We start from the raw sequence: 57,671 nt of genomic DNA, 5'->3' as shown, positions 1-57,671 counted from the left end.
AACAGCAAGGTGACGATAAGCAACAGCGTGCGGGCAAATGAACTTCGCGGCGAGAAGCGCATTCGCCTCATGCTTTAGAACCGTCCGGTACAAAAACGTAGCCCAGCCCCCACACGGTCTGAATATAACGCGGATGCGCCGGATCTTCTTCCACCATACGACGTAGACGGGAGATCTGGACGTCGATGGAACGCTCCATTGCGGAATACTCGCGACCACGGGCCAGGTTCATCAGCTTATCGCGAGAGAGCGGTTCGCGCGGATGGCTGACTAACGCTTTCAGTACTGCAAATTCACCGCTAGTTAACGGCATCGGTTCATCTTCGCGGAACATCTCGCGGGTACCGAGGTTCAGTTTAAACTTACCGAACGCGATGACGGCCTCTTCCTGCGACGGCGCGCCTGGCAGTTCGTTTGCCTGACGGCGCAGTACCGCGCGGATACGGGCCAGCAGCTCACGCGGGTTAAACGGTTTAGGAATGTAGTCATCAGCGCCAATTTCCAGTCCGACGATACGGTCAACCTCTTCCCCCTTCGCCGTGACCATAATGATCGGCATTGGATTACTTTGGCTACGCAGGCGGCGACAAATCGACAAACCATCTTCACCAGGCAGCATTAAATCCAGTACCATGAGATGGAAAGATTCACGAGTTAGCAGACGATCCATCTGCTCGGCGTTAGCGACGCTTCGAACCTGGAAGCCCTGCTCGGTCAGATAACGTTCCAGTAGCGCCCGCAGACGCATATCGTCATCAACCACCAGAATCTTATAATTCTCTTGCATTGTCTGTACTCCCAAAGGTTCGCAACAAATGTAAGTGTGTATTCTTAAAAATGCTCACGTGAGTCACCAGCGAATTCTGGTATGAATTTCAGACTAAATTGTTACAAAGCATATTTAACAGCAGCTTAAATATACAATTAATCGGCAAACACATTATTTATTCTGTCGGGATGATCACGTTATACCCCATGTGCGCAATGTCCGACTGCAAAGGTACATCAACGAGATGAAAACGCCCCTGATCACCCGCGAAGGGTACGAAACACTCAAACAAGAGCTCAATTATCTCTGGCGTGAAGAGCGCCCGGAAGTCACCAAAAAAGTAACTTGGGCTGCGAGTCTGGGCGACCGCAGCGAGAATGCCGACTATCAGTATAATAAAAAGCGCCTGCGTGAGATCGACAGACGCGTCAGATATCTGACCAAATGCATGGAAAATCTCAAAATCGTGGATTATGCCCCGCAGCAGGAGGGCAAAGTCTTCTTCGGCGCCTGGGTGGAAATTGAAAATGACGACGGCGATACTCTGAAGTTCCGCATTGTCGGCTACGATGAAATTTTCGGACGTAAGGATTACATCTCTATCGACTCGCCGATGGCGCGGGCGCTACTGAAAAAAGAAGTGGGCGATCTGGCGGTGGTCAACACGCCGGTCGGCGAAGCAAACTGGTACGTCAACGCGATTGAATACGTCAAATGAGACAAGAAGAATCCTAAGCCCCCGCTGATGGCTGGCATTTTTGTCAGCCAATCCGTATAACTATCCCCTGATTTTTATCCTGAAGACGAAGCTAACCCATGATGAATGATTCTTTCTGCCGCATTATTGCAGGTGAAATCCAGGCACATGCCGGGCAGGTTGAGGCTGCCGTTCGCCTGCTTGACGAAGGGAACACCGTGCCGTTTATCGCACGTTATCGTAAAGAAATCACCGGCGGTCTGGATGACACGCAGTTGCGTAACCTGGAAACACGTCTGGGCTATCTGCGTGAACTGGAAGACAGGCGTCAGGCCATCCTCAAGTCCATTTCCGAACAAGGCAAGCTGACCGATGAGCTGGCTAACGCCATTAACGGTACGTTAAGTAAGACCGAGCTCGAAGACCTCTACCTGCCCTATAAACCTAAACGCCGCACTCGTGGACAAATCGCCATTGAAGCCGGCCTTGAGCCGCTGGCCGATCTTCTCTGGAATGAGCCGTCCCACGATCCTGACGTAGAAGCGGCAAAGTATATTGATGCCGACAACGGTGTGGCGGACACGAAAGCCGCGCTCGACGGCGCACGTTACATCCTGATGGAGCGCTTTGCCGAGGACGCCGCATTGCTGGCGAAAGTGCGTGACTATCTGTGGAAGAACGCCCATCTGGTCGCCACGGTGGTAAGCGGCAAAGAGGAAGAAGGCGCAAAATTCCGCGACTATTTCGACCATCATGAGCCCATTGCCAACGTCCCGTCTCACCGTGCGCTGGCAATGTTCCGTGGTCGTAACGAAGGCATTCTGCAACTTTCACTCAATGCCGACCCGCAGTTTGATGAGCCGCCGAAAGAAAGCCACTGCGAGCAAATCATCCTGGACCACCTCGGCCTGCGTCTGAATAACGCCCCGGCGGATAGCTGGCGCAAAGGCGTAGTGAGCTGGACGTGGCGTATCAAAGTCTTAATGCACCTCGAAACCGAACTGATGGGTACCGTGCGTGAACGTGCGGAAGACGAAGCGATTAACGTGTTCGCGCGTAATCTGCACGACCTGCTGATGGCGGCCCCCGCTGGCCTGCGCGCCACAATGGGCCTTGATCCTGGCCTGCGTACCGGCGTAAAAGTCGCTGTCGTTGACGGCACCGGCAAGCTGGTGGCGACCGATACTATTTATCCGCATACCGGTCAGGCGGCCAAAGCGGCTACCGTCATCGCCGCGCTGTGCGAAAAATACCATGTCGAACTGGTAGCTATTGGCAACGGCACGGCATCACGCGAAACCGAACGCTTCTATCTTGAGGTGCAGAAACAGTTCCCGAACGTGACGGCGCAGAAAGTGATCGTCAGCGAAGCGGGTGCGTCCGTCTACTCGGCCTCCGAGCTGGCGGCACAGGAATTTCCGGATCTGGATGTTTCCCTGCGCGGCGCGGTTTCCATTGCCCGCCGTCTACAGGACCCGCTGGCCGAACTGGTGAAAATCGATCCGAAATCGATCGGCGTCGGTCAGTATCAGCACGATGTCAGCCAGACCCAACTGGCCCGTAAACTGGATGCGGTGGTAGAAGACTGCGTAAACGCCGTCGGCGTCGATTTGAATACCGCCTCCGTGCCGCTGCTGACCCGCGTCGCGGGCTTAACGCGCATGATGGCGCAGAACATCGTTGCCTGGCGCGATGAGAACGGCCAGTTCCAGAACCGCCAGCAACTGTTGAAGGTGAACCGTCTGGGGCCGAAAGCGTTTGAGCAGTGCGCAGGCTTCCTGCGTATTAACCATGGAGATAACCCGCTGGATGCGTCTACCGTTCACCCGGAAGCCTATCCAGTTGTCGAACGTATTCTGGCGGCGACACAGCAAGCGCTAAAAGATCTGATGGGCAACAGCAGCGAGTTGCGTCACCTCAAGGCCGCCGATTTTACCGACGATAGATTCGGCGTGCCGACCGTCACCGATATCATTAAAGAGCTGGAAAAACCGGGCCGCGACCCGCGTCCGGAGTTTAAAACCGCGCAGTTCGCCGATGGAGTCGAAACCATGAACGACCTGCTGCCGGGCATGATTCTGGAAGGGGCGGTCACTAACGTCACCAACTTCGGCGCGTTTGTTGATATCGGCGTGCATCAGGACGGTCTGGTTCACATTTCTTCCCTGGCGAATAAGTTCGTCGACGATCCGCACACCGTGGTAAAAGCGGGCGACATCGTAAAAGTGAAGGTGTTGGAGGTTGATCTGCAACGTAAGCGTATTGCGCTGACGATGCGTCTGGACGAACAGCCCGGCGAAACCACCGCTCGCCGCGGCGGCGGTAATGACCGCGCTCAGGGTAACCGCCCGGCAACAAAAGCGGCCAAACCACGCGGTCGCGACGCCCAGCCAGTCGGTAACAGCGCCATGATGGACGCGCTGGCAGCCGCAATGGGGAAAAAACGCTAATCGCCTGTAGGCCGGGTAAGGCGTTTACGCCGCCATCCAGCATAATCATTGCCTGATGGCGCTGCGCTTATCAGGCCTGGCGACGCTCTCAGCCCATAGGCCGGATGAAACCTTATCTGGCCTATGGTTTTACAATACCTCCGCCCCTTTCATTTTTAATTAACAATTAAAATTTATCGATTAGAATCTGTTAATTAATTCTCTTCCGCTATCTGCATTATTAATTATCAGTTTATTAACAGATGAAACTTTAATTAAACATTAAAAATGGTGAATATTTGCACATCACGGGTATTTGCAAAAAGACAAATAAAATAAATGTTGAGCCATATCAACATCGGCGCAAATTATCACGCAATTGTACATTCCGTCACATTTTAACCATTGAAGATAGAAACCATTCTCATTATCATTGTGTTGTTGATTATTTACTCTTTCCTTCGTTGGCTAAACATCGGGTCTCCTGCCGCCCCACTGAGCGCTGCATGAGGTATACATCCAGTTAGCAAGAAACAAGTAGGTCGTATGCAATTCACTCCTGACACTGCGTGGAAAATCACCGGCTTTGCGCGTGAAATCAGCCCGGCGTATCGTCAAAAACTGCTTTCGCTCGGCATGTTGCCCGGCTCTTCATTTAATGTCGTCCGTGTCGCGCCCTTAGGCGATCCGATCCATATCGAAACACGACGCGTGAGTCTGGTATTACGTAAAAAGGATTTGGCGTTAATAGAAGTGGAAGCGGTTTCCTGTTAATACAGTGAGTCTATAAAAATGAAAAAATTAACCATTGGTTTAATTGGTAATCCTAATTCCGGCAAGACCACCTTATTTAACCAACTCACCGGCGCGCGTCAGCGCGTGGGGAACTGGGCTGGCGTCACCGTTGAGCGTAAAGAAGGCCAGTTCGCGACAACTGACCATCAGGTCACGCTGGTGGATTTACCCGGCACCTATTCACTGACGACCATCTCGTCACAAACTTCTCTCGACGAACAGATCGCCTGCCACTACATCCTGAGCGGCGATGCCGACCTGTTGATAAACGTTGTGGACGCCTCCAATCTGGAGCGCAACCTCTATCTGACGCTGCAACTGCTGGAGCTGGGTATTCCCTGTATTGTCGCGCTCAACATGTTGGATATCGCCGAAAAGCAGCAGGTTCGTATTGATGTCGACGCATTGTCCATGCGTCTTGGCTGTCCTGTCGTACCGCTGGTATCGACTCGCGGTCGCGGTATTGAGGCGCTGAAACTGGCTATTGACCGTCATAACGTTAACGACAACGTCGAACTGGTGCATTATGCTCAACCGTTGCTGCGCGAAGCGGATTTCCTGGCCGACGCGATGGCCCAAGAGATGCCTTTGCAACAGCGCCGCTGGCTGGGTCTGCAAATGCTGGAGGGTGATATCTACAGCCAGGCTTATGCGGGCGAGGCGGCGCAAAACCTGGACACCTCTCTTGCCCGCCTGAAGGACGAAATGGACGATCCGGCGCTGCATATCGCCGACGCCCGTTACCAGTGCATCGCCGCTATTTGCGACGTGGTAAGCAATACCCTGACAGCCGAACCCAGCCGCTTTACCACGGCGGTAGATAAAATTATCCTCAACCGCTTCCTCGGCTTACCGATTTTTCTGTTCGTAATGTACCTGATGTTCTTGCTCGCTATTAACATCGGCGGCGCGTTGCAACCCTTATTTGATGCTGGTTCCGTCGCCATTTTTATTCATGGCATTCAGTGGATTGGCTACACTCTGCACTTCCCGGATTGGTTAACCATCTTCCTGGCGCAAGGCCTTGGCGGCGGGATCAATACCGTCCTGCCGCTGGTGCCGCAGATCGGGATGATGTACCTGTTCCTCTCCTTCCTCGAAGACTCCGGCTATATGGCGCGCGCGGCCTTTGTCATGGATCGCCTGATGCAGGCGCTGGGGCTGCCGGGTAAATCGTTCGTACCGCTGATTGTCGGCTTTGGCTGTAACGTGCCTTCTGTGATGGGCGCCCGCACGCTTGACGCCCCGCGCGAACGCCTGATGACCATCATGATGGCGCCGTTTATGTCCTGCGGCGCGCGTCTGGCGATTTTCGCCGTCTTTGCCGCCGCCTTCTTCGGGCAAAACGGCGCGCTGGCGGTCTTCTCGCTGTACGTGCTGGGTATTGTCATGGCGGTATTAACCGGCCTGATGCTGAAACATACTATTATGCGCGGCGAAGCCTCTCCATTTGTGATGGAGTTGCCGGTTTATCACGTACCGCATATCAAGAGCCTTATTATCCAGACCTGGCAACGCCTGAAAGGTTTTGTCCTGCGCGCCGGTAAAGTCATCATCATTGTCAGTATCTTCCTGAGCGCGTTTAACAGCTTCTCGCTAAGCGGAAAAATCGTCGACAACATTAATGACTCCGCCCTCGCCTCTGTGAGTCGAGTGATCACGCCAGTCTTTAAGCCGATCGGTGTCCATGAGGATAACTGGCAGGCAACCGTGGGTCTGTTTACGGGCGCGATGGCGAAAGAAGTTGTCGTCGGTACGCTGAACACACTCTACACCGCCGAAAATATTCAGGACGAAGCGTTTAATCCTGCCGACTTTCACCTCGGCGATGAACTGCTGGGCGCAGTTGACGATACCTGGCAAAGCCTGAAAGACACCTTTAGCCTGAGCGTACTGGCTAACCCGATCGAAGCAAGTAAAGGCGACGGCGAAATGGCGACCGGGGCGATGGGCGTGATGGATCAAAAATTCGGCAGCGCCGCGGCGGCGTACAGCTACCTGATTTTCGTTCTGCTTTACGTACCGTGCATCTCGGTGATGGGCGCTATCTCCCGCGAGTCCAGCCGCGGCTGGATGAGCTTCTCAATCCTGTGGGGGCTGAATATCGCCTATTCGCTCGCAACGCTGTTTTATCAGGTTACCAGCTTCAGTCAGCACCCGACATACAGCCTGATCTGCATTCTGGCGGTGATTGTCTTTAACATTGTGGTGTTAAGCCTGTTGCGCCGCGCCCGCAGCCGTGTGGACATTAAACTGTTGGCAACCCGCAAAAACGTCAGCTCCTGTTGTTCGGACACGGCGGGCAATTGTCACTAAGGGATGCAAAAAATGGCTTCATTGATACAGGTTCGCGATCTACTGGCGCTACGGGGACGCATGGAGGCAACGCAGATAAGCCATACGCTGCGCGCCCCGCAGCCGATGATCGACGCCATGTTGAATCAACTGGAGATCATGGGTAAAGCGGTACGTATCCCGGAAGAGGCGGATGGCTGCCTTTCAGGCAGTTGTAAACGTTGTCCGGAGGGTAAAGCCTGCCTGCGCGAGTGGTGGGTATTGCGTTAACCTTCGCCGGATAGAGACGTTAATGCGTCTTATCCGGTCTTTACCCCGCGTGATGTTGCCCGGTACGCGTCGTGTTGCCGGGGAATTTTGCGTAATGCCTTCCACAAACAGGAAAGCGTTACCGCCGTCCGCATTTATCTCCCTGCGCGCCTCGCAAAAGCAATAATCCCCTGCTGCAATCCCCCTAACAAGCGCGTAGTGTCACGCCATTGAATTTCCTCTGGTCGATATTACGGTCGTGCCGAACGACGAGATTATGCGGCACCACCGCGTCGCGCTGCTGGAGCTCATACAAAAACACATCCGCCAGCGTGACCTGATGGGGCTTGTCGAACAACTGGTCGCCCTGTTGATTAAGGGATACGCTAATGGCACCCAGTTTCAAAGTCTGTTTAATTATATGATGCACACTGACGACGCCGCGTGATTCAACACGTTTATCCGCCAGGTCGCTATACGTATCCCACAGCATAAAGAGAAGATCATGACTATCGCAGAAAGATTACGTCAGGAAGGACACCGTAACGGGCTACAACAAGGCAAGCAGGAAAGCCAGCGGCTCGCCGCATTGCGCATTGCCCGCGCCATGCTGACCGACGGCTTCGATCGCGATACCGTGCTTAGGGTTACCGGGCTAGCGCCTGCCGATCTGACATCTGAAAGCCATTAACCTTTCAGAATAGCCTGTGCCCGGTAACGCCACGCCATATTTACAGCGACGATTTTAGCGCCGCCAGCGCCTGGCAAAACGCCGCCGGATGCGAGATAAACGGCGCATGGGCCGCCTTCACGATGATCTGCGATGTACTGTGCGGCCATAGCGTATCGAGCAAAGGCGCAATCTTACGCGGCACCAGGCCGTCCAGATAACCATACAAACGCAAAAATGGCATGTTCACGCTTTTAAGCGGTTCTCGTAGATCGACTGTTTTTAAGATTTCCAGCCCGCCATTGAGCACCTCTACATCCGGCATAGACTGCGCCAGCACTACGCTTTTTAACGTGCGGGCATCCTGGCGCGCCGTCTCCGTTCCTAACGTTTGCAGCGCCAGAAAGCGCTCCACTGTACGCTCAAAATCGTCGCTAAGTTGCTGCTGGAATCCGGCAAGGACTTCCGGTTTTATTCCCGGCCATCCCTCACGCGCGCTAAAGCACGGCGAAGAGGCGACAGTCACCAGCGCCTGAACGCGTTCAGGGTGTATAAGCGCCATCTGGCTCGCCACCAACCCGCCCAAGCTCCAGCCGAGCCAGATAGCCTGGTCCGGCGCGTTTTTCGCCACCTGCGCCGTCATCTCTTCAAGCGTCATGGCGCCAAACCCCGTGCTACGACCATAGCCCGGCAAATCGATCAGATGCAGCGTAAAATGCGAGCCGAGCTCCTCGCGAATGCAATGCCATACCTCAGCGTTCAATCCCCATCCGTGCAGCAGCACAAGATGACAATTTCCCTCGCCGTAGGTCTGCCACCAGATGTCATTCATCAGTTACTGTTCTCTTTTGCCTAACAAGGATGTACCTATGCTAACAGTACCGGGATTATGCTGGCTATGCCAAATGCCGCTGGCCTTAAGTCACTGGGGGATATGTTCCGTATGCGCGCACGCCGTCCGTCAGAGTATCAGCCTGTGCCCGCAATGCGGATTACCTGCCGCGCATCCTTCACTCCCCTGCGGTCGCTGCCTGCAAAAGCCGCCGCCCTGGCAGCGTCTGGTAAGCGTCAGCGACTATAAACCGCCCTTGAGTTTGCTGGTGCATCAGCTTAAATTTACCCGCCGCAGCGAAATTGCCGCCGCCCTGGCGCGTCTGCTGTTACAAGAGGTACTCCTGGCGCGCCGCAGCGCCGGCTTGCAGCTTCCTGACAGAATCGTCAGCGTTCCGCTCTGGCCGCGCCGACACTGGCGGCGGGGATTTAACCAAAGCGATCTGTTATGCCGACCGTTAGCGCGCTGGCTTGGTTGCGCGTGGAATAGCCAGACCATCACGCGGGTACGGGCGACGGCAACACAACATCATCTCAGCGCCAGGTTACGTAAACGCAATTTGAAAAACGCGTTTCGCCTTGAATTGCCGGTACGGGGTCTCCATATGGTTATTGTGGATGATGTCGTCACTACCGGAAGTACCGTCGCGGAAATCGCGCAACTGCTATTGCGCAGCGGCGCAGCGACTGTCCAGGTATGGTGCCTGTGTCGAACCTTGTAGAGCCTCGATGATGGGCGTATTATAACCAACTAAAATAGTCAACTATTAGGCCATTACTATGATCCGTATTTCCGATGCTGCACAAGCGCACTTTGCCAAACTGCTGGCAAATCAGGAGGAAGGGACGCAAATCCGCGTATTTGTCATTAATCCCGGTACCCCTAACGCGGAGTGCGGCGTTTCTTATTGCCCGCCCGACGCCGTGGAAGCTACTGACACCGCGCTCAAATTCGATCTGCTGACCGCTTATGTCGACGAACTAAGCGCGCCCTATCTGGAAGACGCGGAGATTGATTTCGTGACCGACCAGCTAGGCTCTCAACTCACGTTGAAAGCGCCAAACGCGAAGATGCGCAAAGTAGCCGATGACGCACCGCTGATGGAGCGCGTGGAATATGTCCTGCAATCGCAGATTAACCCACAGTTAGCGGGTCACGGTGGTCGTGTCTCGCTGATGGAAATTACCGATGAAGGCTATGCTATCCTGCAGTTTGGCGGCGGTTGCAACGGTTGCTCTATGGTAGACGTCACGCTGAAAGAAGGGATCGAGAAACAGTTACTGAACGAATTCCCGGAACTGAAAGGGGTTCGCGATCTGACCGAACACCAGCGCGGCGAGCACTCCTACTACTAAGGTTTTACCCGCCTCCATGCCCGATGGCGCTTGCGCTTATCGGGCCTACAGCGTACACCACCGTGGTCCCAATAAGGCGTTTACGCCGCCATCCGGCGCTATCAGCCACATCTCATAACAATGGTCTTTCTTTTCCCCGATAATATGACCTGTGTCTCATAATTTAAATTTTACCTGCCAGGGTCATTTTCAACACCCATATGTTACCCGTATCATTCTTATGGGCACCTAACACACATATAACATCTGACTACGCTCATTCGTTTCAACGTTAATCAGTATTGGTGCTATTGCGACTCTGTTCCCATCGGGGACAACAGGAATTTGTCGTCGAAACAATGACGTTACCCATAACAAAGTAAAGGCCAGGTAAATCATGCCATTAGTCATCGTTGCTATCGGTGTTATCTTGTTACTTCTTCTGATGATCCGCTTCAAAATGAACGGATTTATCGCCCTTGTCCTGGTAGCGCTTGCTGTCGGGTTGATGCAGGGGATGCCGCTGGATAAAGTCATCGGCTCCATCAAAACCGGCGTCGGCGGTACGCTTGGCAGCCTGGCCCTGATTATGGGGTTTGGCGCCATGCTGGGCAAAATGCTTGCCGACTGTGGCGGCGCTCAACGAATTGCCACGACCCTGATCGCGAAATTTGGTAAAAAACATATTCAGTGGGCCGTGGTGTTAACCGGCTTTACCGTCGGCTTCGCCCTGTTCTATGAAGTGGGCTTCGTTCTGATGTTGCCGTTGGTATTCACCATTGCCGCGGCGGCTAATATTCCGTTACTGTACGTCGGCGTGCCGATGGCCGCAGCGCTCTCTGTTACACACGGCTTCCTGCCGCCGCATCCAGGCCCAACCGCGATTGCCACGATTTTCCATGCCGATATGGGTAAAACGCTGCTGTTCGGTACGATTCTGGCGATCCCGACTGTGATTCTTGCCGGCCCGGTTTACGCCCGTTTTCTGAAAGGCATTGATAAGCCGATTCCGGAAGGCCTGTACAGCGCAAAAACCTTTACGGAAGAAGAGATGCCGGGCTTTGGCGTCAGCGTCTGGACATCTCTGGTCCCGGTTATTCTGATGGCGATGCGCGCGATTGCCGAAATGATTCTGCCAAAAGGCCATGCTTTCTTGCCCGTTGCCGAATTCCTGGGCGACCCGGTCATGGCCACGTTGATTGCCGTACTAATTGCGATGTTCACCTTTGGCCTGAACCGCGGACGTTCGATGGATCAGATTAACGATACGCTGGTCTCTTCCATCAAAATTATCGCCATGATGCTGCTGATCATCGGCGGCGGCGGCGCGTTTAAGCAGGTGCTGGTCGATAGCGGCGTGGATAAATACATCGCTTCAATGATGCATGAAACCAATGTCTCGCCGCTGTTTATGGCGTGGTCTATCGCGGCGGTTCTGCGTATTGCTCTGGGCTCCGCGACTGTCGCGGCGATTACCGCAGGCGGCATTGTGGCACCGCTGATCGCGACGACCGGCGTTAGCCCTGAACTGATGGTTATTGCGGTCGGTTCCGGGAGCGTGATTTTCTCTCACGTCAACGATCCGGGCTTCTGGCTGTTCAAGGAGTACTTCAACCTAACCATCGGCGAGACCATTAAATCCTGGTCGATGCTGGAGACCATCATCTCCGTCTGCGGTCTGGTGGGTTGTCTGCTGCTGGGAATGGTGGTGTAACCGAGACGGCTTATAGGCCGGAAAGGCAAAGCCGCCATCCGGCAATATACGCCAGAATTGCCCGATGGCTCTGCGCTTATCAGTCCTACATATTGGCGCCATAAAAAAGCCGGGGAAATCCCCGGCTTTTTTACTTCTTCTTCGCGACCGCTTTTCGGCGTCTGTCCAGATCCTTTATCAGCTTGTTCACACCCTCATCGGCAAACATGGCTTCAAGAGAAACGGACAATTTCCGCCGCCAGTTTTTATACTGGTAGCTGGTGCCCGGCACGTTAACCGGCTCGGCCATATCCAGCCAGTCCTCCGGCTGAAGCCCCAGCAGGCCGCTGTTGCTGTCGGCGATATAGCGCTGAAGTCCGCGATTTAGCGTTGGCGTCATCGACATTAACGATGCCTTATGCCCGGCGCGTTTTGGCAGACAGCCATATTTATGCAGCGCGTCCAATAGCCCCTGTTTCGCCCGCTCGCGATCCTCATACAGCCCGCGCAGAATCACTTCATCCGGATAAAGCCCCAGAGCTTTACCCAACGTCAGGTCACCGCATTCCCAATAGCCGCGCAGCGTGGGGAGATCGTGAGTCGAGGCGACAGCCATCGATTGTTGTGGATACGCGCCCGGCGCGCGGAAGTTTTTCTCAAGGTCATTTTCAAACCACAGCACCTTATAAGAATAGATCCTGCTATCGCGCAGCTTGCCGACAATCTCAACCGGCACCGTCCCCAGATCTTCGCCTATCACCATACAACGATGACGTTGGCTCTCCAGCGCCAGAATAGCCAACAGATCGTCGACCGGATACTGAACATAGGCCCCGCGATCCGCCGTTTCGCCATACGGTATCCACCACAGACGCAGCAACGACATGACATGGTCAATGCGCAGCGCGCCGCAATTTTGCATATTGGCGCGCAGCAGGTCGATAAAGGGCTCATACGCCCTGGCGACCATGATATGCGGGTCCATTGGCGGCAGCCCCCAGTTCTGGCCGAGCGGACCGAGGATATCCGGCGGCGCGCCGACCGAGGCTTTCAGGCAGTACAGCTCCCGGTCGCACCAGGTTTCCGCGCCGCCTTCCGCCACGCCAACCGCCAGATCGCGGTACAGGCCAATCGGCAGCTTAAAACTCTGACAGGTATCCCAGCAGGCGGCGAATTGGCGCCAGGCCAGCCACTGAAGCCAGAGATAAAACTCCACCTCTTCGCGATGCGCTTCGCAAAATTGTTTCACGGCAGGAGAATCTACTGACTGGTATGCCTCCGGCCATACTGGCCAGCCCCAGCGCTGCTCATCCTCTTTCACCTGATACGCGTGCAACGCGTCGAACGCCGCCTGCCAGTAAAGACTCTCCCCTTCGCGGGCGACAAAGTGACAAAACTCCGCCATTTGCGCATCGTCGCGAGCAGCAAACCGCGTCCACGCCATTCGCAGCGCCGTGATTTTCAACGTGGTAACGGTAGCGTAATCCACCCATTGCGCATCGCGCGCCTGTCGCAGCATTTGCTGCGTAGCGGGCATTTGCCACCACGCCTGCGCCTCTTCGCTCAGGCGGAAATCTTCGACGGCGTTGACATCAATATATATCACGTTCAGCCAGCGACGGGACGAAGGGCTGTAGGGACTGGCGCTCACCGGATTCGCCGGATAAAGCGCGTGGATCGGATTCAGGCCGATAAACGCGCCGCCGCGTTTCGCGACATCGACCAGCATCGACTTCAAATCGCCGAAATCGCCAATACCCCAGTTTTTTTCTGAACGCAGGGTATAAAGCTGGATGCAGGCCCCCCACAGTTTTTTCCCTTCCTGCAGCGCCTGCGGCTCATAGCATCGCTGGGGGGCAACGATAATACGACAGTGCGTGCGCTGTTCATCCTGGGTCAATGTCAGGGTGTGATAGCCCTCCGGCAGCGTAGTCGGAAGGTTAAGCTTTTTACCGCCCACTATTCGCCCTTTGTAGTGCGCGCCCTCTTCGGTGGTCAGCAGCCAGGTAAACTCACCGTGTCCCTCTACCGGTAACGTCATTTTTTTACCGGCGGTATAAACTTTTACATTCGGCACAATCGCCTGTGGCCCGGTGGTCGTACCGTGCATCGCCGCCAGCAAACGTCTCCTGGTTTCAGCGCTAACAGACTGCGGTTTGCCATGAGCATTGATGTAACTGGGGCTGATCCCCGCCGCCAGCGCGGCACTATCAAGACGTTTATTATCCATCGCGCTCCCTTAGCGTTTTGCCTGCCAGATACGGGCCTGATAATCGCGAATAGCGCGATCGGAACTGAACATACCGCAGCGTGCGGTATTGAGGATCGCGGCGCGCGTCCACGCCTCCTGATCGCGATACAGCGCATCTACCTGCTTTTGCGCCTCGACATAAGCGGCGAAGTCCGCCATAACCAGGTACGGATCGCCCCCCTGTTTGCCGAGGCTATGCAGCATCTGATCAAAGGCATGTTTGTCGCCGTCGCTATATTTACCGCTTTCCAGCTCTTTCAGCACCGCATCCAGCACCTTGTCTTTTTTACGCCATTTCACCGGATCATAGCCTTTGGCTTTGAGTGCCTTCACCTCTTCCACAGTATGGCCAAAAATAAAGATATTCTCTTCGCCCACCTTCTCAGCGATTTCAACGTTAGCGCCGTCAAGCGTTCCCACCGTCAACGCCCCATTCAGCGCCAGCTTCATGTTGCCGGTGCCGGACGCTTCTTTCCCGGCAGTGGAAATTTGCTCGGAAATATCCGCCGCCGGAATGAGCATTTCCGCCGCCGAGACGCAATAATCCGGCAGGAAAACCACCTTCAGCTTGTCGCCCACCGCCGGGTCGCTATTAATGGCTTCCGCAACCTTATTGATAGCAAAAATGATGTTCTTCGCCAGGTAATAGCCCGGCGCCGCCTTCGCGCCAAACAGGAATACGCGCGGTACGCGGTCAGCCTGTGGGTTTTCGCGGATCTCTTTGTACAGCGCCAGAATATGCAACAGATTCAGATGCTGACGCTTGTACTCGTGCAGGCGTTTGATCTGAATATCAAAAATCGCATGGCTCGAAATCTCAATCCCGGTACGGGCCTGGATAAATTTCACCAGCCGTTCTTTGTTCGCCCGTTTGATATCGCGATACTGCTGGCGGAATGTGGCGTCGTCAGCGTATTTTTCGAGGTTGATCAACTGGTCGAGATCGTTAGCCCATTCTTTTTTCAGCGTTTTATCCAGCAGCGCCGCAAGCTGCGGGTTGCACTGTTTGATCCAGCGACGTGGCGTAATGCCGTTGGTAACGTTGTGGAATTTGTTCGGCCAAAGCTGGTGATATTCCGGGAACAGATCTTTCACGACCAGATCGGAGTGCAACGCCGCCACACCGTTGACCGCAAAACCGCTGACCACGCACATATTGGCCATGCGTACCTGACGGTTATGCACCACCGCCAGTTTTGCCCATACCTGCTTATCGCCAGGCCAGGTGTTATCAACCAGCGTCTTAAAGCGATCGTTAATCTGCTTGATAATCTGCATATGACGCGGCAACAGCGCTTTGATTAACCTCTCGTCCCAGCACTCCAGCGCTTCCGGCATCAGGGTATGGTTGGTGTAGGCGAAAGTGTGGCGGGTAATCGCCCAGGCATCATCCCAGCTCATCTGGTGTTCATCCAGCAATACGCGCAGCAGTTCAGGGATGGCAATTGTCGGGTGGGTATCATTTAGCTGAATGACCTCGTAATCCGCCAGCTCATGCAGTTTGCGTCCGGCCAGATGATGGCGGCGCAGAATATCGGCCACCGAGCAGGCGCACTGGAAGTATTGCTGCATCAGACGCAGTTTTTTACCCGCCGTGTGGTTATCGTTGGGATAAAGCACCTTCGTCAGTTTTTCCGCATCGATACCCTGCTGTTCCGCACGGAGGAAAGCGCCGTCGTTGAATTTGGTCAGATCAAACGGATGCGCGTGGGTCGCCTGCCACAAACGCAGCGGTTGCGCGACGCCGTTACGATAGCCCAGCACCGGCAAATCCCAGGCCTGGCCTGTAATCACAAAGCCCGGCTCCCAGCGTCCTTCTTTGGTGACTTTACCGCCGATCCCAACCTGGACGTCCAGCGCCTCATTATGGCGAAACCACGGATAGCTGCCGCGATGCCAGTCATCTGGCGCTTCCATCTGCTTGCCTTCAACAAATGACTGACGGAACAGCCCATATTGGTAATTCAGGCCATAGCCCGTGGCGGACTGCCCGACGGTCGCCATCGAATCGAGGAAACAAGCGGCCAGGCGCCCCAAGCCGCCGTTGCCGAGCGCCGGATCGATTTCCTCTTCCAGTAGATCGGTCAGATGGATATCGTGCGCTTTCAGCACATCGCTAACGCCCTGATACCACCCCAGATTTAACAGGTTATTTCCCGTCAGGCGGCCAATCAAAAATTCCATCGAAATGTAGTTCACATGACGCTGGCCTTTCGTCGGCTGCGCTACCGGTTGCGCGCTCAGTAATTCCGCCAGCGCGCCGCTAACGGCCTGCCACCACTGACGAGGCGTCATGTCGGACGCCGACAGTAAACCGAAACGCTGCCACTGACGCGTCAGGGCGGCCTGGAATTGATCTTTATTAAAGGTTGGCTGTGACATAGGAAATCCGTCCTCAGGTAATAAAACAACATTGTCGCTAGTTTGCCAGGCTCAATGTTGACCTTCCTCCTCCCGGCAGGGATTAGGCAGGGAGGAGGAGTGGGGATGAGCATAAAAGTGTGATCACCGCCACTTAACCCTGTATAAACGCGCCGACTCCTGCCAGCGATACCCAGTGTTACGCATAATCAAATGAATAAACAGAAATAGCGAAAGGGTATTTTCGAAAGATTATGTGAACGCCGAAATAGTTTCTTACCTGAAATGTTCAGAAACGGGAGATTCACCGACTTAAAATAATTAATTAAACGCCTGGTATCGCCATTGTATTATATCCGTATCATGTTCAGGACATTATTTACTACCGCAAAAATATGGCCTCATCCCAGTTCTGACGCCCGTTTCAACTGTGCCAAACGCTTTTCTAATACCGTTATTTAGAATTGTGACAGAGTGCAAATTCAGACACATAAAAAGTCTGCTTAGCTTGCATTAAAATGCTTTCTGGCCGACCTTGTATTTATTAATTACGAAGCACAAAAAAAATCGCAGTTCCCCCATTCCTCACAGTGAAGTGATTGCTATGTTGATTCCGTCTAAATTAAGTCGTCCGGTTCGTCTCGACCATACCGTGGTTCGTGAGCGGCTGTTGGCTAAACTTTCCGGCGCGAACAATTTCAGGCTCGCCCTGGTAACCAGTCCTGCTGGTTATGGGAAAACCACGCTTGTCTCACAGTGGGCGGCGGGCAAAAATGAATTAGGCTGGTTCTCTCTCGACGAAGGCGATAACCAGCAAGAGCGATTCGCCAGCTACTTAATCGCCGCTATTCAACAGGCCACTGGTGGACACTGCACGACCAGCGAAGCGATGGCGCAAAAACGTCAGTACGCCAGTCTGACTTCTCTCTTCGCTCAGCTCTTTATTGAACTGGCGCAGTGGCATCGCCCGCTTTATCTGGTGATTGACGACTACCATTTGATTACCAATCCGGTGATTCACGATGCGATGCGCTTTTTCTTACGTCATCAGCCGGAAAATTTCACTCTGGTGGTGTTATCGCGTAATTTGCCGCAACTGGGCATCGCTAACCTGCGCGTGCGCGATCAGTTGCTGGAAATCGGTAGCCAGCAGTTGGCTTTTAACCATCAGGAAGCAAAGCAATTTTTTGACCGCCGTCTTTCATCGCCGATTGAAGCCGCTGAGAGCAGCCGAATGTGCGACGATGTTGCCGGTTGGGCGACGGCGCTCCAGCTAATCGCCCTGTCCGCCCGCCAAAATAATCACTCGGCGCACCAGTCCGCCCGGCGACTTGCTGGTATTAACGCCAGCCACCTGTCCGATTATCTGGTGGACGAAGTACTGGATAACGTGGATGTCAGCACCCGACATTTTTTACTTAAAAGCGCGATCTTACGCTCAATGAATGATGCGCTGATCGTACGTGTGACCGGCGAAGAAAACGGCCAGATGCGGCTGGAGGAGATTGAGCGTCAGGGGTTATTCCTGCAACGCATGGACGACACGGGGGAATGGTTCAGCTATCACCCGTTGTTTGGTAGCTTTCTGCGCCAGCGTTGCCAGTGGGAACTGGCGGCGGAACTGCCGGGGATCCACCGCGCAGCCGCGGAAAGCTGGATGGAACAAGGCTTTCCCAGCGAAGCTATTCATCATGCGCTGGCGGCGGGCGATGCGCAAATGCTACGCGATATCCTGCTTAATCATGCATGGAGACTGTTTAATCACAGCGAACTGGCGCTGCTGGAAGAGTCATTAAAAGCGTTGCCGTGGGAAAGCCTGCTGGAAAATCCGCGTCTGGTGTTATTGCAGGCCTGGCTGATGCAAAGCCAACACCGCTATAGCGAAGTGAATACGTTACTGGCGCGCGCTGAGCAAGAGATCAAAGGAGTCATGGACGGCACGCTGCATGCTGAATTTAATGCGCTACGCGCCCAGGTCGCCATCAACGATGGCAATCCGGAAGAAGCGGAGCGGCTGGCAAAGCTGGCGCTGGATGAGCTTCCTCTCGCCTGGTTCTATAGCCGCATCGTCGCAACCTCCGTGCACGGCGAAGTTCTGCACTGTAAAGGCGATCTCAGCCAATCTTTATCGCTGATGCAGCAAACCGAACAAATGGCGCGCCATCATGACGTCTGGCATTACGCGCTGTGGAGCTTAATTCAACAAAGCGAAATTCAGTTCGCCCAGGGATTCCTGCAGGCCGCATGGGAAACGCAGGAGAGAGCCTTCCAGTTGATCAAAGAGCAACATCTGGAACAACTGCCGATGCATGAGTTTCTGGTACGTATCCGCGCGCAATTGCTGTGGGCATGGGCGCGTATTGACGAAGCAGAAGCCTCGGCGCGCAGCGGTATCGCTGTGCTGTCCACCTTCCAGCCGCAACAACAGTTGCAGTGCCTGACGTTACTGGTGCAGTGCTCGCTGGCGCGCGGCGATCTGGATAATGCCCGTAGTCAGCTTAACCGACTGGAAAATTTATTAGGCAATGGTCGTTATCACTGCGACTGGATCTCTAACGCCGATAAGGTGCGAGTCATTTACTGGCAGTTAACCGGCGACAAGAAATCCGCCGCCAACTGGTTACGCCATACGCCAAAACCGGCGTTTGCCAATAACCATTTTCTGCAAGGGCAATGGCGGAATATCGCCCGCGCGCAGATCCTGCTGGGCGAATTCGAGCCTGCGGAAATCGTGCTGGAAGAGTTAAATGAAAACGCCCGTAGCCTGCGCTTAATGAGCGATTTAAACCGCAACCTGCTGTTACTTAATCAGCTTTACTGGCAATCCGGACGTAAAACTGACGCCCAGCGCGTATTGCTTGATGCCTTACAGCTCGCCAACCGCACCGGATTTATCAGCCATTTTGTGATTGAAGGCGAAGCCATGGCGCAACAATTGCGTCAGCTCATCCAGCTCAATACGCTGCCGGAGATGGAGCAGCATCGCGCGCAGCGCATCCTGCGAGAGATTAACCAGCATCACCGACATAAGTTCGCCCATTTTGACGAAGGCTTCGTCGAGCGCCTGCTTAACCATCCTGATGTCCCGGAGCTTATTCGTACCAGCCCGCTCACCCAGCGTGAATGGCAAGTGTTAGGGCTTATCTATTCCGGTTATAGCAACGAACAAATTGCCGGCGAACTGGCGGTGGCGGCGACCACCATTAAAACGCATATACGCAACCTCTACCAGAAGCTTGGCGTCGCGCACCGTCAGGATGCTGTACAGCACGCGCAACAGTTGCTGAAGATGATGGGATACGGGGTGTAAATTACTGCCTGATAGCGCTCGCTTATCAGGCCCACGAGCGCGCGCAGATGGTAGGCCGAATAAGGCGTTCATACCGCCATCCAGCAATCATCTTTAGCACAGCTCTAATTGAATATGGTGGTCGGCGATGACCTGCATCACGCCCGCCGGCGGCAGGGTATCGGTGTAGACCGCATCGACCATACTAATACTGCCCATATTCACCATCGCATTACGCCCAAATTTAGAGTGATCCACCACCAGCATTACGTGGCGCGAATTTTCAATAATCGCGCGCTTGGTGCGTACCTCATGGTAATCAAATTCCAGTAAAGAGCCGTCGCTATCAATACCACTGATGCCCAGAATGCCGAAATCCAGACGGAACTGGGCGATAAAATCCTGTGTCGCTTCGCCAATGATACCGCCATCGCGGCTACGGAGTTCACCGCCGGCCAGGATAATACGAAAATCCTCTTTCGCCATTAACGTGTTCGCTACGTTCAGATTGTTGGTGACGATCCGCAAATTACTGTGCCCTAACAGGGCGTGCGCTACGGCTTCCGGCGTCGTGCCGATATCAATAAACAGCGTTGAACCATTGGGGATCTGGGTTGCGACTTTACGAGCGATACGCTCTTTTTCTTCCGTTTGCGTCGCTTTACGATCGTGCCACGGCGTGTTCACCGAACTGGAGGGCAACGCCGCGCCGCCGTGGTGGCGCAAAATTATATTCTGTTCCGCCAGATCGTTAAGATCCCGACGAATGGTTTGCGGGCTGACAGAAAAATGCTCTACCAGCTCTTCCGTGCTGACGTACCCCTGTTTTTTTACCAGTTCAATGATCGCGTCATGCCGTTGTGTTTGTTTCATGAATAATCTCTGAAAGTAACCAACCTTGCGCCGGATAACGGTATCCCCTATCCGGCCTGGAAAAATATCCCGACCACCGGCCGGATACGCCTCAAGTTCGTTTTCGCGCATTCAGCGTATCAACAAAGGCCATCGCTAAACCGACGATAAGCCCGGCGATGTGCGCGCCGTTCGCCATAGACATGCCAAACCAGTCAAGCCAACCAGCAACTATCCACAATAACGCAAAAATAATTAAGCCGCGCTGGAGGTAAATCCCGCTCTGCGGATCGCGTTCTCCGCGCAGCCACACGTAGCCCATCAGCGCATAGACGACGCCGGACAGCCCGCCAAACCACGGGCCGCTAAATTTCTGCTGTACATAGCCGCTTAGCAGCGCGCTTATCACCGTAATGACGATTAATTTACCGCTGCCCAGGCGCTTCTCTACCGCCCCGCCGAGATACCACCACCACAGCAGGTTAAAAAGAATATGCATCAGTGAGAAGTGCATAAAGATATGGGTGAAGTAGCGCCAGAATTCAAATTTTAAGGCTGGATCGAACGGCCACGCCAGCCAAACCATCACCGTCTGGTCGCCAACGAGATTCATCGCGATATAGACCAGCACGCAGGCGACCATCACGGTCCAGGTAACGGGACCGGCTCTTTCACGCAGCGTGGCGAGAAAAGGAAAACGGCGGTAGCGCAGCCCGCTGTTAGTCTGTCCGGACTGCCAGCTAGCCGCCAGATAGCGCGGATCGCCGGGATTTTCCATAAACCGCGCCAGCTCGGCCCGCACGCGTTCGGCCTGTGATTCATCCGCCAGCCAGATATCGCTTTGATTATGTTGCTGAATAGTAAGAATAACGCCCTGAGTTGCCATGTAATCAACAAATGCCTGCGCCACGCGGGGATTAGCAAAGGAAGTAATCATCAACATTGTTGCTGTCGCTTAGTCCATACAAAAGCAGACAGTATATATACCCTTCTCGTCGGAGGCTGCATCTTTGTGGGATTAAGCGCCATTCGCGACGTCGGCAGGGAAATGGCGATGCCAGGCCTCAAACCCGCCATCAATGCTGTAAACCGCATCATAACCTTGCTGAAGAAGATACTGCGCGGCGCCTTTACTGCTGTTGCCGTGATAACACATCACCATCACGGCGGTATCAAAATCATACTCACGCATAAACGCGCCCAGCGTATCATTGGTCAAATGAAACGCCTGCGGCGCATGTCCCATGGCATAACTTTGCGGATCGCGAATATCTACCAGCACCGCCGCGCCCTGATGCAGCTTCTGATACGCCTCTTCTACAGTGATACATTCAAATTGTTCCATAAATCGCTCTTTCGTTATTGCCTGTGAAACCGATTAAGGCATTTTATCGCCCAGTGTACGTTAGCGGAGTAGCTTAACGCCATAATGTTATACATATCACTCTAAAATGTTTTTTTGATGTTACCAATAGTGCGTTTCTTTGCTACTATGTTCGATAACGAACATTTTTGAACTTTAACGAAAGTGCAAGAGGACAGCATGGAAACCAAAGATCTGATCGTGATAGGTGGGGGCATTAACGGTGCAGGCATCGCGGCTGATGCCGCCGGACGCGGTTTGTCCGTACTCATGCTGGAAGCGCAGGATTTGGCCTGCGCGACCTCTTCCGCCAGTTCTAAACTTATCCACGGTGGCTTACGCTACCTGGAGCACTACGAATTCCGTCTGGTCAGTGAGGCGCTGGCAGAACGTGAAGTGCTGTTGAAAATGGCGCCGCATATCGCCTTCCCGATGCGTTTTCGTCTGCCGCACCGTCCGCATTTACGTCCGGCATGGATGATCCGTATCGGTCTGTTTATGTACGATCACCTGGGCAAGCGTACCAGTTTACCCGGTTCCACCGGTGTGCGGTTTGGCGCAGATTCGGTACTCAAACCTGAAATCGTGCGCGGATTCGAATATTCCGACTGCTGGGTAGACGATGCCCGTCTGGTGCTGGCCAACGCCCAGATGGTAGTACGTAAAAGCGGCGAAGTCCTTACCCGAACTCGCGCAACCGCCGCTCGCCGGGAAAATGGCCTATGGATTGTCGAAGCGGAAGATATCGACACCGGCAAAAAATATGCCTGGCAGGCGCGCGGCCTGGTCAACGCCACCGGGCCGTGGGTCAAACAGTTCTTCGACGAAGGGATGCACCTACCTTCGCCGTATGGCATCCGACTGATCAAAGGCAGCCATATCGTCGTGCCGCGCGTCCATAACCAGAAGCAGGCGTATATTCTACAAAACGAAGATAAACGTATCGTATTTGTCATCCCCTGGATGGAGGAGTTTTCGATCATTGGCACAACCGATGTCGAATATAAAGGCGATCCGAAAGCGGTAAAAATTGAAGAGAGTGAAATTAATTACCTGTTGAAGGTCTATAACGCACACTTCCAAAAGCAACTGGGACGCGATGATATCGTCTGGACGTACTCCGGCGTGCGTCCACTGTGTGATGATGAGTCCGACTCGCCGCAGGCCATCACTCGTGATTACACACTGGATATCCACGATGAAAACGGCAAAGCGCCGCTGCTTTCCGTGTTTGGCGGCAAACTGACGACCTACCGTAAGTTGGCCGAACACGCGATGGAAAAACTGGCGCCCTGGTATCCAGGTATCGGTCCGGCATGGACGAAAACGTGCGTACTGCCCGGCGGCGACATCGACGGCAGCCGCGAAGATTACGCGGCGACGCTGCGCCGTCGTTATCCGTTCCTGACGGAATCGCTGGCTCGCCACTATTCGCGCACTTACGGCAGCAACACGGAGTGGATCCTCGGCGAAGCTGCGTCGCTGCTTGATTTAGGCGAAGATTTCGGTCATGAGTTTTACGAAGCGGAACTCAAGTATCTGGTGGATCACGAATGGGTGCGCCGTACTGAAGACGCTATCTGGCGACGTACCAAAGAAGGCATGTGGCTGACCGCCGAACAGCAATCCCGCATCACCCAGTGGCTAGCGGAGTATATTGGCAAACGCCAGCTTTCACTGGCGTCGTAATAAAATGCCGGATGGCGGCTATTGTCTGATCCGGCCTACCAGAGTGCATAAACGTAAGCCGGGCAAGCGAAGCGCTCCCGGCATCGTGTTTTATAACCGCACCGGATCAATATGCCAGATATTTTCGGCGTACTCTTTAATAGTCCGGTCAGAGGAGAAGTAACCCATATTGGCGATGTTAAGCATCGTTTTCGTCGTCCACTCTTCCGGACAACGATACAATTCATCCACCTTATCCTGGCAGTCCACGTAGCTGCGGTAGTCCGCCAGCACCTGATAGTGATCGCCAAAGTTAATCAGCGAATCCACCAGATCGCGATAACGGCCTGGCTCTTCCGGGTTAAAGACGCCGCTGCCGATCTGCGTCAGTACCTGATGTAGCTCTTCATCTTTTTCATAATAGTCGCGGGGTTTATAACCCTGCCTGCGCAGCGTTTCCACCTCTTCTGCGGTATTACCAAAAATAAAGATATTCTCCTCGCCAACATGCTCCTGCATCTCTACGTTTGCGCCATCCAGCGTACCGATAGTGAGCGCGCCGTTAAGGGCAAATTTCATATTACTGGTCCCGGAGGCCTCCGTTCCAGCCAGCGAAATCTGCTCGGACAGATCGGCGGCCGGAATAATCACCTGCGCCAGGCTAACGCTGTAGTTCGGGATAAACACCACTTTCAGCTTGTCGCCAATCTGTGGATCGTTGTTAATCACTTTCGCCACGTCGTTGATCAAGTGAATGATATGTTTTGCCATGTAATAGGCAGAGGCCGCCTTACCGGCAAAAATATTCACTCGCGGTACCCAGTCGGCCTCCGGATTTTCTTTAATGCGGTTATAGCGGGTGATGACATGCAGTACGTTCATCAACTGACGCTTGTATTCGTGAATACGCTTAATCTGTACATCAAATAACGCTTTGGGGTTTACCACCACATTCAGTTGTTGCGCTATCACCATCGCCAGCCGTTTTTTGTTTTCCAGCTTCGCCTGACGCACCGCATGATTGACCAGCGGATAATCACAGTGCTGCTCCAGTTCGCTGAGCTGACTTAGATCGGTACGCCAAGTGCGACCAATATTCTCATCCAGCACGTCAGAAAGCGGCGGGTTTGCCAGCGCCAGCCAGCGACGCGGCGTAACGCCGTTAGTGACGTTACAAAAACGGGTCGGAAAAATCTTCGCAAAATCCGCGAACAGCGACTGCACCATCAGGTTGGAATGCAGTTCAGAAACGCCGTTAACTTTATGGCTGACCACCACCGCCAACCAGGCCATCCGTACCCGACGTCCGTTCGACTCATCAATAATCGACGCGCGTCCAAGCAGGCTGGTATCGTTGGGATATTGCTCCTGCAGCGTTTTCAGGAAATAGTCGTTAATTTCGAAGATAATCTGCAGGTGACGGGGCAGAATTTTCCCCAACATATCGACCGGCCAGGTTTCCAGCGCCTCGCTCATCAGCGTATGGTTGGTATAAGAGAAGACCTGGCAGCACACCTCAAACGCATCGTCCCAGTTAAATTTATGTTCATCAATCAGCAGGCGCATCAGTTCCGGAATTGACAGCACCGGATGAGTATCGTTGAGGTGAATGGCGATTTTATCCGCCAGATTCGCATAGGTTTTATGCAGGTGATAATGACGGCTCAGGATATCCTGTACCGTCGCCGAGACCAGAAAATACTCCTGGCGCAGGCGCAGTTCGCGTCCGGAATAGGTGGAGTCGTCCGGGTAGAGCACGCGTGATACGTTCTCAGAGTGGTTTTTATCTTCCACCGCCGCAAAGTAGTCGCCCTGGTTGAATTTACCGAGGTTGATTTCACTACTGGCCTGGGCATTCCACAGCCGCAGCGTGTTCGTAGCGTCGGTGTCGTAGCCGGGAATGATCTGATCATAAGCGACAGCAAGAATCTCTTCCGTCTCAATCCAGCGCGCTTTTTTGCCTTCCTGCTGAATGCGCCCGCCAAAACGCACCTTATAGCGCGTATTGTGCCGCTTGAATTCCCATGGGTTGCCATATTCCAGCCAGTAATCCGGAGATTCTTTTTGTCGCCCGTCGACAATATTCTGCTTAAACATGCCGTAGTCGTAGCGAATACCATACCCGCGCCCCGGTAATCCTAGCGTCGCCAGCGAGTCCAGGAAGCAGGCCGCCAGCCTCCCCAAGCCGCCGTTACCAAGTCCCGGGTCATTCTCTTCGTCGATCAGCTCTTCGAGATCTAACCCCATGGCCTCCAGCGCGCCTTTAACATCGTCATAAATGCCCAGCGAAAGCAGCGCATTAGAGAGGGTACGGCCTATCAAAAACTCCATCGACAAATAATAAACCTGTCGGGTTTCCTGTGATAATTGGGCTCGATTAGAACGCAGCCAGCGCTCCACCAAACGATCACGCACCGCGAACAATGTGGCGTTCAGCCATTCATGTTTATTGGCAATGACCGGATCTTTACCAATCGTAAACATCAGCTTATAGGCAATAGAATGCTTAAGCGCCTCAACGCTAAGTGTGGGCGATGCATAAGTAAACGGAGCATTCATATAAATGATTCCTGGATGACTATTTCAAGCGATAGTACAGCTCGCGGTATGATTTCGCGGCAACTTGCCAGCTAAAATCCATCGCCATCGCCTGCCGTTGTACAAACCGCCAAAGCGAAGGCCGTGACCACAACACAAAAGCACGCCGAATCGCGCGTAGCAACGACCAGGCGTTACTGTCTTCGAAGACAAAACCGCTGGCGATACCGTCCGCCAGATTTTCCAGCGAACTGTCGGAGACCGTATCGGCCAACCCCCCGGTACGCCGCACCAGAGGCAGCGTGCCATACTTTAAGCCATATAACTGCGTTAAACCGCACGGTTCGAAACGACTTGGCACCAGAATAATGTCCGCGCCGCCCATAATGCGATGCGAGAAAGCTTCGTGATAGCCGATCTGTACGCCGACCTGCCCTGGGTGTTCCGCCGCCGCCGCGAGGAACCCCTCCTGAAGCACCGGATCGCCCGCGCCGAGCAGCGCCAACTGCCCGCCCTGCTCCAGCAACCCCGGCAACGCCTCCAGCACTAAATCCAGTCCTTTCTGGCTGGTCAGACGGCTTACCACGGCAAACAGCGGCACTTTGTCGTTAACCTTCAATCCCATCGCAATTTGTAACTGGCGCTTGTTTTCTGCCTTCTCTTCCAGGGTATCGCGCGTATAGCGCGATGCCAGCAGCAGATCGGATTCCGGGCTCCAGATCTTTTCATCAACTCCATTAAGGACACCGGACAGACGCCCTTCCAGATGACGCTGGCGCAGCAGGCCTTCCATACCATAAGCAAACTGCGGCTCGGTAATTTCACGCGCATAGGTCGGGCTAACCGCCGTAATATGGTCGGCATAGTACAAACCGGCCTTCAGAAAGGAGATTTGTCCGTTGAACTCCAGCCCATGCATATTAAAGAATGACCACGGCAGTTCTATGTCATCTATATGCTTCGCATAAAACATGCCTTGATAGGCCAGGTTGTGTACGGTAAAGACCGATTTCGCCGGACGCCCGCGCGCCGCCAGATAGGCGGGTGCCAGCCCGGCGTGCCAGTCATGAGCGTGCACCACGTCGGGGCGCCAGAATGGATCAAGTCCGCAGGCCATTTCGCAGCCGACCCACCCTAACAGGGCAAAGCGCAGCACGTTGTCGGTATAGGCATATAAATTCGTATCATGATAGGGGCTGCCCGGACGCTCATACAGATGCGGCGCGTCGATTAGATAAACGCCCACGCCGTTATAATGCCCGAACAGCAGCGATATCTTACCTGCGAAAGTATCGCGGCGGCTCACCACATGCGCGTCGGGAATCCCCCGACGGATATCGGGAAACCCTGGAAGCAAAACGCGAACATCAATACCATCCGCAATTTGTGCCGCTGGCAACGCGCCTATCACATCCGCCAGACCCCCAGTCTTCAGCAGGGGGAACATCTCTGAACATACATGTAAAACCTGCATTATCGCTCCTGTTTGACCTGCAGTTTGCGCAGCATTTCACGCGTGACCAGTACAATACCTTCTTCTGAACGGTAGAAACGACGCGCGTCCTCTTCCGCATTTTCACCAATCACCATGCCTTCCGGGATGATACAGGCACGGTCAATAATACAACGACGTAAACGACAGGAGCGTCCTACCCAAACCTCAGGTAACAACACTGCTGAATCAATATTACAAAAAGAATTTATTCTTACCCGTGGGAAGAGCACAGATTGCACCACTACCGAACCAGAGATAATGCAGCCGCCGGAGACCAGCGAGTTCAGCGTCATACCGTGGCTACCGGAGCGGTCCTGCACGAATTTCGCAGGCGGTAGCGATTCCATATGCGTACGGATAGGCCAGTTCTGGTCATACATATCCAGCTCCGGCGTCACCGAGGCTAAATCCAGATTCGCTTTCCAGTACGCTTCCAGCGTACCTACATCACGCCAGTACGGTTCGGCGTCCGGATCGGACTGCACGCAGGAGAGCGGGAAAGGATGCGCGTAAGCCATGCCTTCGCGGGTAATTTTCGGGATAATGTCTTTACCGAAATCGTGGCTGGACGCGTCATCTTTATCGTCTGCCGCCAGTAATTCATACAGATAATCGGCGTCAAAAACGTAAATGCCCATACTGGCCAGCGCCTTGCTATCGTCGCCAGGCATCGCGGGAGGATTCGCCGGTTTTTCAACAAAATCAATAATTTTTTCGCTTTCATCTACCGCCATCACGCCGAACGCGGTCGCTTCTTTGATCGGCACCGGCATACAGGCCACCGTGCAACGCGCGCCCTTTTCAACGTGATCGATCAACATGCGTGAGTAGTCCTGCTTGTAGATATGATCGCCCGCCAGGATGACGACATACTCCGCTTTATAACGACGAATAATGTCCAGGTTCTGGGTAACGGCGTCCGCCGTACCGCGATACCAGTTTTCGCCCTGCATTCTCTGTTGAGCTGGCAGCAGGTCGACAAATTCGTTCATCTCTTCGCTAAACAGTGACCAGCCGCGTTGGATATGCTGTACCAGCGTGTGAGACTGATACTGAGTGATCACGCCAATACGGCGAATTCCGGAGTTCAGACAATTGGATAAGGCAAAATCGATGATACGGAACTTCCCGCCAAAGTGAACGGCTGGCTTGGCGCGTTTGTTTGTTAAATCTTTTAGGCGCGTACCGCGGCCGCCGGCCAGGATTAGGGCAACAGATTTCAGTGGCAGCTGGCGCGCCAACATTAAACGATCGTTCTTCTCTAAACTCACCATGATTAACTCCTTTTTTATCCTCTCTGGAACACACACAGTCCATGCGCAGGTCCCTGCCAGACAGCCGTTATCACCGGATTATCCTCTCCAGCGAATGGGGGAACGGCGCGCCATACCCCTTCGGGTAAAACAATATCTGTCACCTCAAGCGTGGCATTTACCGCAATCAGAAAACGGTCCGACAGCAGAATTTGCATCAGCTTAGGTCCGTTTTGCCACTCATCCGCACTCAAGGTTTGCGCGTTTTTATTAAGCCAACGCACGTTGCCATCGCCTTCTTCCCACCAGCTATTGCTGGTTAAAGCCGGTATCTGCTGGCGCAAACGAATCAGCGCGGCGGCAAAGGTGGTTAACCCACGGTTTGCCTGCTGCCAGTCCAGCCAGGTTAAGGCATTATCCTGACAGTAGGCGTTATTGTTGCCGTGCTGGCTATGGCCGTGTTCATCGCCTGCCAGCAGCATCGGCGTTCCCTGAGAGAGCAGTAGCGTCGCCAGCAAGGCATGAATGCTGTCGCGCCGCCGCTCAATCAAATCAAGCGGACCGCCTAATCCTTCTTTACCATGATTGTCGCTGTAATTGTTGTTGGTGCCGTCGCGATTTTCCTCACCGTTCGCCTCATTGTGTTTCTGGTTGAAACAGACACAGTCCCGGAGCGTAAAACCGTCGTGCGCAGTGATCAGATTGACAGAGGCGCCGGGCATACGGCCATTGCGTTTAAACACATCGCTGGAGGCGGCGAAACGACAGGCAAACTCCCCGGTCGTCAGGTTACGCGGCAACCAGAATCGGCGGGCCGCATCGCGAAAATGATCGTTCCACTCGGCAAACGGCGGCGGAAAATTTCCTACCTGGTAGCCCCCCTCGCCGATATCCCACGGCTCAGCAATCAGCTTGACCGTTGATAACACAGGACACGCTTTAATCGCAGCGAACAGCGGCGCATCCTGACGAAACGCCGGCGTGCGCCCCATGACGGACGCCAAATCAAAACGAAAACCATCGACATGGCAGGTTTCGACCCAATAACGCAGACACTCGCACGCGTACTCCACCACGCCAGGATGGCTTAAATTGAGCGTGTTGCCGCACCCCGTCCAGTTGTGATAATCGCCATCGTCCCTTATCCAATAATAGCTACGGTTATCAATTCCGCGCAGGGAGAAGGTCGGGCCATCAAGATCCAGTTCGGCGCTATGGTTCAATACGATGTCCAGAATGATCTCAATCCCCGCGCGATGCAGCGCTTTTACCGCATCGCGAAACTCATCCAGCGCCGTCTCCGGCGAACTGGCGTAGGCGGGATGCAGCGCGAACATCGCTATCGGGTTATAACCCCAATAGTTGGTCAGCCCCATGCGTTGCAGACGCGGTTCGCTGGCAAACTGCGCCACCGGCAACAGTTCCAGCGCCGTAATGCCAAGCTGTTTAAAGTACGCCACCATGACCGGATGACCGAGCGCTTTATAGGTACCGCGTATTTCCTTGGGGAGCTCCGGATGCAGGTACGTAAGCCCTTTGACATGGGCTTCATAAATGACTGTTTTTCCCCACGGCGTGCGCGGCGCGGCGTCATCTTCCCAGTCATAATGGTCGCTGATTATCACGCTTTTCGGCGCAATCGCAGCGTTATCGCGATAATCCGCTTCATCGTGTCCGCCGTGCAACAGGGGATGATCTTTTAGCTCGCCCTCGACCCGTCGCGCATAAGGGTCAAGCAGCAACTTCGCCGGATTAAACCGATGCCCCTGCGCTGGCTGCCACGGGCCATGTACGCGATAGCCGTAACGCAAACCGGGCCTGGCACCTGCCAGGTAACCATGCCAGACATCGCCGCTACGCCCTGGCAGGTCGTAGCGATGCTCATCACCCCGGGAATCAAAAACGCACAGCTCTACACGCTCCGCATGGGCGGAAAATAGCGTGAAATTCACGCCATGACCGTCATACGTTGCGCCATGCGGCATTGCTTCGCCGATCGCAAGCTGCGTCATTCCCCCTCCCGCATCAGCCATATCGTCGCCAATGGCGGTAACGTCAGTCTAAGAGAGTGCTGACGGCCATGGCTTTCGATCTCATCGCTGTGCACCACGCCGCCATTGCCGGTGTTGCTACCGTGATAATGCATCGAATCGGTATTGAGAATTTCACGCCAGCGTCCCGGCTGGTTGACGCCAAAGCGGTAGTCGTAACGGGGAACAGGCGTAAAGTTACTGGCGACGATGATCTCGTTGCCGGCTTTATCGCGGCGCACGAAAATCAGTACCGAGCGTTCGTTGTCATCGACCACCAGCCACTCAAAGCCGTAAGCATCAAAATCCAGCTCATGCAGCGCCTTATGGTGGCGATAGGTGTGGTTGAGATCGCGCACCAGACGCTGAACGCCGTGGTGCCAGTTATCGCCCCCTTCCAGCAGGTGCCAGTCGAGGCTGGCGTCATGGTTCCACTCGCGTCCTTGGGCAAACTCATTGCCCATAAACAGCAGTTTCTTACCGGGGAAGGCCCACATCCAGCCATAATAGGCGCGCAGATTGGCGAATTTCTGCCACGCATCGCCCGGCATACGATCGAGGATGGATTTCTTACCGTGAACCACCTCATCGTGCGACAGCGGCAGAACAAAATTTTCGGTATGGTTGTACAACATACCAAAGGTCAGCTTGTCGTGATGATACTGGCGGTACACCGGGTCCAGCTTCATATAGTCCAGCGTGTCGTGCATCCAGCCCAGATTCCACTTGAACCAGAACCCCAGACCGCCCGTTTCCGGTGGACGCGTCACGCCAGAGAAGTCTGTCGACTCTTCCGCCATGCTGACCGCGCCGGGCACCTGCTCGCCAATAATACGGTTGGTATTACGTAGAAACTCAATGGCTTCCAGATTTTCACGACCGCCAAACTCGTTCGGGATCCACTCGCCTTCTTTGCGGCTGTAGTCGCGATAGATCATAGAGGCCACAGCATCGACACGCAGCGCATCAATCCCAAAACGTTCCATCCAGTATAGGGCGTTGCCCACCAGATAGTTACTGACTTCACGACGACCATAGTTGTAGATCAGCGTATTCCAGTCCTGATGATAGCCCTCGCGCGGGTCGCTGTGCTCATAGAGGTGGGTGCCGTCAAACTCCGCAAGGCTAAAATCATCGGACGGGAAATGGCCCGGCACCCAGTCGAGAATGACATTGAGCCCCGCCGCATGGGCCGCGTTGATGAAATAGCGGAAGTCATCCCGTGTACCAAAGCGGCGGGTCGGCGCGTAGAGGCCGGTCGGCTGGTAGCCCCAACTGCCGTCAAACGGATGTTCGTTGACCGGCAAGAGTTCAAGGTGCGTAAAGCCCATCCATTTGGCGTAAGGTACGAGCTGATCCGCCAGTTCACGATAGCTTAGCCAGAAGTTATTATCCGTATGGCGACGCCATGAACCTAAATGCACCTCATAAATAGAGATCGGCGCATCAAACTGATTGGCCTTCTGTCGTTCTTCGCTTTGCGTCACTTTTTCCGGCAGTCCGCAGATCATCGACGCCGTTTCCGGACGCATCTGTGCCTCAAAAGCATAGGGATCGGCTTTAATGCGCAGATTACCGTTAGCATCAAGCAGCTCGAATTTATACAGTTGCCCATTATGCGCGCCGGGGATAAACAGCTCCCAAATACCGCTCTCTTTGCGCAGACGCATCGGGTGGCGACGCCCATCCCAATAGTTAAATTGCCCGACAACCGAAACACGACGAGCATTAGGCGCCCAGACGGAAAAACGGGTGCCGGTGACGCCGTCCATCGTATCGGCGTGAGCGCCCAGCGTTTCATAAGGACGCAGGTGAGTGCCTTCCGACAACAGCCAGGCATCCATTTCCTGGATCAATGGGCCAAAACGGTAAGGATCGTCGATCAGGTTCTGCTGTCCGTGCCAAACCACGGCGAGCTGATAGCGAAAGAAATTTTTACGTCGGGGTAAAACGCCGCAGAAAAAACCGCGAGCGTCGAGACATTCCAGTTTGCCGACTTTACGTCCGGTTCTGGGTTCAATCACCCATACGTCGGTGGCGTCAGGTAATAGGGCGCGGACTTCCAGTCCGGCCTGGGTCTGGTGCATTCCGAGTACGGAAAAAGGGTCCGCAAAATGTCCTGCAATTAGCGCATTAATCACGTCTCTATCGATACGACTGGACATGGTTTGTCATCCTGTTTTGTGGCGTCACTCCATCTCACTGAATTCAACATCAGGTAGTGACACTTCTTTGACCTGAACGGCGCAGCACACTGTGCATCCTATCTGCGTCGTCCTACCTTCAGGTTAGGCTTAATACCCGTAGGATTAAGCTACCCTTAAAGAATAGCCAATGCTCTATTTAACTCCTGATAAAAATGAAACATCTGCGTTTACTCCTGTATTACGCAAAAAAAGGGTGACGATGCACCCTTGGTTCAACACGAATTCACCTGCCGGATGGCGACACTAACGTCCCTTATCCGGCCTACGGAACTACGTCCAGGCCCGATAAGCGCAGCGCCATCGGGCAGCTACCGCTACGCCAGTTGACGCAGCATTCGACGCAGCGGCTCCGCCGCCCCCCATAACAACTGGTCGCCGACGGTAAACGCCGACAAGAACTCCGGCCCCATGTTCAGCTTACGCAGACGGCCAACCGGCGTAGTCAGCGTACCGGTCACTGCCGCCGGGGTTAATTCACGCATAGTGATATCACGATCGTTCGGCACCACTTTCGCCCACGAATTATGTGCCGCCAGCAGTTCTTCTACCGTCGGAATAGATACCTCTTTTTTCAGCTTAATGGTGAACGCCTGGCTGTGACAGCGCAGCGCGCCAACGCGCACGCATAAACCATCAACCGGGATTACAGACGCGGTATTAAGAATCTTGTTGGTTTCCGCCTGGCCTTTCCACTCTTCGCGGCTTTGACCGTTATCAAGCTGTTTGTCTATCCAGGGGATTAGGCTTCCCGCCAGCGGCACGCCAAAATTATCAACCGGTAGCTCGCCGCTGCGGGTCAATGCCGTGACTTTGCGTTCAATATCAAGAATTGCGGAAGACGGCGTCGCCAGTTCATCGGCGACATGGCCATACAACTGGCCCATTTGGGTTAACAGCTCACGCATATGGCGAGCGCCGCCGCCGGAGGCGGCTTGGTAGGTCGCGACGGATACCCAGTCAACGAGATTATGGGCAAAGAGACCGCCCAGCGACATCAACATCAGGCTAACGGTACAGTTGCCGCCCACGAAGGTCTTGACGCCATTATTCAGGCCGTCGGTAATAACGTCCTGATTGACCGGGTCGAGAATAATAATGGCATCGTCTTTCATGCGCAGCGTCGAGGCCGCGTCAATCCAGTACCCCAGCCACCCGCTTTCGCGAAGCTTTGGATAAATTTCGTTGGTATAATCGCCGCCCTGACAGGTCACGATGATATCGAGCGCTTTTAACGCATCCAGATCAAAAGCATCCTGTAGCGTACCGGTAGCGGTGTCGCCAAAGGTTGGCGCCGCCTGTCCGAACTGGGAGGTAGAAAAGAAAACAGGGCGAATAGCGTCGAAATCGCGCTCCTCTACCATGCGTTGCATGAGAACAGAGCCGACCATTCCGCGCCAGCCGATAAAACCAACATTTTTCATAGCGTTTTTTTCCTGCAGAGAGATGTGCTGTGTATGCGCGCCAGTATCCTGTGGCGCATCCTTCACCATACAAAAAGCAGCCAAAGTCGCAAGTAAAATTAATCAAAGATAGCGAAGCCATCAGTAATGCGACTTATCCTGCCTTACCGCGCAAGCAGAAAGTCCAGTAGCGATTATCAGAGAATTTGCGTCAGGAATGGAATCATTTCCGCCACCGCTTTATTGATCCTGATTATGGATCTGCGTGGAAATGTGCTTATTTTTATGTTTGTACTGAAACATACCGGGGCTACGTGTCGTCGGGCGATGGCATAGGCACGCGTCAACAAAAAAGCCGGGTAGCGGCGACGCCTTACCCGGCTTACGGTGTGGATATGTAGCCGTTTGTAGGCCCGGTAGCGCGCAAATCAGCCCGGCAAGGCCAATCGCATAGTGCGCGCGGTTATAGCCGAAGGATTTAAGCATTTTAACGGCAATCTAATCGACCGCGCCGGTTCATGCAGGATCTTACCGAACATCGCCCCCAGCGCGACCACAATCGCCAGGAAGCCCAGCGTGTCTCCCATCCCTTTTTCCATGGTTGCGGCGATTGTATCGAGCGGCATACCAGAAAAAAGACCTGCGCCCATCGAGACGACCATCAACGCGACGAAGGCATGCATACGTGCCTTCATCACGAGAAACAGCAGCAGTAAGACGGAACCGGCGGCGGTTAAAACCAACGTTAATGTACTCACAGCGTACTGCCTTTATTGATCGCCTCAATGGTGCTCGCCACCACGCCTTCCAGCGGCTGGTCGATATCCACCACCAGAACATCGCTTTCATCGGTGCCCGGCTCCTGCAGCGTTTCAAACTGCGTCACCAGCATCTGGGTTTTAAAGAAATGGCCTTTGCGTGCTTTCAGACGGCTTTCAATAACGTCGAAATCGCCTTTCAGATAGATAAAGGAGAGATTCGGGTTCCCCTCGCGTAGCAGGTCGCGATAATGTTTTTTCAGCGCGGAACAGACGATCAGCGAAATTTTATTGGTACGCTGCATCGCGAAAGCGGCGTCGTTCAGCGCCTGCAACCACGGTTTGCGGTCATCATCATTCAAAGGCTCGCCGGAAGCCATTTTTTCAATATTGCAGCGCGGATGCAGAAAATCGCCGTCAAGAAACGCGGCATGAAGCTGATGCGCCACTGCGCTTGCGACAGCGGATTTACCGCTGCCTGATACGCCCATCAGAACGTAAACGTGGTGATCATGATTAGTCGTGCTCAAAGCGGGCCCCCACTCTACAAGTTGCAAATTGTTACGGGTAACTGTTATCGGTAACATTGTCCAGCCGCATCCTTCGCGACGCAATGGCCATTCGTGCCAAAAGTGAATAAGTGTGAGCTACTTCAAAATTGTCAGACTAAATAGATCCGCCCGGTGACAAGGTGAAACCTAAATCTAACATTTTCGGCATGACCGTTTCGCCGCGAATGCGGGCCAGCAGGCGCTCTGCGCCAATGCTGCCCATTCGCTCGCGCGGCGTCAGGACGCTCGCCAGACGTGGTTCCATCACCTGGCCGATATCATGACCGTGGAACCCGGCGATCGCTATATCGTCCGGGATTTTTAGCCCCAGGCGCTGGCATTCGAAGGCCGCGCCTACTGCCAGGTCATCGTTGGTGCAAAAAATACCGTCAAGCTGCGGATATTCGCGTCGCGCCTGGCGCATTAGCTCAATACCAGAAGAATAGGATGAAGATTGCTCCATCATCACACTGTAGGGTACCAGGCCTGCGTCCCGCATCGCCTGCTCATAGCCCTTCTGTTTGATGATAGTACGCTCGTCGAGGCGCGCCCCCAGATAGGCGATATGCCGGTGGCCGCGCGCGATAATGGCGGCGGTCATCTGGCGGGCGGCGTCAAAGTTGTCAAAACCAACGGCGATATCAAGGCACGGCGACTGGCTGTCCATCAGTTCAACCACCGGAATCCCGGCCACTTCGATCATTTTTAAGGTGCGCGGCGTGTGGGTACGCTCGGTAAGGATAAGACCGTCGATATTCCAGGAGAGCATTGATTCCAGGCGCTCCTGCTCCATCTCTGGTTTATAGCCGTAGTGCGCCAGCATGGTCTGATACCCGTGGGCATCGGTGACACTTTCAATACCACGTAAGACTTCCGCAAAGACCTGGTTGGTTAAAGACGGCAGCAGAACGCCAATGGCGCGGCTGGTGGCGTTGGAAAGAATATCAGGCGCGCGATTAGGAATGTACCCAAGCTCATCAAGCACAGCCGCAATTTTACCCCGCAGCGCGACGGAGACCTGCTCCGGATTACGCAAAAAACGGCTGACCGTCATTTTGGTCACGCCGACACGGTCGGCCACATCCTGAAGTACGGGTCTTTTCTTTTTCATCGTCCTGAAAGGTATAAAAGGGATAGATTTTTCCAGTTTACCACGGACATGCGTGAACCTTCGCAGAGAAAAAAAGAGTTCATTATTGTGAGAAATACACAAAATCATTCGGGTTGCATCAAGACGGCGATGCAACGCCACTTTCCCCCGGAAGCGTACATAAAGTACGCGGCCGGAGTGAGCGATAAATCTGCCGGGAGCAGGTTTGAACGCAACTTGCCGCGCCCCCGAAGGGGCGAGACCTACAGATGGACCGAGTAATAAAGCCAATACAGATGCGGCTTGAAGGATGACGTATATTTTTATACCGGCGGCAGATCAAACAGTAACACTTCGCTGTCGCTGTCAGCATGAATTGAGATCGCCCGCTCATCCCAAATCGCCAGACCATCGCTGGTTGTGGCTTTGGTGCCGTTAATGGTTACGTCGCCTTTTACCACCTGTATCCAGACGCGGCGCTCGGCGGCAATCTGATGCACCGACTGCTCATCTTTGAGCAGCGCCCAGCGGTACAGCGCCATATCCTGGTGGACCTTCAGCGAACCATCGCGAGCATCCGGCGAAAGCACCAGTTGCTTACCCTGCGCGGCGTCGAAGCGGCGCTGTTCGTAGCGCGGCGTGATGCCGGTTTCTTGCGGAATGATCCAGATCTGGTACAGCCGCAGACGATCTGTTTTGCTCGGGTTGTACTCGGAGTGGCGAACGCCGGTCCCGGCGCTCATAATCTGGAATTCACCGGCCGGAACCTGTTCTTTATTGCCCATACTGTCCTGGTGTTCTACAGCGCCTTCCAGTACATAGGTCAAAATTTCCATGTCTTTATGCGGATGCGTGCCGAAACCCTGGCCTGCGTCGATCACATCGTCGTTAATCACACGCAGCGCCGAGAACCCCATAAAGTTCGGATCGTAATAATCGGCAAAAGAGAAGGTATGCCAGGAGTCAAGCCAGCCATGATTCGCATGACCGCGGTCGTTTGCTTTGCGTAAGTAGATCATTATGTTTACCCCAATTCGTGTTGATGGATTGAGTGTGAACCTAATCCTTCAATGATGATAGGGGGGGAAAATTGACCCCTCTGTTCAAAAAATATGAATAAGTTTAAAGGAGCCGATAACACTTATTTTGCAAGGGTTATGGTGGCGGGAGAGGCCTGTTCAAATGCCCGCTCCAGGATCTCCAGATTGGTGAGAACCTCAGATTCCCTGACGTAATTTGGCGCGCCGGTAGTGAGCGTCGCATATAAGGCATCATAGACGCGACCATAGTCACCCGTTTCCGGCTTTACCTCTTCTTTTACGGTCACGCCTTCGTCGTTGACATACTCCAGCGTACCGACAGATTCGTCTGCCGCAAAGCCCGGTTCGCCAGGCATAATGTTCGCTTTCAGGCTGGTTTCTTGCTGATCGATACCGTACTTCACAAACGAACCTTTGGTCCCGTGTACGATAAATTTCGGGTAGTCAATTTTCACCAAATGGCTGGTTTTAACGATCGCCTTCCGATCGCCGTAAAACAGTTGCGCTTCAAAGGTATCATCCGGATTCGCTTTATTACGCAGGCTACGAATGTCATACGCGACATGATCCGGACGGCCAAATAGCGAAATAATTTGATCCATGGTGTGGACGCCAAGCCCGTAGAATGCGCCATCCTGCGGCAGGCCCGGTTTGGTTTCCGCCACGGGTCGGTAGTAGTCAAAATGGCTTTCAACTTCCACTATTTCACCCAGTTTGCCGCTCTCAATCGCTTTTTTAGCAGTGAGAAAGCAGGAATCAAAACGACGATTCTGATACGGCGTAACGGTCAGTCCTTTGCTTCGCGCCAGTTCGAACAACACTTTTGCCTCCGCCAGCGTCGGCGTGAAAGGTTTCTCAACCAGCACATTTTTACCCGCTTCCAGCGCGCGTTTGGCGTATTCGAAATGGCTGTCAGCATGCGTACAGACGATCACCAGTTTTACCTGCGGATCGCCCAACACCTCATCCAGATCGCTGGTGAAGTGAATATGTGAATACTGCGGCGCCTGCTCTTCCGGTTTAGCGTGACGACGGAAAATATGCGCCACATGCCAGGTATCTTTACGATTCAGAACGTAGGGGAGATGGTAACGGGTAGTGCTTTTGCCGAATCCAATAAATGCGCAGTGTAAGGTCATGAGACGATCCTTTTGAAGATGATTGTCTACACCATAGCGCAAAGCGTGAGGAGACTGAATGTTGGATTCTTTGCCGGATGCGGCGTTGCCTTTTCGGGCCTACAAAAGCAGATGCCTCAAGATCGGCCGTCGGCGTCGCGGTCAGTTTGTTCACGGCAAGCGCGCAGGGCCCGGAGCGTACTAAATGTACGTGAGGAGCACGAGCACTTCCCGGGGACAAAATGACAAGTAAGCCAGGCTGAAACAAAACCCAAAAAAAAGCCAGCAAAAGCTGGCTAAAGTAATACTGGAAGCAATGTGAGCAATGTCGTGCTTTCAGGTTTTCCGTCAGGGTCCCCTGAACGCAAAGCAATAATAATCATTCTCATTCGCACTTGTCTAGCTTTTTTTGCAAATAATACCGTTGGCGCCACGTTTAAAAACCAACAGTGTTAATAGGATTATTATCGCGTATCTGCCCAGGATCATAAATTGCTAAACGAAATGGGCGAGCAACATCAGGACGATTTAACATAACTTCGTATCACGGTTCTGTACAGATTCTACAAACACAGTGGTACATTTAGGTAAAAATAGCCCCCAAACGCCCCATAGTCTGACTCAATCTCGCCAGATAAATCTGGCCCGTAATTGAGTAAATGGCATCAGGCATGAATCGCCCTCTTCCACCAAAGAGGGCCACTCACCTTAATACCCTGCCGTCAAATCATCCACCGAACGCGGGTCGGATGCACCGTACAGTTCACCATCCGGTCCAACCATAATACTTTGGGTGCTGCCCATCGCCTCTTTCAGCACAACGTTCTGCCCCTTCTGCTCCAGCAGCTTTAGCGTATCGGGGCTGAAGCCTTTTTCTACCCGCAGTTCATCCGGCAACCATTGATGATGAAAACGCGGCGCGTTGGTCGCTTCCGCGACATTCATTCCAAAATCAATAGTATTGACCACCATTTGCAGTACGGTCGTAATAATCCGACTGCTGCCAGGTGAGCCGGTCACCAACCAGGTTTTACCGTTTTTTACCACTATCGTGGGCGACATAGACGACAGCGGGCGTTTACCTGGCGCAATCGCATTAGCATCACCACTCAGTAGACCATGAACGTTCGCCACGCCCGGTTTAGCGGAGAAGTCATCCATTTGATTATTTAACAAAATACCGGTATTGCCGGCCACAATTCCGGTGCCAAACAGTGAATTCAACGTGACGGTTACCGCAACGGCATTGCCGTCTTTATCTACCACCGAGAAATGTGTAGTTTGATCGCTTTCATATGGCGCCAGTTTACCGGGACGAATTTCGCTCGACGGTTTCGCTTTATTAATGTCTATCTGTTCCGCGATAGATTTAGCATACGTTTTATTAGTTAACGCCTGCCACGGTACTTTGACAAAATCCGGATCGCCCAGATATTTCGAACGATCGGCATAGGCATATTTCTCCGCTTCAGCCATAACTTGCATAGCGTCTGCGCTGCCAAAACCATATTTTTTTATATTGAAATTTTCGAGAATATTAAGGATCTCTACAATATGAATGCCGCCGGAAGAAGGCGGCGGCATTGAGTAAATCTGATACCCACGATAACGCCCTACGATCGGTGTACGCTCTACCGCACGGTAAGCCGCCAGGTCTTCTTTGGTGATTAATCCACCATGTTGGCGCATTTCCTCAACAATCTGGTCTGCAATCGCGCCTTTATAGAAAGCATCCGGGCCGTTTTCAGCAATCAAGATCAGGCTTTTCGCCAGGTTCTGTTGTACCAGTCTTTCTCCTTTCTTTAGCGGTTCGCCGTTTTTCCAGTAAATCGCTTTACTGTTTTTATGCTGGGGGAGCGTTTCGCTGCCATATTTTTTAAGATCGTCCGCCAGTGCATCGTTAACGATAAACCCTTCTTGCGCCAGTTTAATGGCCGGCCGTAGCACTTTATTCAGCGGCATCGTGCCATATTTTTCCAATGCCAGTGAAAAACCTGCTACGTTACCTGGCGTCCCCACGGCCAGGTGTGACGTCAGCGATTTTTTACTGTCCGGGTTACCACGCTTGTCAAGGAACATATCACGCGTGGATCTGGTGGGCGCCATTTCACGAAAATCGAGTGCCGTGGTATTGCCATCTTTAGTACGCAGCAGCATGAAACCGCCGCCGCCGAGAGCCCCAGCCTGGGGGTGCGTGACGGCCAGCGCATAGCCTACTGCCACGGCGGCATCCACGGCATTCCCCCCCTGTTTTAAGATATTCACGCCGACCTGTGTCGCCAATGCATCCATTGACGCCACCATCCCCTGCGTGGCTCGCACGGGATGAAATACATCTTCCTCAGCATTCCAGGAGGCTGGCGGCGCGATGGGAGAGTGGGCCACTGCGCTAAACGTCCCCCCGACCAGCAGAGCAGCGATAGCCACCCAACGCATAAACGTTGATTTCATAGTTGCTGTTCTCCAAATAAAAGGATTAGTACCGACGTTTTAATGTCGGCTAACAACTCTTAAAAAAACATTAGTACGCTGAAATTGAGATACACTTAAAGTAAACCTCATCGGAGGGAAATGAAAATGAAACGTTTTTTACTTATTATAAGTTTGTTGCCATTTACAGCCTTTGCGCAGCCGCTCAATACCATGAATAACCCTAATATGCAGGGTTATCAGATCCCAAGCCAGCAGCGTATGCAGACGCAGATGCAAACGCAGCAGCTTCAGCAGCAAGGTATGCTGAAACAACAGATGCAAACGCAGACGCGCAGCCAGCAGCAAAATCTACAGTCGCAATTGAATTCCAGTGCGCAGCGGGTTCAGCAGGGACAGCCGGGCAACGGTATGTTCGGTCAGCAAACGCTTCCTAATACGCAGGGCGGGATGCTCAGAGGCACTGGATATCCGGACCGAATGCTAAACCATTCACAGCCAATGTCGCCGCAGAACAGCGGGACGCCGAAACCTGGCATCCCGCTGAAAACCATCAGTCCTTAAAACTGAAAGTGAGGGCCGATATCATCAATGCTATCGGTGCAGATACAATCCACGCCCCAGCGCAGCAGATCTGCCGCCCGCTGGGGCTGATTGACGGTATAAACCAAAATCCGTAAGCCCACGGCCTTAATTTCTTGCACTCGCGTCTCATTGAGTAATGTATGGTTGAGATGGAGGGAAACACAGCCCAGACGGGTCGTCAGTTCACGCCAGTCTTCACGCCATTTATCCAGCAGTAACCCGCGCGGCAGCTCAGGCGCCGCAGCCTGCGCCGCTTCCAACGCATCTATCTCAAAGGAAGAAAGCAGCGGCGGCGTCATATCGGCCCACAGTTCGCGGGCGGCCAACGCCACGACGCGTCCTGTTAGCCTTCCGCTCCCCGTTGTCGGTTTGATCTCAATATTCGCCATCATGCCGTGTTGACGGCAGCGCTCCGCCACCTGCGAGAGCAACGGCAGCGGCTCGCCTTTAAATTCGCCGCTAAACCAACCGCCAGCGTCCACACGCAATAAATCCTGCCAGTTCAACTCGCCCGCCACGCCCCAGCCGTTGCTGGTGCGCTCCAGGTTGTCGTCATGCAGCAGGAAAATTTCGCCATCTTTCGACAACTTAGCGTCAAACTCAATCATGGTGTGCCCATAGCGCGCGCCCACGTTGATCGCCGCCAGGGTGTTTTCCGGCGCCAGTTTACCGCCGCCGCGATGGGCGACAATGTGGGGATAAGGCCAGTTACTCATACACGTTGTCCTGTTTCGCCATCAAAAAAATGCCGCTGATGTTCCGGCAGGTACAGCCAAAGCGTGCTGCCCGCCGCCGGGCGTTGCTGATGCGCCAGACGCACCACCAGCTTCTGCTCGCCCCAGCGCCCATGCGCCAGATTATCCGCGCCCAGAATCTCCAGCGTGTCTACCGTTAGCGGCACGCCGCCTTCCGCCTGCGAGCTTAACGCAATATGCTCCGGGCGGATACCCAGCGTCATTTTACGTCCGGCATGACTCCGATAGTCCGCACCTATCGGCAACGCCAGACCGCCCGGCAATTCGAAACGGTCGCCGGAAGCGCTGATAACACCGTCCAACAGATTCATCGCCGGGCTGCCGATAAAGCTCGCCACGAAGCGACTGGCCGGCTTTTCATACACCTCTACCGGCGTGCCAATCTGTTCTGCGACGCCTTTATTCATCACCATAACCCGCTGAGCCAGCGTCATCGCCTCTACCTGATCGTGAGTAACATAGAGCGAGGTGGTACGAAGACGACGATGCAGATGTTGTAACTCCAGACGCATCTGCACGCGCAGCTTGGCGTCGAGGTTAGAGAGCGGTTCGTCGAATAAGAAGACAGCCGGCTCGCGAACGATCGCACGTCCCATTGCAACGCGCTGCCGTTGACCGCCGGAAAGCTCGCGTGGGCGGCGTTTAAGCAGGCCGTCCAGCTCCAGAATGCGCGCCGCCTCCCGCACGCGTTCTTCAATATGCGCTTTGCTCATACCGCGAATTTTCAGCCCCCACGCCATGTTCTCCTCTACGCTCATATGGGGATAGAGGGCATAGTTCTGGAATACCATCGCGATGCCGCGATCTTTGGGCTCCATCTCGGTGACCCGTTTGCGATCAATCCAGATATCGCCGCTGGTCACGCGCTCCAGACCGGCCACCATACGCAACAACGTTGATTTGCCGCAGCCGGATGGCCCGACCATCACGATAAATTCGCCATCCGCCACGTCCAGCGTCAGCGGTTGAATTACCTGGGTTTTGCCATCCCAGCTTTTGGTTACTGCCTGTAATTTCAGTCCTGCCATAGAGGTTGCATCCCTTGATTATTCATGAACGTCGCTGGTGGCCATTTTTGCCCAGGGCAAGGCGCGAGCGACAAAGTTTGGTGGGCCCAAATTAGACGCGAGTAACGCGGCACTGGGCAAAAATAGCCCCAGCCCTTTGGGACGCGTGCCGAAATCGCGTACTCTGCGTTGTCGGATTTGGACATAGGCCCACTATGTCCATCATCCTCCGCCTTGATTACGCGATTTCGGCTCAGCGTCGACGTCACGAATAATCAAGGGATACAACCTACTTCTCACTGTCCACTAAACCACGTACAAACGCCCGTTGCATGGCTAAAACGATAACGACCGGAGGGATAAGGGTGAGCAGCATTGCCGCCATCACCTGGTTCCATTGCGTGGTGCCTTCGCCGGTGGCGATCATCCCTTTGATACCCGCTACGGCAGTGCCAAGATTCACGTCGGTGATAATCAATAGCGGCCACAGATACTGGTTCCAGCCGTAGATAAAGGTGATGACGAATAACGCCGCCAGGTTGGTTTTCGACAGCGGTAACACGATGTCACGGAAAAAACGCATCGGCGACGCGCCGTCAATACGGGCCGCTTCCACCAGTTCATCCGGAAGCGTCATGAAGAACTGACGAAACAGGAAGGTGGCGGTGGCGGACGCCATCAGCGGTAGCGTCAGACCGGCATAGCTGTCGAGCATTTTCAGGTTGGCGATAACCTCCACCGTCGGAAAGATACGCACTTCAACCGGCAACATCAGGGTGATAAAAATCATCCAGAAGAACAGGTTACGCAGGGGAAAACGAAACCAGACGATGGCGAATGCGGAAAGCATAGACACCGTGATTTTGCCTACCGTAATGCTGAACGCCATAATGAAACTGTTAAGCATCATCAACCAGAATGGCGCGCTATTAACGCCGACGCCGTTGATCCAAATGGTTTTGATATTTTCCAGTAACTGCGTACCAGGAAGCAGCGTCATCGGCGTCTCAAACACCGCGCGGTCGTCCAGCGTCGCCGCGATAAACGCGACGTACAGCGGAAACAAAATGACTGCGATCCCCAGAATCAGCATGGTATGGCTGAATATTGTCAGCCCGCGACGATTCTCTATCATTGGTAACGCACCTTACTTTCCACATAGCGGAACTGCACCACCGTCAGAACGATGACAAGGAACATCAACACCACCGACTGCGCGGCGGATGCCGAGAGGTCCAGCCCGGTAAACCCTTCGCGGTAGATCTTATAAATCAGTGTCGTGGTGGCCTGTACCGGCCCGCCTGCAGTTGCGGCGTCAATCACCGGGAAGGTGTCGAAAAAGGCGTACACCAGGTTGACCACCAGCAGGAAGAAACTGACCGGCGCGATAAGCGGCAAAGAAAGCCGGAAGAAACGACGAATCGGCCCGGCGCCGTCAATGGCCGCCGCTTCCACCAGCGAGCGGGGAATGGATTGCAGCGCGGCAAAGAAGAATAAAAAGTTGTAACTAATTTGCTTCCAGACTGACGCAAATACCACCAGAAACATCGCCTGACCGCTGTTTTGCGCGTGGTTCCAGTCATAGCCAAACTCGCCGAGGAAATGGGTGATTAATCCCCTCCCCGGGTTAAACAGGAAAATCCACAATACAGCAGCGACGGCGGGCGCGACGGCATAAGGCAGCAGCATCAGCGTCTGGTAAAAACGGCTGCCGCGGACCACGTAATCCACCAGGGCGGCGAAAAACAGCGAGACCAGCAGGCCGCTAAACGTTACCAGCGCGCTGAATTTAATCGTCGTCCAGAAGGAGTCGAGATAATAACTGTCGTGAAAAAGCGCGACAAAATTCTCCAGCCCGACAAATTGACTGGAAAAACCAAACGGATCGACGCTTTGCAGCGAATACCACAGCGCTTCGCCCGCAGGCCAGATAAAGAAAATAACAGTGATAACCAACTGCGGGGCAACCAGTAAATACGGCAACCAGCGCGAGCGGAACACCGGACGTGACGATGACATGAAGGTGTGTTTCCTGAACAGCGCCGGCGGCGCTCTGCTTATCCGGACTACGCGAATTTATAGGTCGGATAAAGCGCAGCCGCCATCCGGCATTTCACATTATGATTTCGTTGACTGCTCGAAGCGACGCAATAACTGGTTGCCCCGCTTAACGGCGGTATCCAGGGCCTGTTGTGGGGTTTTCTTCCCGGTCCAGACGCTCTCCAGCTCTTCGTCCACAATGGTACGGATCTGCGGCATATTGCCCAGACGCAGACCTTTGGTGAATGATAACGGCGGCTTATTCAACATCTGCCGAGTGGCGATATCCGCACCTGGGTTTTTATCGTAATAACCCTGCTCGCGGGTAAGCTCGTAGGCGGCGGTGGTAATAGGCAGGTAGCCGGTTTTTTGATGCCATTCAGCGGCATTTTCCGGTTTTGCCAGAAAATCGAGGAATTTGGCGACACCGTTATAGGTCTCTTTATCTTTACCCTGCATTACCCACAGGCTGGCTCCGCCGATAATGGCATTTTGCGGCGCGCCCTTGATATCGGCGTCGTAGGGCATCATGCCCACGCCATAGTTGAATTTGGCATACTGGCGGATATTGGCGAGCGAACCGGAGGACGCGGTTGTCATCGCGCAGTCACCGTTATAAAACTTTTCGGTAGACTCATCCTTACGCCCAACATAGCTAAAATCGCCTTTCTTATTCATCTCTTCCAGCAGCGCGATATGTTTCACTTGCTCTGGCTTATTGAACTCCAGCACCGCGTCTGTACCGTCAAACCCGTTGTTTTTACTGGCGAAGGGCAGACCGTTCCAGGCACTGAAGTTTTCCAGTTGGATCCAGCCTTGCCAGCCGCTGGCATAACCGCATTTCATGCCTGCCGCTCTCAGTTTCGCAGTATAGTCAGCCAGTTCCTGCCAGGTTTTCGGTGGTTGCTCCGGATCTAAACCAGCTTTCTTAAAGGCGTCTTTGTTGTAGTACAGCACCGGGGTTGAGCTGTTAAAGGGCTGGGAGAGCAGATGCCCGCTTTTGGCATCGGTGTAGTAGCCTGAAACAGTCGGTACAAACTGGGACTCGTCAAAGTTAATACCGGCGTCTTGAAAAACTTCATAGACCGGCTTAATGGCTTTCGAGGCCATCATGGTCGCCGTCCCAACCTCATAAACCTGCAATATTGCCGGCGCATTGCCGCTACGGAATGCCGCGATCCCGGCGCTCAGGTTCTGTTCATAGTTACCCTTATACACCGGAACGATTTTATAATCCGGGTTGGCCTGATTGAAACGTTGCGCCAGTGAATCAACTTCTTTGCCTAGCTCCCCTTCCATTGAGTGCCAGAATGGAATAGTGGTGATGGCCAGCGCCTGACCCGTAAATGCCAGACTCAGCGCCACTCCTAAAGCTGTATATCGTAACGATATCATTGGTTATCTCTCTTTTTTGTGTCGGGATGCGCGATATCACGCGTTTTATGTTCGCGGGGGTAACATGACATGCTCGAATGACAGAAAAATAACTTTTTTATTACAAAAAAAAGATAGTAAGCAGTCAGGGAGATGACAAGGCGGTGAAAGGCCGGGGGAAGTAAAGTGAGAGCTGAAACACGTATAAGCGCCGTGTCAGACTCTGATGACGCCTCGCCGGATGACGACGCTGACGTGTCCTATCCGGCCTTCGAAGGCTATTGAAGGCTATTGTAGGCCGGATAAGGCGTTTACGCCGCTATCCGGCATGGTTTATAGATTACCCGCCCAGATAGGCGCTGCGCACCGCTTCGTTCGCCAGAAGCCGCGCGCCGGTATCCTCTAATACCACATGGCCGTTTTCCAGCACGTAACCCCGATCGGCGAGCTTCAGCGCCTGGTTGGCGTTTTGCTCGACCAGGAAGATAGTCATCCCCTGCTCGCGCAACTGCTCAATAGTGTTGAAAATTTGCTGAATAATAATCGGCGCCAGCCCCAGCGACGGTTCATCCAGCAGCAATAACCTGGGCTGGCTCATCAGCGCACGACCGATTGCCAGCATCTGCTGTTCGCCGCCGGACATAGTGCCAGCACGTTGAATCCGACGCTCATGCAGGCGCGGGAACAGTTCGTACACCCATTTGATGCGCTCCTGAAACCGATCGCGCTCGGCAAAAAAACCGCCCATCGCCAGGTTCTCTTCTACCGTCATCCGCGAGAAGACGCGCCGCCCTTCCGGCACTATCGCCACCGCTTCACGCATGATTTTCGCCGTCTGCCAGTCGGTGATGTCTTTACCGTCAAACACCACCCGTCCGCTGGAGGCGCGCGGATCGCCGCACAAGGTGCCAAGCAGCGTCGTTTTCCCCGCGCCGTTAGCGCCAATCAGGGTAACGATTTCCCCCTGGTTGATGTGCAGACTGACGTCGTGCAGCGCCTGAATCTTGCCGTAGTGGGCGCTGACCTTGTCAAAAGATAACATGACCTTTTCCATTTTATGCCTCACCCAGATAAGCGCGGATGACATCCGGATGGTTACGGATCTCTTCCGGCGTGCCATTCGCCAGCGGCGTACCCTGATTCACCACGTAAATGCGATCGGAAATGCCCATCACCAGCTTCATATCGTGTTCAATCAGCAAGATAGTGGTGTTGTGATGATTACGTAGTTCGGCAATCAGCTCATCCAGCTCTTTGGTCTCTTTCGGGTTAAGACCAGCCGCCGGTTCGTCGAGCATCAGAATTTCTGGCTGCGTCACCATGCAGCGGGCAATCTCCAGCCGGCGCTGGTCGCCGTAGGCCAGATTACTGGCCTGGCGGTTGGCATGTTCCAGCAGGCCAATACGCTCAAGCCAGGTCGCCGCGCGGTCCAGCGCTTCACTTTGCGCGCGGCGGAAAGCGGGCGTTTTCAACAGGCCGGAAAAGAGGCCCGTTTTCAGTTGCTGGTGCTGCGCCACCAACAGGTTTTCAATCACCGTCATTTCGCGAAACAGACGCACATGCTGGAAAGTGCGTACCACGCCCATGCGGGCGATCTGCTGGCCCGGCAACCTTTCCAGATGCCGCTCGCGCAACGTGATCGTGCCGCCTGTCGGCTTATAAAAACCGGTCAGGCAGTTAAACACCGTCGTTTTACCCGCGCCGTTAGGGCCAATCAGCGACACAATTTCCCGCTCACGTAATGCCAGCGATACATTGTTGACCGCCAGCAAACCGCCAAAGCGCATCATCAGCCCGTTAACCGTTAATAATGGCTGACTCATGCCTGCTCTCCTTTCGCCTGACCGTTTTTCAGCTTCAGTTGCGGACGCGTCATTGGCAGAAGCCCCTGCGGGCGCCAGATCATCATCAACACCATCAAACCGCCGAGCATCAACATGCTGTATTCGTTGAAGTCGCGCATCAATTCGCGCGACACCACCAGCAGAACCGCCGCCAGAATCACCGCGAACTGCGAGCCCATCCCACCCAGCACCACAATCGCCAGCACAAAGGCCGATTCGGCGAAGGTGAAGGATTCCGGACTGACAAAGCCCTGGCGGGCGGCAAACAACGTGCCGGCGAAACCAGCAAACGCGGCGCTAATAGTGAAAGCGGTCAGCTTGATGCGCGTTGGGCTGAGGCCCAGAGAACGACAGGCGATCTCATCTTCACGCAGCGCCTCCCACGCACGCCCCAGCGGCATCCGCAGCAGGCGATTAATGACAAACAGCGACAATACCACCAGCAGCAAGGCCACCAGATAAAGGAAGATTACCCGGTCGGACGGGTCGTACTTCACGCCAAAGAAATTGCTGAAGGTATCCCAGCCGCCTTCACGGGCGCTACGGCTAAACTCCAGACCGAACAGCGTCGGTTTAGGTATCTGGCTAATGCCGTTAGGACCGCCGGTCACTTCGGTGTTGTTGAGCAGCAGAATACGGACGATTTCACCGAAGCCAAGCGTCACAATCGCCAGATAGTCGCCGCGCAGGCGCAGTACCGGGAAACCAAGCAAGAAACCCGCCTCTGCCGCTGCCAGTCCCGCCAGCGGCAGACAGGTCCAGAAGCCTAAACCGTAATAGTGGTTGAGCAGCGCAAAGGTGTAGGCGCCGATGGCGTAAAAGCCGCCGTAGCCCAATACCAACAGGCCGGAAAGCCCTACTACCACGTTCAACCCCAGACCAAGGATGATATAAATCATGGTCAGGGTGGCGATATCCACGCTACCGCGCGACACCATAAACGGCCACGCCACGGCGATAATCAGCAGCGCTATCAAAAACAGCTTTTGTTTTAAGGTAGAGCCATCGATCGCCGGCAGAATAAATTTCGGTCCGGAAACGTTCTTCAGTGCTTTCTGGAACATCGGGCGCAGCAACTGAAAGAAGAAGACCACAGCCGTGCCGATAAAGATCCACTGCCAGCGGATGTCGGCGGCGGTATCCACCACCAGTTTAGTGCCGTCCAGTTCAAGCTGTACGCCCATGAAAACGCCAGCCAGAACGAAAAACATCACGGCAGAGAACAGTGCCATCGCAATATGCATCGGTTTCATACTTTCTCTACCTCCGGACGACCCAGGATACCGGTCGGCATGACCAGCAGTACCAGAATCAGCAGAGCGAACGACACCACATCTTTATATTCGGTACTCAAATACGCAGATGAGAGCGCTTCGGCCACGCCCAAAATCAGACCGCCGATCATCGCGCCCGGAATGCTGCCGATACCGCCCAGCACCGCCGCGGTGAACGCTTTCATCCCGGCCATAAAGCCGATGTAGGGGTTAATCACGCCGTAAAATTGTCCGAGCAGAACGCCCGCTACCGCCGCCATTGCCGCGCCGATAACAAACGTCAGCGCAATAACGCGGTCAGTATTAATGCCGAGCAGACTTGCCATTTTCAGATCCTCCGCGCAAGCGCGACAGGCACGGCCCATTCGGGAGTAGCGAATGAAAATGGTCAGCGCCAGCATAGCCAGAAAGGTGACTATCCAGATAACCGCCTGCATGGTCGTAATGGACGCGGAAAAGTTTTCGCTGCTGCCCACCATCCACTGGCCGTTAAACAGGCTGGGCAACGCCACGTCACGCGAGCCTTCCGTCAGGCTGACGTAGTTTTGCAGAAAGATGGACATCCCGATGGCGGAAATCAGGGCAATCAGACGCTTGGAATTGCGCACGGGCCGGTAAGCGACTCGCTCGATACTCCAGCCGTAGGCGCTGGCAATAATAATCGCGCCGATAAATCCGGCGGTCACCAGTAGCCAACTGGTGTCGATTCCCATCATCATTAGCGCGGCGATGATCATAAAAGAAACGTAGCTGCCTATCATATACACCTCGCCGTGAGCGAAGTTGATCATGCCGATAATGCCGTACACCATCGTATAACCGATAGCAATTAGCGCGTAGGTGCTTCCCAGCGTGACGCCGTTAAACATCTGCTGCAAGAAATAGAGAAACTGCTCGGACATAAGGTAACCTTTTTCTACCCGCCCGCTTTGCACGGGCGGAGGGATAACGTGTCTTATGGCTTATTTCGCAGGGGTGGATGACCCATCCGCGTGCCACTGGAAGACGCCAAACTCAAATCCCTTCAAATCGCCTTTTTCGTCCCATTTCAGCGGCCCGATGACGGTATCAGCCCCGTTAGCTTTAAGATCTTTCACCAGATCCAGCGGAACATGGCTGGCGCTGCGATCCATCGCTGTCGCCAGTGACTGCACGGCGGCATAAGTGATCCATACATACGGACCGCTGGGATCTTTCTTGTCGGCTTTCAGCGCCTCAACAATTGCTTTATTCGCCGGGTCCTGGTCATAGCGTTTTGGCATCGTCACCAACATGCCTTCCGCCGCACTGCCCGCAATATTGGACAGCGACGCGTTACCCACGCCTTCCGGCCCCATAAATTGCGTTTTCAGACCATTCGCCCGCGCCTGACGCAGCATCTGTCCCATTTCCGGGTAGTAGCCGCCGTAATAGACAAAGTCGATATTCTCTTTTTGCAAGCGGGCAATCAGGGCGGAGAAATCTTTTTCGCCAGCGGTAATACCATCAAAAAAGACAATATTGGCATTGCCCTGTTTCAGGCCATCCTGCACGGAGCGCGCCAGCCCCTCGCCGTATTGTTGTTTATCGTGAATGATAGCGATGCGCTGCGGTTTCACCGTTTCCAGGATATATTTCGCAGCCGTCGGCCCCTGGGAGGAGTCCAGACCAGCGGTACGCATAATGTACTGATAGCCGCGCTGGGTCAGTTCCGGGTTAGTTGCCCCTGGAGAGATCATCAGAATGCCTTCGTCTTCGTAAATATCCGACGCTGGCTGTGTGGAGGAAGAACATAAGTGACCAATAACGTACTGAATGCCGTCGTTAACGATTTTGTTGGCCACCGCCACCGCCTGTTTCGGATCGCAGGCATCATCGTATTCCACGCCGACCAGCTTATCGCCCTTAATACCGCCTTTGGCGTTGATATCTTTAATAGCCTGACGCGCGCCGTTAAATTCCATATCGCCCCATTGCGCTACCGGGCCGGACATCGCCCCGACTACGGCGACTTTAATATCGTCTGCCATTGCCCCCTGCGTGACCGCTAATGCAACAATCCCTGCGATTATCGTTTTCGCTTTCCGTTTCATGTGCCTGTATCCCCATTCGTGATGTTATATGTTTTGTTTTTTTGCTGGTTAAAAAGCAGACTGTACTTTTTATAAATGGTGCGCTTTTTACTGACTCATTAATGAGTTAGCGCAGCATTTAAAGCATAATAAGATTAAAATCTCTATTTTTCAGTCTATTAAGAAAAGATAATATTCTGCTTTTCGCTATAGATAAACAAAAAAAAGCACGTTTGTCAGCATAAAATAACGGCACATTAAGCGGAATAATTCACTAGCATTCAGGGAATTATGCTGCCTGTTTTTCATTTTCTAATCTTTCAAACTGTAGTTATCGTTGTTAAAAAATTAATAACCTGGTAAATGACACAAAAAAGAGAAAGCATCTGGCCTGCCTATTTCGGTACACTGATCGCATCTTTTGAAATCGGGACAAGCCGTCGATGAAGCTGACTATCCTTCGTTTAGAACACTTTAGCGCTCAGGATCAGATCGATCTGGGCAAAATCTGGCCGGAATATTCCGCCTCCTCATTAAGCGTAGATGAAACGCACCGGATTTATGCCGCGCGGTTTAACGAGCGTTTGTTGGGCGCCGTAAGAGTGACGCTGAGCGGAACGCAGGGCGCGCTAGATTCCTTACGCGTGCGTGACGTGACGCGTCGTCGCGGCGTCGGACAATATCTGGTAGAAGAAGTCATCCGCGATAATCCCAACGTCTCGTCCTGGTGGATGGCGGATGTCGGTGTTGAAGACCGTGGCGTTATGGCGGCGTTTATGCAGGCGTTAGGCTTTACTGCCCAGCATGACGGCTGGGAGAAGCGCTAAAAAAGCCGGATGGCGGCTATGCCTTACCCGGTCTGCAGAATGCGTAGTGCAGGCCGGATAAACGCCGTTCACAGCGCCATCCGGCAAACCACTATTTAGTGTCGGTCGCCGTCCCGTTCGCATGCCAGGTAAATACGCCGAACTCAAAGCCTTTCAGATCGCCTTTCTCATCCCACGACAGCGGTCCCATTACGGTGTCGACCGTGGCGCCTTTCAGGTATTTGGCGATTTCCGCCGGATCGTCAGACTGATTCAGACCCGCCTGCAATGATTGCAACGCCGCATAGGTTGTCCAGACAAACGCGCCGCTAGGATCTTGTTTCTTCGCTTTGATGGCATCCACAATCGGCTTATTCGCGGGGACCTGATCGTAGTTCTTCGGTTTGGTGACCAGCATTCCTTCCGCAGACTCTCCGGCGATGTTAGACAGCGAGACATTCGCCACCCCTTCCGGCCCCATAAACTGGGTTTTCAGCCCTGCGGCGCGGGACTGGCGCAGGATCTGTCCCATTTCCGGGTGATAACCGCCGTAGTAGACAAAGTCGATATTCTCTTTTTTCAGACGTGCCATCAGAGTAGAGAAATCTTTTTCTCCGGCGGTGATGCCGTCAAAGAATACGACGTTAGCGCCGCCTTTCTTCAGACCATCCTGCACCGCGCGCGCCAGCCCCTCGCCGTACTGCTGTTTATCGTGGATAATGGCGATACGCTGCGGTTTCATCGTCTCCAGAATATACTTTGCCGCCGTTGGCCCCTGGTCAGAGTCCAGACCGGTAGTACGCAGGATCAAGTTATAGCCGCGCGCGGTCAGCTCCGGCGCGGTCGCCGCTGGGGTTATCATCAAAATGCCTTCGTCTTCGTAGATGTCAGACGCCGGCTGTGTGGAAGAGGAGCACAAGTGACCGATAACATACTTGATGCCGTCGTTCACCACTTTGTTCGCCACTGCAACCGCCTGCTTCGGGTCACAGGCGTCGTCATATTTTACCGCGACCAGTTTATCGCCTTTAATACCGCCTTTCGCATTGATATCCGCAATTGCCTGTTCCGCACCGGTAAACTCCTGGTCGCCATACTGCGCCACCGGACCGGACATCGCGCCGACAACCGCGACTTTAATGTCGTCTGCGAATGCCATATGGCTTAACGACAGGGCGATACATCCTGCCAATAACGTTTTACCCTTCATATTCATCCTGATAATCCCCATTATTCTGGTTGTTACGTGTGTTGTGATGTTATTGTTCAGCACTTTATTTCGATTATTGGCCTACCGCTCGTGCTTTAGCAGCATACTCTGCTAAAACATACCCGATTTTGATAGTTTTTGAATAGTTAATTTGACAATTGAATAACAATTTAATGACAGGGAGAGCGAACTCAGGCGGGAGGGGATGACAAAAACAAAAAACCCCGGATTTACATCCAGGGTTTTACGGGTCGCGAAGGGGAAGTTACGCTTCGATCGCGGCGCGAAGCTTTTTCATGGCGTTCTTTTCAAGCTGGCGCACACGCTCAGCGGAGACGCCGTAACGATCGGCCAGCTCCTGCAACGTAGACTTATTGTCTTCGTCCAGCCAGCGAGCGCGGATAATATCCTGGCTACGCTCGTCGAGCCCCTGCATCGCGTCGGTCAGTCGGTTGGCGGCCTGCTCTTCCCAGTTATCGTCTTCAATGCCGTCGGCAAAGTTAGACGATTTATCCTGCAGATACAGCACCGGCGCCATTGGCTGGCTGTCGGACTCATCGTCCGAAGACATGTCAAACGTCATGTCCTGCGCCGCCATACGCGACTCCATCTCACGCACGTCTTTACTGGAAACACCCAGTTCGCGCGCCACCATTTCGACCTCATCCTGATTAAACCAGCCCAAACGCTGCTTGGCTTTACGCAGATTAAAGAACAGCTTACGCTGCGCTTTCGTGGTTGCGACTTTAACGATACGCCAGTTACGCAGCACATATTCGTGAATTTCTGCTTTAATCCAGTGTACGGCGAAGGAGACCAGACGCACGCCTACTTCCGGGTTGAAACGGCGCACGGCTTTCATCAGGCCGATGTTGCCTTCCTGGATCAAATCCGCCTGCGGCAGGCCATAGCCCGCATAGTTACGAGCAATATGAACAACAAAGCGCAGGTGAGACAGGATCAGCGTTTTAGCTGCTTCCAGATCGCCCTGGTAATGCAGCCTTTCAGCCAATGCCCGCTCCTCGTCAGCCGATAACATCGGCCACGCGTTCGCTGCCCGGATATAAGACTCCAGGTTGCCAACAGGGGCTAAAGCTAAATTTTGCATTTCTTTGGTCATTCAAATCCTCTCAATCAGTATTGCCTGGCACCGTCAGCGAGCAACAACTGTGCCAAAGCCTATGAGCAACGAGAATATCATCCACTCTTTTATCAGACAGTGATTTTATCCACAAGTTCAATGTAACACTGTGCATAATTTGCACAAATAATGTGACATTAAGATGAAGCGCGGGTAAGAGACAACTGAGACTCTTTCCCTGCAAACGGAAGCCCATTGCAGGGAAAGATTATACCACGCTTTCATCAATCGGGAGTAAAGTGACGTAAATGTTGCACCGTGGCCAGCCAGGCGGCGATCCAGCCGATCATGGAGCAGACCAGCAACAACAACAGACACTCATCGAACGATAGACCATTGAGATCAAACTTCGTGCCGAATACCTGCGCCACTTCAGTCACTGCCGACGATAAGCGCATCACCAAAATTTCAGATAATATCAGTGAAAGAAACGCGCCGGAAAAACCGAGCAACGCACCGCCGTAGAGGAACGGACGCAGGATAAAACCATCGGTCGCGCCAATCAACTTTTGCACGTTAATGGTATCGCGTCGGGCAAAAATGCTCAGGCGCACACTGTTGCCGATAACGAGGAAGACCGCCGCTACCATCAGCACGCCGATCATCGCCGACACGCGGCCCACCAGCCCGGTGAGCGCCGCCAGGCGCGCAAACCAGCTATCATCCATTCGGACTTCGTCAATGCCGTTAATTTGCGAGATGCGGTCGCGCAGCGTATTAAGCGAGGCGGTACTCTGGAAGTCCAGCTTAGGGATCACTACCGCCACTGCTGGCAGCGGGTTCTCTTCCAGCATGTCCAGCGCGCCGCCAAAGCCAGACCAGTTGCGAAATTCTCCCAGGGCGTCCTCGCGGGACAGATAATTGACCTTCTCAACGCCCTGCTCGGCCTGAAGCTGTCCAACGACCCGCGCCGCCGCGTCATCATCCAGCGTTTTTTGCAGATAAACGGTGATCTGCGGCGACGGATAATACTGAGTCGCCGCCTGATTGACATTCTTATAGACCATATAGCAGACGCTTGGCAGCGTCAGGGAGATGGCGATCACCATCACCGTCAGGAACGTCGCCAGCGGTTTACTTTTCAGATCTTGCAGCGCGCCATGCCAGGCATAGCGCACCTGTTCATTAAAGACGTTCGTTTTACGTGAGTTCGGTTTCGGCGTCGGCTTCTGGCGTCTTGGCGCATGGCGTCCGCCGTCGCCCGTTCCGCCGCCCGGCTTACGCAGACGATCCAGCCGTCCGCCGAACTGCCTGATTTGGTTAATCGCGTCGCGCCTATTCATTGACCAGGCCTCCATGCAGATGTCCATCGCTCAGGATGAGCTGCCGATATGAACGACGGGAGATAAGTCCAATATCGTGCGTCGCCATCAGTACTGTCACACCTACGCGGTTAAACTCTTCAAATAGACGTAAAATTCCTTCCGACAGCGCGTCATCCAAGTTCCCGGTCGGTTCATCCGCCAGCAATACCGCAGGCTTATTGACCACCGCGCGGGCGATGCCCACGCGCTGTTGTTCGCCCCCGGAGAGTTGAATCGGGAAGTTTCTCGCTTTGTCCAACAGCCCAACCTTATCCAGCGCCGCCGACACGCGACGACGGATATCATCGCCGCTGGCGCCGGCAATGATTAAAGGTATCGCCACATTGTCATAGACTGTGCGATCCATCAGCAGATGGTGATCCTGAAAAATCATCCCAATCTGGCGGCGCAAAAACGGCACTTCGCGGTTTTTCAGGCGGGTAATATCATGCCCGCTGAAGAAGATTTTGCCGGCGCTGGGCCGCTCAATCCCACAGATAAGCTTCAGCAGGGTACTTTTCCCCGCGCCAGAGTGGCCGGTCAGAAACGCCATCTCGCCAGGCTGCATATGGAATGTGACTCCCTGCAGCGCTTGTCTCCCACCGAGATAGGCCTTGCTGACATGTTCAAAGCGAATCATTGTTAATCCTCTCGGGCAAAAAGTGCCTCAATAAAATCGTCCGCCTTAAACGGACGCAAATCCTCGATACGTTCGCCCACGCCAATGTAACGGATAGGAATGCCAAACTGATCGGCCACCGAGAAGATCACCCCGCCTTTCGCCGTACCGTCCAGCTTGGTCAGGGTAATACCGGTTAAGCCC

The 57,671-nt window shown here is 53.8% G+C and carries 46 protein-coding genes and 3 pseudogenes (2 of these 49 running past the window's edge); 14 read left to right on the top strand and 35 right to left on the bottom strand.

Annotated features, from left to right (window positions below; genetic code table 11):
• A protein-coding gene (gene envZ, locus F4V61_RS13770; protein WP_012210857.1) for a two-component system sensor histidine kinase EnvZ crosses the window boundary here: on the bottom strand, nt 1-71 show its 5' end (the start). 1,282 nt of this gene lie to the left of the window's left edge; only the first 71 of its 1,353 coding nucleotides appear in the window; its start codon is at nt 69-71; its stop codon lies beyond the left edge, outside the window.
• The gene (gene ompR / locus F4V61_RS13765; RefSeq protein WP_001157751.1) at nt 68-787 is read right to left on the bottom strand and encodes an osmolarity response regulator transcription factor OmpR; all 720 of its coding nucleotides are present in this window, start codon (nt 785-787) and stop codon (nt 68-70) included. The genes envZ and ompR overlap by 4 nt, the downstream gene beginning before the upstream one ends.
• Nucleotides 788-1,013: 226 nt before the next feature.
• Here ompR and greB point away from each other — a divergent pair, with 226 nt between their 5' ends.
• From greB to F4V61_RS13735, 6 genes and pseudogenes are all read left to right on the top strand, one after another.
• On the top strand, nt 1,014-1,487 hold the full coding sequence (greB, locus tag F4V61_RS13760; protein WP_000856692.1) for a transcription elongation factor GreB: 474 nt from the start codon (nt 1,014-1,016) through the stop codon (nt 1,485-1,487).
• Between the two features lie 98 nt (nt 1,488-1,585).
• A complete protein-coding gene (locus tag F4V61_RS13755) occupies nt 1,586-3,916 on the top strand; it encodes a Tex family protein (protein WP_000980651.1) in 2,331 nt (776 codons plus the stop codon).
• Between the two features lie 525 nt (nt 3,917-4,441).
• Nucleotides 4,442-4,669, top strand: a complete 228-nt coding sequence (feoA, locus tag F4V61_RS13750; RefSeq protein ID WP_001160955.1) for a ferrous iron transporter A — start codon at nt 4,442-4,444, stop codon at nt 4,667-4,669.
• A gap of 18 nt (nt 4,670-4,687) precedes the next feature.
• Nucleotides 4,688-7,006: a Fe(2+) transporter permease subunit FeoB gene (feoB, locus tag F4V61_RS13745; protein WP_000736966.1), complete on the top strand. Its 2,319-nt coding sequence runs from the start codon at nt 4,688-4,690 to the stop codon at nt 7,004-7,006.
• A gap of 12 nt (nt 7,007-7,018) precedes the next feature.
• Nucleotides 7,019-7,255, top strand: coding sequence for a [Fe-S]-dependent transcriptional repressor FeoC (gene feoC, locus F4V61_RS13740; protein WP_000157592.1), 237 nt, complete (start codon nt 7,019-7,021; stop codon nt 7,253-7,255).
• Between the two features lie 202 nt (nt 7,256-7,457).
• A pseudogene (locus F4V61_RS13735) lies at nt 7,458-7,925 on the top strand (Rpn family recombination-promoting nuclease/putative transposase); the annotation flags it as partial.
• A gap of 40 nt (nt 7,926-7,965) precedes the next feature.
• Here F4V61_RS13735 and bioH read toward each other — a convergent pair.
• The gene (bioH, locus tag F4V61_RS13730; RefSeq protein WP_000998134.1) at nt 7,966-8,736 is read right to left on the bottom strand and encodes a pimeloyl-ACP methyl ester esterase BioH; all 771 of its coding nucleotides are present in this window, start codon (nt 8,734-8,736) and stop codon (nt 7,966-7,968) included.
• A gap of 37 nt (nt 8,737-8,773) precedes the next feature.
• Here bioH and gntX point away from each other — a divergent pair, with 37 nt between their 5' ends.
• The 3 genes from gntX (at nt 8,774) to gntT (ending at nt 11,784) form a co-directional block, all read left to right on the top strand.
• Nucleotides 8,774-9,457, top strand: a complete 684-nt coding sequence (gntX, locus tag F4V61_RS13725) for a DNA utilization protein GntX (protein ID WP_024132102.1) — start codon at nt 8,774-8,776, stop codon at nt 9,455-9,457.
• Nucleotides 9,458-9,515: 58 nt separating this feature from the next.
• On the top strand, nt 9,516-10,091 hold the full coding sequence (gene nfuA / locus F4V61_RS13720; protein ID WP_000619392.1) for a Fe-S biogenesis protein NfuA: 576 nt from the start codon (nt 9,516-9,518) through the stop codon (nt 10,089-10,091).
• Between the two features lie 376 nt (nt 10,092-10,467).
• A complete protein-coding gene (gntT, locus tag F4V61_RS13715; protein WP_001131769.1) occupies nt 10,468-11,784 on the top strand; it encodes a gluconate transporter in 1,317 nt (438 codons plus the stop codon).
• A gap of 130 nt (nt 11,785-11,914) precedes the next feature.
• Here the strand turns inward: gntT and malQ are convergent, their stop codons facing one another.
• On the bottom strand, nt 11,915-13,993 hold the full coding sequence (gene malQ, locus F4V61_RS13710) for a 4-alpha-glucanotransferase (protein ID WP_079835203.1): 2,079 nt from the start codon (nt 13,991-13,993) through the stop codon (nt 11,915-11,917).
• A 9-nt stretch (nt 13,994-14,002) separates the two neighbouring features.
• Entirely contained in the window at nt 14,003-16,396 is a 2,394-nt protein-coding gene (malP, locus tag F4V61_RS13705; RefSeq protein WP_058819712.1) for a maltodextrin phosphorylase, read from the bottom strand.
• A gap of 583 nt (nt 16,397-16,979) precedes the next feature.
• Here malP and malT point away from each other — a divergent pair.
• Nucleotides 16,980-19,685, top strand: a complete 2,706-nt coding sequence (malT, locus tag F4V61_RS13700; RefSeq protein ID WP_058819711.1) for an HTH-type transcriptional regulator MalT — start codon at nt 16,980-16,982, stop codon at nt 19,683-19,685.
• Between the two features lie 93 nt (nt 19,686-19,778).
• Here the strand turns inward: malT and F4V61_RS13695 are convergent, their stop codons facing one another.
• From F4V61_RS13695 to glpE, 3 genes are all read right to left on the bottom strand, one after another.
• Nucleotides 19,779-20,537, bottom strand: a complete 759-nt coding sequence (locus F4V61_RS13695) for a DeoR/GlpR family transcriptional regulator (RefSeq protein WP_038397466.1) — start codon at nt 20,535-20,537, stop codon at nt 19,779-19,781.
• Nucleotides 20,538-20,628: 91 nt separating this feature from the next.
• Entirely contained in the window at nt 20,629-21,459 is an 831-nt protein-coding gene (gene glpG / locus F4V61_RS13690) for a rhomboid family intramembrane serine protease GlpG (protein ID WP_012210853.1), read from the bottom strand.
• A 75-nt stretch (nt 21,460-21,534) separates the two neighbouring features.
• Entirely contained in the window at nt 21,535-21,861 is a 327-nt protein-coding gene (glpE, locus tag F4V61_RS13685) for a thiosulfate sulfurtransferase GlpE (protein WP_000434525.1), read from the bottom strand.
• A gap of 198 nt (nt 21,862-22,059) precedes the next feature.
• On the opposite strand from glpE, the gene glpD reads away from it, so the two are divergent.
• Entirely contained in the window at nt 22,060-23,568 is a 1,509-nt protein-coding gene (gene glpD / locus F4V61_RS13680; protein WP_058344947.1) for a glycerol-3-phosphate dehydrogenase, read from the top strand.
• 90 nt (nt 23,569-23,658) lie between these two features.
• Here glpD and glgP read toward each other — a convergent pair whose 3' ends face one another.
• The 6 genes from glgP to asd form a co-directional block, all read right to left on the bottom strand.
• Complete coding sequence (gene glgP, locus F4V61_RS13675) at nt 23,659-26,106, bottom strand: glycogen phosphorylase (protein ID WP_000993429.1); 2,448 nt, start codon at nt 26,104-26,106, stop codon at nt 23,659-23,661.
• Between the two features lie 19 nt (nt 26,107-26,125).
• A complete protein-coding gene (gene glgA / locus F4V61_RS13670) occupies nt 26,126-27,559 on the bottom strand; it encodes a glycogen synthase GlgA (protein WP_001197625.1) in 1,434 nt (477 codons plus the stop codon).
• Nucleotides 27,559-28,854, bottom strand: a complete 1,296-nt coding sequence (glgC, locus tag F4V61_RS13665; RefSeq protein ID WP_000253989.1) for a glucose-1-phosphate adenylyltransferase — start codon at nt 28,852-28,854, stop codon at nt 27,559-27,561. Before glgC ends, glgA begins: the two co-directional genes overlap by 1 nt.
• Nucleotides 28,855-28,868: 14 nt before the next feature.
• On the bottom strand, nt 28,869-30,845 hold the full coding sequence (gene glgX, locus F4V61_RS13660; RefSeq protein ID WP_079798627.1) for a glycogen debranching protein GlgX: 1,977 nt from the start codon (nt 30,843-30,845) through the stop codon (nt 28,869-28,871).
• The gene (gene glgB, locus F4V61_RS13655; protein ID WP_038397462.1) at nt 30,842-33,028 is read right to left on the bottom strand and encodes a 1,4-alpha-glucan branching enzyme; all 2,187 of its coding nucleotides are present in this window, start codon (nt 33,026-33,028) and stop codon (nt 30,842-30,844) included. The genes glgX and glgB overlap by 4 nt, the downstream gene beginning before the upstream one ends.
• Nucleotides 33,029-33,384: 356 nt before the next feature.
• Nucleotides 33,385-34,491 carry an aspartate-semialdehyde dehydrogenase gene (gene asd, locus F4V61_RS13650; RefSeq protein WP_080160972.1) on the bottom strand — a complete coding sequence of 369 codons (1,107 nt, stop codon included), beginning with the start codon at nt 34,489-34,491 and terminating at the stop codon, nt 33,385-33,387.
• A 183-nt stretch (nt 34,492-34,674) separates the two neighbouring features.
• Between asd and F4V61_RS22425 the strand changes: the two are divergent.
• Nucleotides 34,675-34,800, top strand: a pseudogene (locus F4V61_RS22425) (MarC family protein); the annotation flags it as partial.
• Nucleotides 34,801-34,884: 84 nt separating this feature from the next.
• On the opposite strand, the pseudogene F4V61_RS13640 reads toward F4V61_RS22425, so the two are convergent.
• From F4V61_RS13640 to ggt, 6 genes and pseudogenes are all read right to left on the bottom strand, one after another.
• Nucleotides 34,885-35,228: pseudogene (locus F4V61_RS13640) on the bottom strand (gluconate transporter); the annotation flags it as partial.
• A complete protein-coding gene (gene gntK, locus F4V61_RS13635) occupies nt 35,225-35,758 on the bottom strand; it encodes a gluconokinase (RefSeq protein ID WP_024132099.1) in 534 nt (177 codons plus the stop codon). The pseudogene F4V61_RS13640 and the gene gntK, both read right to left, overlap by 4 nt.
• 136 nt (nt 35,759-35,894) lie before the next feature.
• Nucleotides 35,895-36,890: a gluconate operon transcriptional repressor GntR gene (gntR, locus tag F4V61_RS13630; protein ID WP_000730268.1), complete on the bottom strand. Its 996-nt coding sequence runs from the start codon at nt 36,888-36,890 to the stop codon at nt 35,895-35,897.
• Nucleotides 36,891-37,192: 302 nt separating this feature from the next.
• Nucleotides 37,193-37,888, bottom strand: a complete 696-nt coding sequence (locus F4V61_RS13625) for a pirin family protein (protein WP_058819707.1) — start codon at nt 37,886-37,888, stop codon at nt 37,193-37,195.
• Between the two features lie 122 nt (nt 37,889-38,010).
• Nucleotides 38,011-39,048, bottom strand: coding sequence for an oxidoreductase (locus F4V61_RS13620; RefSeq protein WP_038397459.1), 1,038 nt, complete (start codon nt 39,046-39,048; stop codon nt 38,011-38,013).
• Nucleotides 39,049-39,735: 687 nt separating this feature from the next.
• On the bottom strand, nt 39,736-41,478 hold the full coding sequence (gene ggt / locus F4V61_RS13615) for a gamma-glutamyltransferase (protein ID WP_000843018.1): 1,743 nt from the start codon (nt 41,476-41,478) through the stop codon (nt 39,736-39,738).
• A gap of 126 nt (nt 41,479-41,604) precedes the next feature.
• Between ggt and F4V61_RS13610 the strand changes: the two genes are divergently transcribed.
• Nucleotides 41,605-42,021: a DUF2756 family protein gene (locus tag F4V61_RS13610; RefSeq protein WP_079781275.1), complete on the top strand. Its 417-nt coding sequence runs from the start codon at nt 41,605-41,607 to the stop codon at nt 42,019-42,021.
• On the opposite strand, the gene ugpQ is transcribed toward F4V61_RS13610, so the two are convergent.
• The 10 genes from ugpQ to livK form a co-directional block, all read right to left on the bottom strand.
• On the bottom strand, nt 42,018-42,758 hold the full coding sequence (ugpQ, locus tag F4V61_RS13605; RefSeq protein WP_079781276.1) for a glycerophosphodiester phosphodiesterase: 741 nt from the start codon (nt 42,756-42,758) through the stop codon (nt 42,018-42,020). The two genes, F4V61_RS13610 and ugpQ, sit on opposite strands and share 4 nt — an antisense overlap.
• A complete protein-coding gene (locus F4V61_RS13600; RefSeq protein WP_038397457.1) occupies nt 42,755-43,825 on the bottom strand; it encodes a sn-glycerol-3-phosphate import ATP-binding protein UgpC in 1,071 nt (356 codons plus the stop codon). Before F4V61_RS13600 ends, ugpQ begins: the two co-directional genes overlap by 4 nt.
• 268 nt (nt 43,826-44,093) lie before the next feature.
• A complete protein-coding gene (ugpE, locus tag F4V61_RS13595) occupies nt 44,094-44,939 on the bottom strand; it encodes a sn-glycerol-3-phosphate ABC transporter permease UgpE (protein WP_000572192.1) in 846 nt (281 codons plus the stop codon).
• Nucleotides 44,936-45,823, bottom strand: coding sequence for a sn-glycerol-3-phosphate ABC transporter permease UgpA (gene ugpA / locus F4V61_RS13590; protein ID WP_058115504.1), 888 nt, complete (start codon nt 45,821-45,823; stop codon nt 44,936-44,938). The genes ugpE and ugpA overlap by 4 nt, the downstream gene beginning before the upstream one ends.
• Nucleotides 45,824-45,922: 99 nt before the next feature.
• The gene (gene ugpB, locus F4V61_RS13585) at nt 45,923-47,239 is read right to left on the bottom strand and encodes a sn-glycerol-3-phosphate ABC transporter substrate-binding protein UgpB (protein WP_079781277.1); all 1,317 of its coding nucleotides are present in this window, start codon (nt 47,237-47,239) and stop codon (nt 45,923-45,925) included.
• Between the two features lie 319 nt (nt 47,240-47,558).
• Nucleotides 47,559-48,272: a high-affinity branched-chain amino acid ABC transporter ATP-binding protein LivF gene (gene livF / locus F4V61_RS13580; protein WP_079781278.1), complete on the bottom strand. Its 714-nt coding sequence runs from the start codon at nt 48,270-48,272 to the stop codon at nt 47,559-47,561.
• 1 nt (nt 48,273) lies between these two features.
• Nucleotides 48,274-49,041 carry a high-affinity branched-chain amino acid ABC transporter ATP-binding protein LivG gene (gene livG / locus F4V61_RS13575; RefSeq protein WP_079781279.1) on the bottom strand — a complete coding sequence of 256 codons (768 nt, stop codon included), beginning with the start codon at nt 49,039-49,041 and terminating at the stop codon, nt 48,274-48,276.
• A complete protein-coding gene (livM, locus tag F4V61_RS13570) occupies nt 49,038-50,315 on the bottom strand; it encodes a branched chain amino acid ABC transporter permease LivM (protein WP_080160971.1) in 1,278 nt (425 codons plus the stop codon). The genes livG and livM overlap by 4 nt, the downstream gene beginning before the upstream one ends.
• A complete protein-coding gene (gene livH, locus F4V61_RS13565) occupies nt 50,312-51,238 on the bottom strand; it encodes a high-affinity branched-chain amino acid ABC transporter permease LivH (protein WP_080152397.1) in 927 nt (308 codons plus the stop codon). Before livH ends, livM begins: the two co-directional genes overlap by 4 nt.
• 60 nt (nt 51,239-51,298) lie before the next feature.
• Entirely contained in the window at nt 51,299-52,408 is a 1,110-nt protein-coding gene (livK, locus tag F4V61_RS13560; RefSeq protein WP_000822982.1) for a high-affinity branched-chain amino acid ABC transporter substrate-binding protein LivK, read from the bottom strand.
• Nucleotides 52,409-52,830: 422 nt separating this feature from the next.
• Between livK and panM the strand changes: the two genes are divergently transcribed.
• A complete protein-coding gene (gene panM, locus F4V61_RS13555) occupies nt 52,831-53,214 on the top strand; it encodes an aspartate 1-decarboxylase autocleavage activator PanM (RefSeq protein ID WP_000778869.1) in 384 nt (127 codons plus the stop codon).
• A 91-nt stretch (nt 53,215-53,305) separates the two neighbouring features.
• Here the strand turns inward: panM and F4V61_RS13550 are convergent, their stop codons facing one another.
• The 5 genes from F4V61_RS13550 to ftsY all read right to left on the bottom strand — a co-directional run.
• Complete coding sequence (locus F4V61_RS13550) at nt 53,306-54,409, bottom strand: branched-chain amino acid ABC transporter substrate-binding protein (protein WP_141029329.1); 1,104 nt, start codon at nt 54,407-54,409, stop codon at nt 53,306-53,308.
• Nucleotides 54,410-54,668: 259 nt separating this feature from the next.
• On the bottom strand, nt 54,669-55,523 hold the full coding sequence (rpoH, locus tag F4V61_RS13545; RefSeq protein WP_000159619.1) for an RNA polymerase sigma factor RpoH: 855 nt from the start codon (nt 55,521-55,523) through the stop codon (nt 54,669-54,671).
• 245 nt (nt 55,524-55,768) lie between these two features.
• Nucleotides 55,769-56,827, bottom strand: coding sequence for a permease-like cell division protein FtsX (gene ftsX / locus F4V61_RS13540; RefSeq protein ID WP_038397453.1), 1,059 nt, complete (start codon nt 56,825-56,827; stop codon nt 55,769-55,771).
• Nucleotides 56,820-57,488, bottom strand: coding sequence for a cell division ATP-binding protein FtsE (ftsE, locus tag F4V61_RS13535; protein ID WP_000617715.1), 669 nt, complete (start codon nt 57,486-57,488; stop codon nt 56,820-56,822). Before ftsE ends, ftsX begins: the two co-directional genes overlap by 8 nt.
• Nucleotides 57,489-57,490: 2 nt before the next feature.
• Nucleotides 57,491-57,671, bottom strand: partial view of a signal recognition particle-docking protein FtsY gene (gene ftsY / locus F4V61_RS13530; protein WP_001040603.1) — the end only. The gene runs 1,283 nt beyond the window's last position; only the last 181 of its 1,464 coding nucleotides appear in the window; its start codon lies off the right edge, out of view — the gene reads right to left on this strand; it ends in the stop codon at nt 57,491-57,493.

The organism is Salmonella enterica subsp. arizonae (assembly GCF_008692845.1).
Lineage (GTDB): Bacteria > Pseudomonadota > Gammaproteobacteria > Enterobacterales > Enterobacteriaceae > Salmonella > Salmonella arizonae.
The sequence above is the reverse complement of the archived record's forward strand: the minus strand, read 5'-3'. Positions and strand labels throughout refer to the sequence as shown.

Bases quoted from the DNA above. Each gene is read 5' to 3' on its own strand.
- F4V61_RS13610 (WP_079781275.1), top strand. From the start codon at position 41,605: ATGAAACGTTTTTTACTTATTATAAGTTTGTTGCCATTTACAGCCTTT.
- livM (WP_080160971.1), bottom strand. From the start codon at position 50,315: ATGAAACCGATGCATATTGCGATGGCACTGTTCTCTGCCGTGATGTTT.
- F4V61_RS13755 (WP_000980651.1), top strand. From the start codon at position 1,586: ATGATGAATGATTCTTTCTGCCGCATTATTGCAGGTGAAATCCAGGCA.
- asd (WP_080160972.1), bottom strand. From the start codon at position 34,491: ATGAAAAATGTTGGTTTTATCGGCTGGCGCGGAATGGTCGGCTCTGTT.
- F4V61_RS13695 (WP_038397466.1), bottom strand. From the start codon at position 20,537: ATGAAACAAACACAACGGCATGACGCGATCATTGAACTGGTAAAAAAA.
- F4V61_RS13620 (WP_038397459.1), bottom strand. From the start codon at position 39,048: ATGACCTTACACTGCGCATTTATTGGATTCGGCAAAAGCACTACCCGT.
- F4V61_RS13550 (WP_141029329.1), bottom strand. From the start codon at position 54,409: ATGAATATGAAGGGTAAAACGTTATTGGCAGGATGTATCGCCCTGTCG.
- glgB (WP_038397462.1), bottom strand. From the start codon at position 33,028: ATGTCCAGTCGTATCGATAGAGACGTGATTAATGCGCTAATTGCAGGA.
- F4V61_RS13625 (WP_058819707.1), bottom strand. From the start codon at position 37,888: ATGATCTACTTACGCAAAGCAAACGACCGCGGTCATGCGAATCATGGC.
- livK (WP_000822982.1), bottom strand. From the start codon at position 52,408: ATGAAACGGAAAGCGAAAACGATAATCGCAGGGATTGTTGCATTAGCG.
- glpG (WP_012210853.1), bottom strand. From the start codon at position 21,459: ATGTTGATGATTACTTCCTTTGCTAATCCCCGCGTGGCGCAGGCATTT.
- glgX (WP_079798627.1), bottom strand. From the start codon at position 30,845: ATGACGCAGCTTGCGATCGGCGAAGCAATGCCGCATGGCGCAACGTAT.
- feoA (WP_001160955.1), top strand. From the start codon at position 4,442: ATGCAATTCACTCCTGACACTGCGTGGAAAATCACCGGCTTTGCGCGT.
- ugpQ (WP_079781276.1), bottom strand. From the start codon at position 42,758: ATGAGTAACTGGCCTTATCCCCACATTGTCGCCCATCGCGGCGGCGGT.
- livH (WP_080152397.1), bottom strand. From the start codon at position 51,238: ATGTCCGAGCAGTTTCTCTATTTCTTGCAGCAGATGTTTAACGGCGTC.
- livF (WP_079781278.1), bottom strand. From the start codon at position 48,272: ATGGAAAAGGTCATGTTATCTTTTGACAAGGTCAGCGCCCACTACGGC.
- panM (WP_000778869.1), top strand. From the start codon at position 52,831: ATGAAGCTGACTATCCTTCGTTTAGAACACTTTAGCGCTCAGGATCAG.
- glpE (WP_000434525.1), bottom strand. From the start codon at position 21,861: ATGGAACAATTTGAATGTATCACTGTAGAAGAGGCGTATCAGAAGCTG.
- livG (WP_079781279.1), bottom strand. From the start codon at position 49,041: ATGAGTCAGCCATTATTAACGGTTAACGGGCTGATGATGCGCTTTGGC.
- feoC (WP_000157592.1), top strand. From the start codon at position 7,019: ATGGCTTCATTGATACAGGTTCGCGATCTACTGGCGCTACGGGGACGC.
- ggt (WP_000843018.1), bottom strand. From the start codon at position 41,478: ATGAAATCAACGTTTATGCGTTGGGTGGCTATCGCTGCTCTGCTGGTC.
- malT (WP_058819711.1), top strand. From the start codon at position 16,980: ATGTTGATTCCGTCTAAATTAAGTCGTCCGGTTCGTCTCGACCATACC.
- ugpB (WP_079781277.1), bottom strand. From the start codon at position 47,239: ATGATATCGTTACGATATACAGCTTTAGGAGTGGCGCTGAGTCTGGCA.
- rpoH (WP_000159619.1), bottom strand. From the start codon at position 55,523: ATGACCAAAGAAATGCAAAATTTAGCTTTAGCCCCTGTTGGCAACCTG.
- malQ (WP_079835203.1), bottom strand. From the start codon at position 13,993: ATGGATAATAAACGTCTTGATAGTGCCGCGCTGGCGGCGGGGATCAGC.
- ugpE (WP_000572192.1), bottom strand. From the start codon at position 44,939: ATGATAGAGAATCGTCGCGGGCTGACAATATTCAGCCATACCATGCTG.
- glgA (WP_001197625.1), bottom strand. From the start codon at position 27,559: ATGCAGGTTTTACATGTATGTTCAGAGATGTTCCCCCTGCTGAAGACT.
- glgC (WP_000253989.1), bottom strand. From the start codon at position 28,854: ATGGTGAGTTTAGAGAAGAACGATCGTTTAATGTTGGCGCGCCAGCTG.
- nfuA (WP_000619392.1), top strand. From the start codon at position 9,516: ATGATCCGTATTTCCGATGCTGCACAAGCGCACTTTGCCAAACTGCTG.
- bioH (WP_000998134.1), bottom strand. From the start codon at position 8,736: ATGAATGACATCTGGTGGCAGACCTACGGCGAGGGAAATTGTCATCTT.
- feoB (WP_000736966.1), top strand. From the start codon at position 4,688: ATGAAAAAATTAACCATTGGTTTAATTGGTAATCCTAATTCCGGCAAG.
- gntR (WP_000730268.1), bottom strand. From the start codon at position 36,890: ATGAAAAAGAAAAGACCCGTACTTCAGGATGTGGCCGACCGTGTCGGC.
- greB (WP_000856692.1), top strand. From the start codon at position 1,014: ATGAAAACGCCCCTGATCACCCGCGAAGGGTACGAAACACTCAAACAA.
- malP (WP_058819712.1), bottom strand. From the start codon at position 16,396: ATGTCACAGCCAACCTTTAATAAAGATCAATTCCAGGCCGCCCTGACG.
- ftsX (WP_038397453.1), bottom strand. From the start codon at position 56,827: ATGAATAGGCGCGACGCGATTAACCAAATCAGGCAGTTCGGCGGACGG.
- ftsE (WP_000617715.1), bottom strand. From the start codon at position 57,488: ATGATTCGCTTTGAACATGTCAGCAAGGCCTATCTCGGTGGGAGACAA.
- ompR (WP_001157751.1), bottom strand. From the start codon at position 787: ATGCAAGAGAATTATAAGATTCTGGTGGTTGATGACGATATGCGTCTG.
- F4V61_RS13600 (WP_038397457.1), bottom strand. From the start codon at position 43,825: ATGGCAGGACTGAAATTACAGGCAGTAACCAAAAGCTGGGATGGCAAA.
- gntT (WP_001131769.1), top strand. From the start codon at position 10,468: ATGCCATTAGTCATCGTTGCTATCGGTGTTATCTTGTTACTTCTTCTG.
- glpD (WP_058344947.1), top strand. From the start codon at position 22,060: ATGGAAACCAAAGATCTGATCGTGATAGGTGGGGGCATTAACGGTGCA.
- gntX (WP_024132102.1), top strand. From the start codon at position 8,774: ATGCTAACAGTACCGGGATTATGCTGGCTATGCCAAATGCCGCTGGCC.
- glgP (WP_000993429.1), bottom strand. From the start codon at position 26,106: ATGAATGCTCCGTTTACTTATGCATCGCCCACACTTAGCGTTGAGGCG.
- ugpA (WP_058115504.1), bottom strand. From the start codon at position 45,823: ATGTCATCGTCACGTCCGGTGTTCCGCTCGCGCTGGTTGCCGTATTTA.